Below are 57,671 nucleotides of genomic sequence, written 5' to 3' on the forward strand. Positions count from 1 at the left end.
CAAGAGCCGTTAGTATTGGAAAATCAATCATTAAAAACACTGTATAGTGAAGGGCTTTATGATGACAAAGAGAAAAAGTGGCAGGAAGCATTTCCACTAAAAGAACAATTTGAAAAGAAACAGGCAGTAGAAAATCAATGAATAAGAAACGATACGAAGGATACACATCGTTTAACTATCTAAAAGCAAACAAAGACTATAAACATTATGAGCTGGCAACAGATCTAAATCGTGTTCCCGCTTATTCTCTTCATCTCACAGCAGATGAAGAGAATAAGTTAAATGAAGTTTTAACGGAGAATTTCATTGTATCGCTAAGGGATCACGGATTTATTGTTCCTGAAAAACGAGAAGATATTTTGCCTTATTGCGGAGAATTACATACATTCTTTCATTATGAGGGAATTGCTAAATCGGGAATCGATATCATTTTTGAAAACTTTATGGATGGAGTTTCAACTATTACATCGAAGAATGGTTTGAAGTGGGACGATGTTATTTATCTACTAGGTATGAGATATGCAGACATTCAACGTCAAAATACAGTCACCATTGCACGATCCTACGACGATTTAACGAAAGCTAAGCAATTGAAACAAACTGCACTTCTACCATCTTTAGAGGCAGCAAGCATCTTGGAAAACGAGCTGGATCGTGTAGATATTCTTTACGGCTTTGGTATTCGATGTATGGGCATCACGTATAACGAAGCAAACACTCTTGGTTCGGGACTAATCGAGCGTCGAGATGGTGGTTTAACTAATTTTGGGCGTCGTGTTGTTGAAAGAATGAATACATTAGGTATGATAATTGATATTTCTCATTGCGGAGATCAAACAAGTTTAGATGTTATTGAGGAAAGTCGTGATCCTGTTCTTATGACACATGCAGGGGCACGTGCTTTATGGAATACACCTAGGATGAAACCAAATCATGTGTTGAAAGCTTGCGCAGAAAAAGGTGGGATCATTGGAGTCTGTGCTGCACCCAATACGACTTTAACGAAGAGTTCCCCAAAACACTCTATACACTCAGTGATGCAGCATTTTGAGTATCTTGTAGATTTAGTCGGAATTGATCATGTCGGTTTCGGTCCAGATACATTTTTTGGAGATCATGTAGCCTTGCAGCATGCGTTTGATGATATGTTGGGCATTTCAGCTTCACATAGCGGGGAGGAATTTGAAGAATCCTCGTATGTTGAAGGATTGGAAAATCCATCGGAAGCAATGAAGAATATGATAGGTTGGATGATAAAAAAGAATTATTCAATTGAAGATATTGTTAAAGTTTCTGGTCTGAATGCAATGGCGGTTATGAAGAACATTCTGGCTTGATCCAACATAAGTACAATTCAAAAGTTAATTACCAGTATCTAAAGGTATATTGAATTTAATGAAGATAGGAGTTAGTATAACTGTGCAAAAAAATACGGTAAGCCAAGTAGCCATTATAACAGGGGCGGGTCAGGGATTAGGTCTCGCTATTGCTGAGAAATTTCTCTTGGAAGGGAAACGTGTTGTTTTTGTAGATGTAAATGAACAGTTGTTAAACGAAGTGAAGACTTCAGAGCTAGTAAGTCAATATGACTTTTCCAAAACAATGTTTATAGCTATGGACGTATCGAATGTGAATGCGATTAAAGAGAGTGTGAAGACCATAGTGGAGCATTGGGGAAGAATTGATATCTTGGTAAATAACGCTGGTGTTCGAAAAGAGACGTCTGTTGAAGATATTACGGAAGAAGAATGGAATTTAATTTTATCCGTTAATCTTGGAGGAACGTTTTTTTACTCTCAGGCAGTACTAGATACGATGAAACGACAAAAGAGTGGACGTATAATTAACATTTCATCTTTTGGGGGACAAGCGGGACCGCTTTCATCCGGAGCACATTATTGCGCTTCAAAAGCAGGTCAACTTGTGCTTACAAAGTCCTTTGCCAGATCACTGGCTGGTCTAGGAATTACGGTTAATGCAGTTGCACCGGCAGCTATTCAGACACCGGAAATGGATACTATTGAGCCAGGTAAATTGAAGAACATGAAAGAAAGTATACCGGTACAAAGATTTGGTGAAGCAGAGGAAGTTGCCAGTATGGTTTCATATCTTGCTTCAGATGCCGCTGGTTATATTACAGGTTCCACGTTCGATATTAACGGCGGACTATACATGAGATAAATACTTATACACTAAGAGGAGCTGGAAAAATTGAAGAAAATTGTACATGGTGCACCGCAAATACCGAATCCATTAAGAGTCTTTATTACTTTTGAATCGACAGGATGGTTTGATACTACACAAGAGCAAAAAGAGAATGAACTATTGCCTAAATTGAAATCTATTATAAAAGAATGGGAAAGTAATGGATCAGAACTATTGGGAACATTTGACCGCGATATTTTAACGGCGGGACATGCAGGTCCAACTAATTGGCATGCATGTTTCCTTTACAATATACCCGACTTGCAAACGGTAACAAATATGACGCATTCATTCCGTGAAGCAGGGATAGATCGATACTTCCGACTAGAGGCTTCAATTGGAAGACCATTTTTCTTGGTAGAAAATTAATAAGTCTAAATTAATAAGTGTTGGAAAGTGAATTAAAGTTTCTAATGTTTTTAAAAGGGGAGTGGAAGAATGAGAAGGTTGCTTATTTCAATGTCGTTAGTTTTATTGGTCATGATCATGTCAGCATGTGACGGAAATGAAGGAAAAGCAAGCGCGGGAAAAAATAATGATGTTATTAAGCTTAGTTATGCTTTTTTTGCACCGCCTAATACATTCCCAGCTATTCAAATGGAAGAGTGGAAAAAACGTCTTGAGGAAAGAACAGATGGGAAAGTACAAGTCGATTTATTTACCGGTGGAACCTTACTAGAAGCCAATAATATGTATGACGGAGTAGAGAATGGCACTGCAGATATAGGTTTAACTTCTACATCATATGAACCTGGTAGATTTCCACTTTTGTCAATATCAGATATGCCATCAGGTTATAAAAACGCAACGGTTGCAAGTAAAGTCACTGCCGATTTAGTAAATAATTATCCACCAGAGGCACTTGATAACTTTAAGATCATCACTACATTTGCTACTGAACCCGCATATATACAAAGTAAAAAGCCTATAAAGTCTTTAAGTGAATTAAAAGGAAAACAGTTACGTATAGCTGGTGCCCTTGCGCCAATTATGTCGGAACTTGGAGCTGCTCCCGTCGGAATGTCGCAGGCGGAAGTGCCTGAGGCTTTGCAAACAGGAATTGTTGAAGGCTACGTATCTTCTAGGGAGGTACTTAAAGATTCCAAGCTGGCGGAGATAGTTGGATATGTTACAGATTATCCATTGGCATTAAATACATTTATCGCTGTCATGAATAAAGATAAATGGGATTCGCTACCCGAGGACGTTCAAGCAGTAATTGAAGAGTTGAATAAAGAGATGACTGAATTTACTGGACATTACTTGGATAATCATGTTAAAGAATCTTTGGAATGGAGTATAGATTCTGAAGGACTTGAAGTTGTTGAATTACCAGAAGAAGAAATGAAGAAGTGGGATAAAAAGCTTAGCGATATGCAAAAAGAAGTTGTTGAAGAAGTACAAAATGGAGGTCTTCCAGCAGAGGAATATTTGAGCGAGATGGAAGAGCTAATCGAGAAATATAATAACGCTGATTGAGTTATTCCTTTAGATATGGAGGTTTGCGAATGAGAAACGAACAAATAGTAGAATTCGATATTGAAAGCGCTTCATTTATAGAAGACAAACATGAAGAAAAAGTAGTATCTACATCAAATCTATTTTTTAAGACTACTGACTATTTAAACCGATTTCTAGCTGTTATTGCTGGCATGGCTCTAATGTTGATGATGTTATTGATTGTATTTAATTCTATCAAACGTATGTACTCTGATCCAATTGCAGGAACAGTGGAGATAGTAAGTTGGCTTGGGGCAATTACAGGAATTTTTGCTTTAGGCTATACACAATTAAATAAAGGACATGTCTATATTGATATGCTAGTGGATAAGTTTCCCTCTATGCTAAGAAGAATAATTCATACGGTTATGAATGTTTTGAGCGCTTCTTTCTTCCTAGTAGCAGCTTGGCAACTTCTACTGTTCGGTCTAAATTTAGGAAGCAATGGTGTTGTATCGCAAACAATACAATTTTCATTTTATCCAATTGTCATCCTAAGTTCGATTGGATTTATAGGGTTAGTTTTAGCTATTGTGAAAGAAACAATCTTGATATGGAAGGTGGCATCCTAAAATGGATATGAATCTATTGGCAGTACTTGGAATCCTAACATTGTTCTTATTCATGTTTTTACGGATGCCAATTAGTTTTACGATGTTTATTGTTGGTTTTATGGGTTTAATAGTAGCTGTTTCACCTAAAGCAGCCTTTAATGTTTTGAGCGCTGATTTATGGAATCAATTTTCCAGCTACTCACTAAGTGTTATTCCACTTTATATTTTAATGGGGGAAATTGTTTTTAGAACAGGGATTACAGAGAAAATGTTTGAGTCAGCGTATAAATGGGTTGGACATTTTCGAGGTGGTATGGCAAGTACAACTATTTTAGCCAGTGCGGGTTTTGCTTCTATCTGTGGATCTAATTCAGCAACTGCCGCAACAATGGGAACGATGGCCCTCCCGGAACTTGAGAAATATAAATATGATAAGGCTCTTAGTACGGGAAGTATTGCAACAGGCGGAACACTTGGTATTATTATCCCTCCAAGTACAGTACTAATCGTTCTTGCCTTGCAAATGGAAGTATCAGTTAAAGATCTATTTGTAGCGAGTATAATTCCTGGTATTTTCTTAACTGCGCTCTTGATTGCAACAGTTGTCTACTTATGTGTAAAATCACCAACACTTGGACCAGCAGGTGAAAAATCTAGCATGAAGGAAAGACTTTTATCTTTGGTAGGTGTTATTCCTGTTGCAGTGCTATTTGTCTTCGTTATCGGTGGTTTGTTTTTCGGCTTTTTTACACCGACTGAATCCGGTGCCTTTGGTGCCTTTGGTGCAATTGTTATTTCCTTAGTTATGGGAAAGATGACAAAAGAAAACTTTCTAGAAGCGATGGCTGGTACTCTCCGTTCATCTGCGATGGTATTAATGCTTGTGGTAGGAGCGATGGTGTTCGGACGATTTTTAACAGTTACAAGACTTCCATATGCGGTAGCTGAATGGGTGACTAATCTTCCGGTTGCACCAATCTTTGTGCTAATTGCTATTTTGATTGTTTATGTCATTGGCGGCTCCATAATGGATGCTCTAGGATTTTTAATTATCTCCATCCCAATCTTTTACCCAACCGTAATAGCTCTTGGTTATGATCCTATCTGGTTTGCAGTTCTTCTTTGTGTCGTGACAAGTATGGGAGCCATTACACCGCCAGTGGGGGTAAATGTCTTTGTTGTACAGGGCTTGACCAAGGATACTCCAATCACAACCGTATTTAGGGGGGCATCGTACTTCCTAGTTGCGTATGTCGCATTTATAGCATTACTAATTACGTTCCCAAAAATTATATTAATCTTAATATAGTAGGGCATTTTCATAAACCTAGACTCGTTCAAGTTTTCTGAAAGTTGATTTAGTAAATATGCATGAAACAAAATCTTTTAATTTAGCGTGTCACACTACTCGCTAATTAGCTGAAAGGAGGATTTTCAAGTGAATCTAAACGATTACTTAATTACTATAATTGGGATAGAAAAATCAGAGATTTTATCGGGTGAACCTGCATTTATCTTTTCGCTAGAAAATGTTGGGGAGGATAATGATGAGTGAAATTCTATTCGAAACTATTGAGTCAGTAGGTTCGTTAATTCAAAAGAAAAAAGTCTCTCCAGTAGAGTTAACTAAACTATCGCTTGCCCGTATCAAGGAGTATGACCCTACATTGAAAGCTTTCATAACAGTTATGGAAGATGAAGCGATTAATCAAGCAAGAGTACTTGAGTCAGAGCTGCAAAATGGTGAAATCCGTGGACCGTTACATGGTATACCTATTGCGGTAAAGGATATATTGCAAACAGCAGGAGCCCGGACTACAGGTGGATCAAAAATATTTAAAAATTGGATACCCGATGAAGATGCAACTGCCGTTCATAGAATGAAGGAAGCAGGGGCTATTATTATAGGGAAAGCAAACCTTCATGAATTTGCTATGGGGGCAACAACCGAAAACCCCCATTACGGAAGTGCGAAAAATCCGTGGGACATAACAAAAATACCTGGTGGTTCAAGTGGCGGTTCTGCTGTCGCAACAGCTACAGGAATGGCTTTTGGTTCTATTGGGACAGATACCGCAGGTTCCGTCCGGTTACCTGCAGCAATGTGTGGAACCGTCGGATTTAAACCTACGTATGGGCTGGTAAGCAGATATGGAGGCTTTCCGTTTAGTTGGTCACTTGACCACGTTGGACCGATGACGAGGACGGTAAAGGATGCTGCCATTATGCTAGAAGCCATGAAGGGCTATGATCCAAAAGATGATTCTTCAGTTAAGAAGAATCATGCAATTTATTTCAACGAATCATTACAGAGTTTAAAGGGGATTACATTAGGTTTCTATGAACCCTATATGTATTCCGGTATTGATACAGACGTGAAGCGTGTAATTGAACAAGCATTCGATCAATTAAAGTTTCTTGGAGCTGAAATCGTTCCAATTGATTTACCTGGAATTAATGAGGCACTTGATGGTTTGAAAACGATTGCTCAATCTGAAGTAGTATCTTTCCATGATCCTTTGTTAAAAAAACACGGTGATTTATACGGAGATGATTTGAAATTCCGATTCCAATTCGGCCGGGACATTTCAGCGACGGATTATATAAATGCTCAACGTACTCGAAGACAATTCGTACAGAATACAATGAGACAGATGAGCGGTATTGATGCACTAATTGGACCGACAAACGTCCAACCACCATTTGAGATCGGTACAATGGTTTCTGAACAAGCAATAAGCAATATGTTTACACTTGGTAAAACTCCACTCGCAAATATCCTTGGGTTTCCAGCACTTTCTGTTGCATGTGGATTCACGAAGACGAAGCTTCCAGTAGGGCTTCAGATAATTGGAAGACCATTTTCCGATAAAAAAATACTTGAGATTGGTGACTGCTACGAACAATCACAGCAGTGGTTTCAAGCATTGAAACTGAATAGGAACTACATGATGGTAAGTAAAAGTTAGGGAAAAAGGGGAGAGATTATGAATATTATAAAGATGAAATCGTTTTTGATACTCGTGCTAGCTGCCTGAGATGCTTATGGGAAGGAATTGAATAATGGTAGCCCACTCATGTTTTCAAATGCATTTTTTACACCTCACAGTAAATTTCCAGCAGTTAAAATGAAAAGCGGAGTACCTTATAAATGGAAATTCCTACATGTGGAATTATCGATTATACTGCAGTCTCCTAAATATCATATATATTTAGGAGACTATTTTTTATTTCAGAGCAGAGGTAATTTCATCTGATTAGTAATCAATTATTAAGAGAAAAGATCTAGATAAATGTAGCATATTTATACTGATAGAATCGATAGAAAAAAAGGGGGAAGATGCATGTGCTGTTAAGAATAAATAAGCTTTTCGATTCTGTCATAAACTTTATGGCTATTCTAGGTAGGGTCGTAATCATCATTATTAGTTTATTGATCATCGTTGATATTGTTTCATTAAAATTTTTCAGCAATCAATTTTCATGGATTTTAGAGGTTTCAGAATACCTTCTAGTATTTTTAACTTTTCTAGGGGTTGCTTGGTTATTGAGAGAAGATGGACATATTAAGCTAGATTTATTATTAAATAGACTAAGTGAAAAAAATAGAACGCGTATGGAGATAGTGAATTCGTGCATAGGTGCCATCATCTCTTTGATTATTACCGTATATGGATTTTTGGCAACATGGAACTTATATATGAGGGATATAAAAACAGAGACTATCTTAGAAATCCCACGTTCTATGCTAATAGTCATCATACCAGTCAGCTTTTTATTTGTTTTCGTACAATTCATCCGAAACATCCTATCTGCGATCAATAAACTTAAAATAAGTAGCAAGAAAAGCTAGGAGGTAATTAGATGGAATGGTGGGGCGTTTTAGCACTAGTATTTGGAAGTATGTTTATTTTATTTATGATAGGATTACCAATTGCATTCTCATTTTTAACAATAAATATTGTAGGTGTCATCGTTTTATGGAACGGAGAAGCGGGACTTAACCAACTCATCTTAAATATATTTTCTTCCGTATCAAAGTTTTCATTATTACCTATCCCAATGTTTATCTTAATGGGTGAGATTATGTTTCGAACGGGCTTAGGTTTTAAAGTTTTTGATGCAGTTGGAAAATGGTTTGGGAATTTACCAGGTCGGCTAAGTATTGTTGCTGTTGGAAGTGGAACTTTATTTTCAGTTCTAAGTGGTTCGAGTGTAGCAAGTACTGCATTATTAGGATCATTATTAGTTCCGGATATGCAGAAAAAGGGTTATAGTCCTGCAATGACTGTTGGACCAATACTTGGTAGTGCCGGCCTTGCTACTATGATTCCACCTACCGCGTTAGGTATATTGCTTGCTTCGCTTGCATCGATACCTGTCGGACATTTCCTATTTGCAATTGTCGTACCGGGTTTATTATTGGCAGTAATATTTGTCCTATATATTATTATTAGATGTTATTTTCAGCCAGAGCTAGCTCCTGCCTATGATGTAGAGAAGGTGCCTTTATCTGAAAAGCTAATTGGAACGGTTAAATATATTTTGCCACTTGGATTTATTGTGTTCCTTTTATTGGGTGTTATTATACTTGGAATTGCAACGCCTACACAAAGTGCGGTTTTAGGGGCGTTAGGAACCATTGTCCTGTCTTATTTTTATGGTGGTCTGACCTGGGCTAAGTTCTGGGATTCCCTTACCGGTACTTTAAGATCCAGTGTTATGATTTTTATGATTATTATAGGATCCACTACATTTGGTCAAATTTTAAGTTACACAGGTGTAACGCAAGGTCTGGTACAGCTCGTTGGAAACTTGGAATTTCCACCACTTATTGTTTTGGTAATAATTCAGATCGTTCTACTGATCCTCGGGTGTTTTATGGAACCTTTATCAATAATGATGATGACACTTCCGATACTTATGCCGATTGCAGGAACAATGGGGTTCGATCCTTTGTGGTTTGGGGCAATTATGCTTCTTAATATGCAAGTCGCAACAATTACACCACCTTTTGGTATGGATCTCTTTGCAATGAAAGCAGTGATTCCAAAAGACTCTATATCGATGAAAGAGATTTATAGCGCAGTCGTTCCTTTTATTTTGTTGAATTTAGCAATAATGGCGCTAATGATTATATTCCCATCATTAACTTTATGGTTACCAAGCTTTGTTAAGTAATAATTTAGAGAAATTATAATTTAGGAGGAAGACCATGATAAAAAATCTAAAAATATATCAGACGATCATACTTGTTCTTCTAGTCAGCCTTTTAACGGCTTGTTCAAGTGGCAATGGAGAAAAGGAAGGTAGTGATTCAAAGAGCGTTACATTAAATGCTGTTAGTTTTTTACCAAAAGATCATCCTTTAACTGCAACACTTTATGATTGGATTGACTCGGTAGAAGATGCAACGGATGGCAGAGTGAAGGTAAATTGGCGTGGTGGCGCCGATGTAATACCTATTGGCGAGCAATTTGAAGCAATGAATTCTGGTGTTATGGATATTAACTTTACGTATATTGGACAATACCAATCACTTGCACCGGAAACGCTGAGCATAGCTTTATCGCAACTAACACCATCGGAAGAAAGAGAAAATGGATTTTACGATTTAATGGTAGATCAACATGAAAAAATGAACGTTATGTACTTAGGTCGATGGTTAACAGGTTCACCAAGACTATGGTTAAATGAGCCAATTGATAGCGTAGATGATTTAAAAAAACTGCCTATCCGATCAGCACCAAACTATACACGTTTCTTTGAAAAATTAGGAATTGCTTCTGCAATGATTGATCCTTCAGAAGTTTATACTTCCTTACAAACAGGTGTTGTTAAGGGGTTTGTATATGGTGGGTTTAATGGGCCTAGAAAGGATGGTTGGACTGATTCATCTAAATATATTTTGGACCATCCTTTTTGGACGCAAAACTGTACGATACTCATGAATAATGATAGATGGAATGAAATTTCAACCGAAGATCGCGATGCAATTATTGCGGCAACAGCTGACTATGAGAAAGAAATGGTCGACTACTATACAGAACTTGATAAAGAAGAAATTGTAGAATTAGAAAAGATCGGTGTTGAACTTTTCAAATTGCCTAAAGCTGAGGAAGAAAAGTTTTTGAATTTAGCCTATGATACTGAGTGGGAGTACTTGGAAAAGGAAGTACCTGAGTTAGTAGAAGAACTAAGAGCACTAACAATGAAAGAGAAATAAGTTCTTAATTAGTTACGTGAAAGAGTATAAAGGCTTGAGCGAATTGTATAAGCGCGATAATTAATTCTACCCAATCAATAAAAACTTGATTGGGTAGAATTAATTAATGGTAAAAGATACATTTGTAACGTTTCACATTTGTTTGCGAGGTGGATTTTTAATGAGCAAAAACACTTTATGGACGAAAAATTTTATATTTATATCTGCAGTAAACTTCTTTTTTATTGTGACGTACTTTGCTTTGCTTGTTACCTTACCAACTGTCGCAATCACGCATTTTGGCTCAACAAGTGCCGTAGCAGGCTTGTTTACAACCGTTTATATCGGCGCTGCGATTATTATTAGACCTTTTATGGGGCCGTGGATTGAGTCATATGGCAAACGATTTATGTTGATTGTATCGCTCGTTCTTTTTACAACTGCTTCAATTCTTTATAGCTTTTTTGATTCTATTGTCTTGCTACTTGTCATACGTTTCATTCATGGTTTTGGATTTGGTATGGCTACTACTATTACAGTAGTGATCATAGCTGATATTGTACCTGAATCTCGAAAAGGTGAAGGAATGGGTTACTTTATTTTATCAACAAATCTGGGAATGGTGATTGGTCCATTTATTGGACTTACTATCTTGGATGGTTTTGGTTTATACGTCTTGTTTTGGGCGTGTGCTTTTTGTTCTCTAATTTCTTTTTTGTTTGGTTTAATGGCTCATCTGCCAGAAGAAAATCTTGTGAAACGTTCCCCTGGTGAAAAAAGAGCACCTTTATTTGAAAAGTCTGCTTTACGTATTTCGTTTACAGGAGCATTTTTTGGTACTGCGTATGCGTCTGTTTTGTCTTTCATGGCGGTTTTGCTGTTGAAAAGGGGCTGGGAGCGGAATCTAGTTACTTTTTTATAGTGTATGTAATTATACTTCTATTGACACGCCCGCTAACCAGTAAATGGTATGATCAGTATGGAGCCAATACAATTATTTTTCCTGCGATAGTTTCATTTGCCATAGGGATGTTCCTTCTAGGTATGACAACTAACGCATTACTCTTTTTCATTGCTGCTGCATTTATAGGGGGAGGATGGGGTACGCTTTTCCCAAGTTTTCAAACAGTCGTCCTGCAAAATTCGGAACCTAAGCGTCGTCCTGTGGCATTGGCTACTTTCCTATCGATTTTTGATATAGGTATTAGCGGAGGGGCGCTGTTAGCAGGCGTGTTAGTAAGTGTTATTAGTTTTAGTTCATTGTACATATTCTATTCAATTTATATTGTTGCAGGACTGCTGGTTTATTATTGGGCCCAAAAGAAAGAATCTTATATTTAGGTAAGTATAAATGTGTTTTACCGTTGCCTTTTTATCACTACACATATTATTTGTCACTACATATGCTAAATTGGAATCTCCAAAAAACTGGTGACAAACTTTTTAATCAAGGCTATCGCTGAATGTTGTTAGAATACATTCAACGATAGTTTTTTTATGTTGAAAACTTCATAAAAAGTGCCAAGTACCCACGCATTAATGTGCATGTACTTGGCTTTTAAATACATTACTGATTAAAATTTAGAATCGTTTGTAATGATTTAATTTTTCTTCATCAATGATCATTCCAAAACCGGGGCCACCTGGAATAACAACGTCAAAGTTATTGTATTCGATATTATTTGCTGTAATTGTATCTTTGAACAACAAAGGACCGAAGAGTTCTGTGCCGAATTCCATATGAGGGATAGTTGAATATACATGAAGTCCTATAGCTGTTCCTAATGAAGATTCAATCATTGTCCCCCCATACAACCCTAGTCCTGCTGCTTCTGCAATGCCAGCTACAGTCTTTGTTGCTTGTAGTCCGCCAGCTTTACATATTTTAAGAGCAATACTGTTTCCTGACCGGTGTTTAGCTATCTGGAATATTTCATGAATCGAATTCGCACCTTCATCTGCCATAATTGGTACAGAGAAACGTTCAGTCAAACGACTCATGCCTTCAAAGTTCCATTTCGGCAGTGGTTGTTCGATCATTGAAACACCACCATCTTGGAGACGGGCAATCGCATAGTTAGCAGTTGTTTCATCCCAAGCTTGATTAACGTCTACAGTAAATCTAGCAACGTCACCTACTTCTTTCTTAATCTTCAGCACGTGTTCCACATTCTCCATAGCGTCTCCAACACCAATCTTCAACTTGAAAATACGATGTTTCTTTTGTTGAAGTAGTTCCTTTGCTTCTTCGATATCCTTACCCGTATCTCCACTTGCCAAAGTCCATGCCACTGGAAGTGAGTCATGTATTTTTCCTCCCAAAAGATCATAAGCGGGAATGTTTCTCTGCTTTGCTGCTAAGTCGATTAGTGCTCCTTCGATTAAGGCGCGGGCAAAGTAGTTCCCTGAAACAGTTTTCGAGATTTCGTACATAAGCAAATTAAATTGTTGTGGATTTTTCCCGATTAGATGTGGCGTTATATACGTTTCACAATTTACTTTGATAGCCTCAGGAGTTGCTTCACCATAAGAAGCACCTCCTATTGTTGCAACTTCCGACCAACCTGTAAGACCTTCCGTATCGTTGATTTGAGCGACGACAATAGTTTGTTTTGTTATAGTATGCATGGATAGTTTATGTGGCCTAATAGTCGGTAATTCTACAATATGGATATAAATGGAATGTATGTTCATAATATGACTTCCTTTCAGTAGTAGTTATTGAAACACAAGCGAGAATAAGAAATAGACGAATAGAATAATTAAAATAAGGGTTGATACAGTGAGTTATACATTTTTTCATAACTTTCCTAAATTCTACATAGGTTCCCACCTCTCATAGCGATAGGGGTAATGAATGAGAACGGCAATTTAGTATCTGTATTGTAGGACCTCATGGAAATGAAAGCTGATGCTAACATATTTCTAGGAAAACAAAAAACGGCATTAATCTGCTGAGAGTAAATCTCCAGATTAATGCCGTCATAATCTAGTAGATGAAGATAGGAGTATCTCCAACTAGATAAAGGCAAGTTTGCATTTCTTTACCGACTCTTAAAGAGGGAAAGATAAAGAGGGAGCAAATAAAATCTATGCGTATGTTTGTTTTAAAAATTATCAGAAATATAGAGTAATAATAACAAATGAAATTTTGCATGTCAAGCTCCATTATGAATTTAATTCTTCATGTGTTAAATGGCGTAACGAATTTTTGTGTACTTAAAAGTAAGAATATGGTGAATGTGAATTACACTTTACAGAGTTATTTGAATGTTGACAACAAAAATACATACTGATAAGATTAATGTACAATTTAAAATACCTATTGATGAGGTGTCTTTTCTGTTGGATACTATATTAGTGACTGCGTATTCAAAGGCTCCACAAGGTTCAGCGATGTATGAACGGTTTAAGCATGCAGGATTAGTCATGGAGATCGACAAAGAGACCCATAGAATTGTGGATGTAGAGTTTACTTTTATAACTAGCTTGGCATCAAGTTATTTCTCTAAACTATTGGTTGGTTCTAATTTCTATGATGAGTTAGATGAGATAATTGAGAGAATTAAAAAGAACTTTATTGCACCATCGCAACAATCAGTTATTGTAGCTTTAAAAAATGCTCATCAACGTTATTGTGATGAGATTGAAAAATAGTCTGCCTGTTCACTGACAGAAGGTACCCAATACCTTTATACCTCAGTTAATAACGGCATTAACCAAAAGGCAAAATTTTGCCTTCTGGTTGATGTCGTTTTTTATTTTATTAAATATAAATTATAAAAGAAAGTGTGGAATTTACTATGCAATTTTATAATGCGCCTAATTTGGAGTTCTTATGTAATATGACATTGGACGTTGAAGTTGATTTTCCTGTTCTAAAGAAAACCTATAATGGTTCAGGAAGACGAATTATTGGAGTAACCGGCGGTAAGCTAACGGGACCAAAATTCGAAGCGAAAGTATTGCCAGGAGGTTCGGACTGGATAACTGTCAGGGAAGACGGAACAATTATTCAAGATGTGAAGATCGTCCTTGAAACAGATGATCACGAAACGATTTTAATGATTTATCGTGGAATCCGTACAGGTCCTAAGGAGATTCTTGAAAAATTGAACAGAGGTGAAAAGGTGCCCGCTGATCAGTATTACTTCAGACATGCTCCAATTTTCGAGACGGATTCTCCAAAGTATGACTGGATGAATAAACATATATTCGTCGCTACGGGTGAACGTTTACCAAGTGGTGTTCAATACTCACTATTTACAGTGAAATGAAAATGGAGGGATAGACATGGATCAGTTGATTGGTCTAAAGGATGGGGGAAGTCTGAGTTATAACCTGTATTCCGAAGAAAACAGCGACAAGGGAACGATTATTTTCATACACGGACTGACTGGAAATAAATTTCAATTAACAAAGTATATAAATGAGTACAAAAACGATTATCAAATCATAGCTGTGGATCTAAGGGGCCGCGGAGATAGTTCCGTCCAGTTAGCTGACTCCTCTATAGAAACGCATGCGAAGGATATTATCGAGATGATCGATTCATTGCAGCTGAAGCAAGTCAGTTTGTTCGGCTATTCCATGGGAGCATATATTTCTCAAAGAGTAGCGGGAGAACATTCATCTGTCCAGCGTGTGATTTTATTAGATGGTGGTGGCCATGTAGACGTAGAGGGGAAGAAGATGGTTTATCCTTCGTTAGGACGAATGGAAAATGTCTTTCCAAGCTGTGAGCATTATATTGAGGCAACGGCAAATGTTTATAAAAACTTGAAAGTAATAGTAGATTCGTTAGTTATTCAGGCAATCGAATACGAGTGCAAACAGAAAGAGGATGGGTACGGGAATCTGTCGAACTCGGAGCTGATTAAACAAGACTTCGATAGTTTCTATTTGTACGACGTGGTGAAGGTAGCGGAAAAAAATGAAAAGCCGACGTTGCTCATTACAGGAGAAGGTAATCTGTCTGACCGTCCACTGTTTACCAGATCAAATTATACAACTTTATTGAAAGAGACCAATATACAAGTGATACAAACAAACAAAAATCATTATGAGCTAGCTTTTAATTTACAATCAGAATTATTATGCAATATCAATAAATTTTTAAAGGGAGAGTTTTCCAATGAGAGATAAAGTAATTACAGCAAAAGAAGCAGCGGACAAATTCTCAAGTGGAATGACTGTGATGGTCGGAGGGTTTGGATTAATCGGAAGTCCATTAACGGTTCTAAAAGCACTAGAAGAAAAAGAAGTGGCAGATTTAACTGTCATCAGTAACAATGTAGGAGAAGAGGGCGTTGGCTTGGGCATTATTTTACAACAAGGTAAAATAGGTACAGCAATCGGCTCTTACTTTACGAGTAATAGAGAAGCAGTCCGAATGTATAATGAGAACAAATTACGGCTTCAACTTCTTCCACAAGGTACATTGTCAGAAGCCATTCGAGCAGGCGGAGCTGGCATTCCCGCTTTTTATACAAGTACAAGCGCAGGCACTAAACTAGCTGAAGGCAAAGAGAAAAAAGTATTTGATGGTAAGACGTATGTTCTTCAGAAGTCTCTAAAAGCAGATATAGCTATCATTAAAGCGCATAAAGCAGATGAAATGGGGAATCTGACATATTATAAGACTGCCCGAAACTTTAACCCTTTAATGGCAACTGCTGCTAATACAGTAATTGTAGAAGTTGATGAAATCGTGCCTGCTGGAAGTCTTGATCCTGAAGCTGTTATTACACCACATTTATTTATAGACTACATTGTGCAGAGTAAAGCTACTTTGCTTGAAGGGAGAAGAGTAGAGTATGAATTATAAGCAAATTATCGCTCGAAAAGTAGCTTCCCACATACCACAGTACTCCATTATTAATTTAGGAATCGGAATTCCAACATTAGTACCTGATTATCTGGGAGATAGCGAATGTTATTTCCATACGGAAAATGGTATGCTGGGGGTTTCCGAATTGAAAGAAGGGCATCTGGATCCGCAACTTGTAAACGCAGGAAAGCTACCGGTAGGTGAAGCAATTGGTGCTTCATATTTCCATAGTGCCGATTCATTTGCTATGATTCGTGGCGGCCACATCGATATAGCTATCTTGGGAGCATTGCAAGTTGACTCCAAAGGAAGAATTGCGAATTGGGCTATTCCTGGTAAAGATATCGTTGGTGTTGGAGGAGCAATGGATTTACTTGAAGGTGCAAAAACTATTATTGTTACAATGCTTCATACATCAAAAGATGGCGACAAAAAGCTATTGGATGAGTGTAGTTTTCCCATCACTTCAGAACGTACGGCAGATTTAATTATTACCGAACGGGCTACGTTTAAGTGGTCAAAGAGTGGATATGAACTGATAGAAGTGACTGATGGCTTTACATTAGAAGATATTAAAGAATTTACAGCACTACAATATACGGTGTCAGATCAACTAATAAAGGAGAGTGCGCAATGAGCAGAGTAGCGATTATTGATGCGGTTCGCACGCCAATCGGTAGATATGCAGGAGCACTCAGTACAGTTCGCGCGGATGATTTAGGTGCGATGGTGATCAAAGCCTTACTGGAACGTAATCCAGCTGTTGATCCTAAAACAATTGATGATGTTATTTTCGGGAATGCGAACGGCGCAGGTGAAGAGAATCGAAATGTAGCAAGAATGTCAGCACTTTTAGCTGGTTTACCAATTGAGGTCAGTGGGACAACATTGAATCGTCTATGCGGATCGGGACTTGATGCGGTAAACTTTGGAGCACGTGCAATTCTTGCGGGTGAACAAGATGTAATTATTGCTGGTGGGACAGAGAGTATGTCACGAGCACCTTATGTAATGGCAAAACCGGAGCGTGCATTTCCAAGGGGAGATATGAAACTTCAGGACACAACGATTGGATGGCGCTTTGTAAATTCGAAAATGGAAGAGCTTTATGGAGTGGACACTATGCCGCAAACTGCGGAAAATGTTGCGAGTGATTATGATATCTCAAGAGATAGACAAGACGAGTTTGCTTTTCAATCTCAGATGAAAACGAAAGTAGCGCAAGAGAAGGGTGTTTTCAAAGACGAGATCATCCCTGTAACTTTTAAAACGCGCAAAGGTGAGGAAATCACGGTTGATACAGATGAACATCCGCGTGCCGATTCTACGATGAATGCGTTAGAAAAACTTCGACCACTATTCTCTAATGGAACGATAACTGCTGGGAATGCTTCAGGCGTTAACGACGGTGCGGCGGCAGTGTTATTAATGAGAGAAGATAAAGCAAAAGAACTGGGTTTGGATATATTGGGTTATTATAAAATGTCTGCTACAGCCGGAGTGGAACCAAGAGTTATGGGGATTGGCCCTATTGCTTCAACGAAGAAGTTATTGAAGAAGGCAAATATAGATGTGAAAGATTTGGATTTAATTGAGCTAAACGAAGCTTTTGCCTCTCAATCTTTGGCATGTATTGATAATCTGCATCTACCTATTGAAAAGGTTAATGTTAACGGTGGTGCTATAGCGTTGGGCCATCCTTTAGGTGCGAGCGGTACCCGAATATTGGCAACACTCATACATGAAATGAAACGTCGAAATAGTAAATTAGGTTTAGCAACGATGTGTATTGGCGTGGGACAGGGTATCTCTACCTTAGTTGAGCGAGACTAATGAATAAATTTGATAATGCCGATTATTTGGCGTTAATAAAATAATCGATCTAGCCGGTGTGAAGTCTATATTTAATTGGACTCATTCTGGCTATTTTTGTATGGTTTATTGATTACGGGTATAGTATTTGTACGGGATATGTCAGGGTTATTTGTTTATATTTCCTTATAAATGGAATGTAATAATTCTGAGAATATTGATGTATCAAGCATTGCGGCTGTCACTTAAATCACTATAGAAAGTGGATTGCAAAACAAGTTTTTTGGCGCATGGGCTGTTAAGAAGGTGAAGGGAGATAATTTGATGAAAGCTAATCACTTGATATTACAGAATTTGATTGATATCAATCCTCGTACGGGGATCATTAAACTTCATGATAAAAGAATGGGATTAATTTCGGTAGAAGCACTTAGTATTTTATGTAATGATTTAATTAATACGCTTGGCAAAGAACGTACCAAAGGATTTTTAATGCGATATGGCTGGGCTTGTGGCAAGCGGGCTGCTGAATCCATAAAAATGAGATATGACTGGGAGTCCCTGGAGGAACTAATAATCTCAGGAACGGTCATGCATACATTAGAAGGCATTGTAACTGTGGATCCCGACATATTGGAAATTAATGATGATCATTTATATCTTACGGGTTATTGGAAAAACTCTTTTGAATCTGAGAATCATTTATCTGAAAATGAATTTGGAAATGAGCCTATTTGTTGGACGTTAATCGGTTATGCAAGCGGTTACTTAACAAGTGCCTTTGGTAAGGAAGTAATCGTGTACGAGAAAACATGCCGTGGTAAGGGAGATGCCGAGTGCTACTTTGTCGCTGAAACTGTAGCACATTGTGATGAAGCGCATTTATTGGACTTACGTTACTATCAAAGCGAGTCAATGCAGTCCGTATTAGACGATATGTATGCTGAAATCGAACGGCTAAATGAAAATATCATTGAATCAGAGAAGATTCAAAATCAGTTAACCGAACTATTCTTGGAGGATAAAGATATTAATGATATAATCCATACGCTCGGTACTACTCTTGGTCGTAGCATCGTCATTGATCATTACAATGAAGTATATTCGTCATATTTCGAATGTGAAGAAGAACGGGTGGCGTATAAGAAATTGAAGGCATGCGGTGTCATTATAAATCAGCAAAATGGTTTATTTTTTGAATCATTTTTAATTAAAAGCAATAAGGTGCTGCTCGGTAATCTAATGGTAATTGGAAAACAAAAATTAAATCAAAGAGAACAAATAATTATTAAACGTGCTTTAGTGGTTTTTACAATTCAAATGTATCACCAACGTAAGTTAACTGAATCACTTTGGAGTAAAAGAGAAGATTTTTTTGATGAATTGATTGATAATAAAATTATGGATGAAAATATAATAAATAGACAGGCAGCAATTTTTGGATTTAATATTAATGAACCTCATCGTATTATTGTACTGAAAGTGATACCGCAAAAGATGAAGGAGAGAGTGTTATATTTTTTGACGAAAAAATATCCTTTGTTTGATTTATTTTTGAAAGATCATTTTATCGTCATCATTAGTGCGGAAATTGAAGATCAAGGTATTGAAGCTCTATCTGTTAAGCTATTGAATGAAATTAAAGCACGTTTACCCGATATTATTTTGCATATAGGTTCTGGACGTTTAGTAGAATCCGTTTATAAGCTTAGGGAAAGTTACGTTGATGCCAAACAGATTTGTGATTTTGTTCAGCTAACTTATCCGGTGAGAAGTAGACAGGCAACGTATAAAGACTTTGAAGGAATTATGATGTTCTTAAAAGGTACAGATCATGAGGAACTTCTGATGTTTTATATGAAGACTATTGGCACGTTAGTTAAATATGATGAAGCTAATTCAGGTAGTTTGCTCATTACGCTAAAGTCTTATTTAGATAATAACGGCAATCTTCAACAAACTGCCGACGAATTACATCTATCTATAGCAGGTCTACGTTATCGTATTGAAAAAATCGAGTCATTAAGTGATATCGATTTAAAAACAGGATCAGGTCGATTTAATGGACAATTAGCCACAAGGATCTACTTTGGATTAAAAGTAATGGGAAATTAATGGAGAACCAAGACGAATCGATTTTTGATTCGTCTTTTATTATTGTTAGCCTATGTAGACCCCGGAGTGAAAAGATTAGATTAAATCATTTCCACAAAAGTTGCTAGTCAATAATCGATTATTAATATTTATTTACAGTTACTAACTTTTGAAAATGAATGTAATATTCAGATTAGTAAGCGCCTACAAATAAGAGGAGGTATATTAATGACAGTAAAACAAGCAGTTAGATTACCTATGACCGGTAAAGAATACCTTGAGAGCTTAAGAGATAATCGTGAAATATGGCTACACGGTAAGAAAGTAGAGGATGTAACGACTCATCCTGGCTTTAGAAACAGTGCTCGTTCTATTGCTAGCCTTTATGATGCATTACATGATCCAATACGTAAAGATATTTTAACAAGGGAAACAGATACTGGTAACGGTGGTTATACACAGCGTTTCTTCGTACCCGATGAAACACCTGAAGATTTATTCAAAACGCGGGACGCGATAGCGGAGTGGGCTAAAATGTCTTATGGACAAATGGGACGTTCTCCAGATTATAAAGCTTCATTCTTGGCAACGTTAGGTGCAAACCCAGAGTATTATGGTGAGTACGCCGACAATGCGAGAAGGTGGTACAAAGAAGTTCAAGAGAAAAACTGGTTCTTCAACCATGCGATAATTAATCCTCCTGTTGATCGCGATAAGCCAATTGATGAAGTGAAAGATGTCTTTATTCATGCGGTGGGTGAAACAGAAGAAGGGATTTTAGTAAGTGGTGCGAAGATGGTCGCAACAGGTTCTGCACTTACAAATTATAACTTCGTTGCTCATTACGGTGCACTTGCAATACCTAGCGAAGAATATGCACTTGTCTTCGTTGCAGATATGAATACACCGGGTATTAAATTAGTCTGTCGAGCATCTTATGAAATGAATGCAGCTGTTACAGGAAGTCCTTTCGACTATCCACTTAGTAGTCGTTTCGATGAAAATGATTCCGTACTAGTTTTTGAGAACGCTCTCATACCATGGGAGAACGTGTTAGTTTACAAAGATATTGAAAAAGCGAATACGTTTTTTGCTGAAAGTGGATTCCTTCACCGTTTAACTTTCCACGGTGTAACAAGATTCGCCGTAAAATTGGACTTCATTTCAGGTCTACTTATTAAGGCATTACGTGGGAATGGAACGGATTCATTCCGCGGTGTTCAAGCCCAAATTGGTGAAGTCATTGCATATCGTAATATGTTTTGGGCTATGAGTGATGCAATGGCATTAAATCCTGAAAAAGGAGCTAACAATACTGTTTTACCTAATCTAGAATATGGCTTGGCATATCGTGTGTTCATGTCTGATGGTTGGTCACATGTGAAAAATATTGTAGAGACAGTTGTTGCGGGAAGTTTAATTGTACAGCCGTCTAGTGCTGCTGATTTTAAAAATGCTGAACTGCGTCCTATCATTGATAAATTATACCGTGGATCAAACGGTGTAGAAGCTGAGGAAAAGATCAAAGTGATTAAGTTACTTTGGGATGCAATTGGAACTGAATATGGTGGTCGACACGAGTTATATGAAAGAAATTATTCAGGTAACAACGAAAATATACGCTTGGAAAACTTAATAACGGCAAAAGCTAGTGGTCGAGCACAAAAATTTGAAGATTTTGTACAGAAATGTATGGATGATTACGATTTAGATGGTTGGGTTAATCCGACTTGGATTAATAACGACGATGTACATGTTTATGGAAAAAAGTAAGTTTTTAAAAGTATGAAACGTAAAATAGGGGAGGAAATTAAAATGGTAAAACAATTATCAAAGAAAAATGAGAGAGTAGAAGAGGTATTTAACTTATTCATATCACATGTACAAAACTTTTTAAAAGAAGCAAATTTGAATCATGAAGAGTATACAAAATTTGTGGATTGGGCAGATCGCTTAGGGCGCGCTGGAGAACTACCACTTTATGCAGACGTTTTCTTAGAAAGTCATGTGTTAAGAGCAATGTATACTGACAAGCCTGGAACGCAGCCTTCACTATTAGGACCCTATTTTGTTGAAGGAACGCCTCTCATCGAAGCTAAGCCGGGACAACCACTTGTATTGACTCAACGCCCTAATGAAGCTGGTGATGTCATGTACTTTAGCGGAAGTGTTAGTAGTACAAATGGAGAACCACTTGCCAAAGCAAGAGTAGAAATGTGGCAAAATGATGCATCTGGTAAGTATTCAGCATTTGATTCGGATGCACCAAAATATAATTTCAGAGGACATTTTTATACAGATGAAAATGGGAACTTTGAAGTTAAAACAATAGTACCTCTTCCGTATTCAATTCCGACTGATGGACCGACAGGGGAATTTTTAGAATATACTGATCAGCATCCAATGCGACCAGCACACTTACATTTAATGTTTGAGGCAGAAGGTCATGAAACACTAATTACCCAAGTGTTTTTCGAAGGCGATGAATGGCTAGAAACAGATGTAGCAGACGGTGTTCGCTTAGACTTAATGACAAAGCTCGAAGAAAAAGACGGGCATAAAATCTCCTCCCTAGACTTTGTAATGCGCACTGTATAAGTAAAATTCAAGAAGAGAAGGGTTTTATCCTTCTCTTTTTGTACAATTGAGAAAGCGAGGCGACTATTATGATTTATTTTCAAAACAATCAACTAGAATTGAATCAATCTGTTGTGACGATTGGTGCATTTGACGGGATTCATAGAGGACATCAAGCTTTGATTAGGCAAGCTAAGGCACAAGCGGATCATTATGGGGTACCACTAGTTGTTTACACATTTGATCCCCCACCCAAAGTTTATTTTCAAAATCAATCCATGCTGACTTCGCTACCTGAAAAGAAAAAGTTTCTTGAAGAGTTAGGTGTCTCCTATACCGTTTTCGCTTCGTTTGATCAGGTGTACGCGTCAAGAAGTGTGCAAGATTTTATCAATGAATTAAGTAAAATTAATCCGAAAGAAATTTGGGTTGGATCTGGCTTTCACTTTGGAAGTGGGAAAAGTGGTTCGATTGAAGATTTAACCAAACATTTTAATGCATTTCAACATCCTGTAGTTACGTGTTCAAAAGGTGAAGTTATTTCGTCAACACGAATCCGTGAACTTTTCAGTCAACAAAAAGCAGAGCAAGCTTATTACTTATTAGGTAGGAAGCCATATGCTTTAATTAATGCACAATAAAATTATTATGGGGGACATATAAATGGATATTAAAGAATTTAGAAACTGCATGGGGAAATTTGCAACTGGGGTAACCGTTGTGACGTGCAAAACAGAAAATGGATCTCATGGATTAACAGCGAACTCATTTACTTCCGTATCATTAGATCCACCTCTTGTATTAGTGTCAGTGGACCGTAAAACAAAAGCATTTGAACATATGAAAAAAAATGCATTTACCGTTAATATTTTAAATTCTGGCCAAGAGGAGGTCGCGATGCATTTTGCAGGACGACCGAAAGAAGTTGCACCTTTTAACTGGATTGAAGGTGAACATGCCCCTCGCCTAGAAGAGTCGCTTGCTTATATTGAATGTAAGCCATGGCAAGAATATGATGGCGGTGATCATGTGTTATTTGTTGGTGAAGTACAGAACTTCGTAAATAATGAAGGGGATGCTCTAACATATTTCGCTGGCAAATTTGGGAAACTAACAAAAGAGATAGTAAAAGTTTAAACATAATTAATATGGAAATTGCTTATGCTGAATTGTGATGTATCAGTGTAAGCATTTTTTCGTCTTAATAAGAAATAATCACCAATAGAACTCCATATAATGTACCGCTCAGACCTTAGACTGATGTACAGTTCAGTCATCTGATGGACTCAATTTTATCAAGTATCGCTTATGATAGAGTAAAGGGGTGCGAATATGCGGAAAAAACTGATAATACTGGTTGGAGTAGTGCTGTTAGGTGTAGTTAGCTTTTGGGTATATGACTGGTTGAAAACAGACAGGGTTTCTGGTGCATTATCCATTGAAAAGGACCATGCGAAGTCACTGGATGTAGCGATACGTTTTGGTGCAGGAAAACTTCTAATTGAGGGCGGAGCCACGGGATGGGTGGATGGGGACATTGATACGAGTGTGAAAAAATGGTACCCGTCCGTTACGTATAAGAATAAAAGAGATGTAGGATATGTGGAGATTCAGCAAAAAATGAAAGGTTTTTCAGCTTTGCGGAAGCAACGAAATGATTGGAATCTTCAACTGACAAATGAAATACCTGTGAATCTTGACGTTGAAATGGGTGTATCCGATTCAGAATTGAGATTGGCAGGAATTCCACTTAATCATTTAGCAATTGACGCTGGCGTTGGTGATACCCTAATCAATTTAGATGGCGAATGGAAGGATGGTTTTGACGCGGATATCAACTTAGGAGTGGGCGATGCAAAAATTTATTTACCTAAAGGGACTGGAGTTAAAATATCCGTTTCAAAGGGTATTGGTAGCGTGGGAACGAAGGGCTTACTATCTAAGGGCAAAGACATCTATGTAAATGAAGCATACGATCATTCGGATACTACCATTCATTTGAAAGTTAATGTTGGTGTAGGGAGTGTAGATTTTTTACTTATGGAGTAGCAGGAAATTTACAGTAACCCACTGAAAATGAAGTGAATTCTGAGATGATACACAATCGAAGTAGATATGCATTAAATGGGACCATCAACGCATGTAGTAGACTGGGGGGATCAAGGTGGAAACGTTGCCTGGCGCGAAGCCATATGTACTCACAATTGCAGGAGCCGTCTGTTGGGGATTGATCGGTTTATTCATAGCGCCACTGTATGCACGAGGATTCACAGCTTGGGATGTAGTAGCGATTCGAGGAATCTTCAGCTTTGTGTTTTTGTTTGCCATTATGATGCTGTTTTTTCGTGATCAGTTACGGACACGAATAAAAGATCATTTATTTTTTGCGAGTGCAGGTATTTTCAGTCTTTCACTATTTAACTACTTTTACTTCGAAGTGTTTTCACGATCCAGCTTGTCTCTTGCCGTGACGTTATTATATACAGGACCGATATTCGTGATGGTTTTATCGCGGATCTTCTTTAAGGAACCGCTGACCACACGCAAAGTTTTAGCATTAGCATCAGCTATTGTAGGTTGTGCATTAGTGGTTAGGCTATTGCCGCTCGGATCGGAAAGTATTCCGAGTCAGACGCTGTTCATGGGTGTTCTTTCGGGGTTTTGCTATGCATTGTATAGTGTTTTCACCAAGCCGATAACGAAAAGATATTCGGCATTGACGATTACTACGTATACATTCTTTTATATGGCCTTTTTCATGTCGATGACAAGTGATATCTGGCGCAAGGTCGATACATTTCAACATATTGATGTTTGGATAGCGGCTTTACTACTGGCGTTAGTTTCCACTGTGGCAGCGTATGTGTTATATACATCGGGTTTAAAGCATTTAGAAGCAGGAAAGGCATCGATTCTTGCGACGATTGAACCCATTGTTGCAGTTATAGTTGGCGTATTGTTTCTCGGTGATCAATTGCTTCCGTTACAGTTAGTCGGCATCGCACTTGTGTTATATTCAGCCATCCTAATAGTAGGTAGGAAAGTGAAAAATGGTGAAACCTGTGAGAGAAACTAACCACGTTTGATGGCATAAGCAAACGGAAAATTTTTCTCTCACAAGCGCGTTTTATGATTTGAATTTACCTATTTCATCTGCAATCACAAATGCCAAATCATCATTACCGAATAGTTGTAGCACATCCAGCATCGTTTCATTATCTATATGTAGCTCGTCGAATTCATCATTGCTTTCCACGACTTCCTTTAGCGCGGGATTTGCTTGTTGTTCTGGATATGCTCTCTGATAAAGTGCTTGCGGGTCCAGTTTATGATTCGCGCACCACTGGACAAATAAGCGGATCATCAAGTTTTCGTCGTCTTTATATTTTTGAATGACTTGTTCCTCGATACTTTTAAACTCCATAGTGCAGACCTCCCTAATTGTTTGGTTGTTTTAAGTATAAACGATAGGGAGACTATCTAGTAGTAAATGTGGTTGATATTGATCGGGATAGAAAAACGCTGCTCTATTCTGGCAGCGTTTTTTATTTATCAATATTATTTCTTTTGCTTCACAGCAGTTAACTCCGTATAAACTTTCCCATTTATATCTGTGCTTTTGATAATTCCAATCCCTTTTGCAAGATATTCCCTGGAACCGTTCGGGTAACGAAGTATGACGACATTGCGGAAAGAACCGGCTTTAACTTTGATCGTCTTTGTCGTGCTTTCCACTAATACTTTATAGTTTTGTTCAAAATGGTATTCGGTAAAGCTTGTACCTTGTCTTAAAGGAAGTACGGCATCAACAAAAATAAAGTCAGATTCTGCCACTCCCATTAAAAGTCTATTTTTGTCTTCATGATATACAAATTCTGCATAAGAGAAAGGCGATTTTTTATTCTTATTGAATAAGTAAGTAGTTTCTCCATCTCTTCTAGTAATAAAAGTTTCTTTAGTATTAACCATAAATGAAGGCTCGTAAGTGAGGGTCAGACCACCCGCTGGCGACAAACCACCGTTTACAGTAGTGGGTGCGGCGTTAGGATTCTTTTTAGACAATGCGGACGTATACACGAATCCCTTACTCTTGCCTGCTTGTACATGTGACCATCCATTGGATGAAGAAAAGACCGTTAACTTGGAATGGTTTTTGATAGTACCCATTCTATCTGCATTTTGGGATGGCTTTGTGCGTAGTACGATGTCATTCTTTGCATGCACATACATAGTAGTCGTTTTCGCTGCTGCATTTGTCCCAGTGGGAAGAGCGATGGAAAAGCTTAGTACTGCTAACATAAATGCGAATATCAATTTTTTCATGTAAGTCACTCCTTATTTATAGTTACTTGTATGCATGATTACGAATAAATCGTAATAGGACCATACTATCAAATCATACTATTTCACTTGCTAGTTTAGCAAGCTAGTATGCAAGTTATTTATTTTGTGTTGCACGTAGTAGTTACCATTGTAAAGGCAGACGAATGATTTTGTATTCTTACAAAGTTTGCTACACTAGTAGTATCACCGCTAGTCAATGATACGACAGAACGCGTACGTACAGTTTTGATGAAATAGCGGATACTATAATCGAGGAGGTTTTTGAAATGGCGGAAGATCGCTATCAGCGTGGTTTGGAAAAGTTAATGGAACTTACGTTATCGGGTGAAGATAACCCAGCAGGTGAGATGGAAATTGGAGAGAGCTTCAAAGATGTAGCACCGGATTTGACTAAATATGTTGTAGAATTTGCATTTGGAGATATTTATTCGCGACCTGGATTGGATAATAAACAGAAGGTCCTGACGACGATTACGGCTCTTGTGGCACAAGGCAAGCCGCAAATTCAGATGCATATCAAAACAGGTCTTGATGTAGGCTTGACGCCGGACGAGATTATCGGTTGTATTATGCACCTAATACCGTACACAGGATTCCCGAGCGTGCTGAATGCTCTATCTGTCGCTCAAACAGTATTTGCGGAACGTGGAGTATCCATTACGAAAACGGACGAGACTTGAGCATATTTATTTCGAATGGTATATCGTAAAGTGGCTTCAACCGATGATTTTTAAAACGGTTGAAGCCACTTTTATTATCTTTGAAATGGACTAACTACTTCACTATAATAAACTCGTGTTGATCGATAACAAACAGTACACTATATTACGTAAACGACTAGGGGAGAGATGGCACGTGTTTTCGAAAGAAGAAAAAGATGCAATTTACAAGGTAATTTATAATAGAAGAGATGTGCGAAGTTTTTTACCGACTCCTATTCCGGAAGAGGCGATACATAACATATTAAAAGCCGCTCACCAAGCACCTTCAGTCGGCTTCATGCAACCTTGGAATTTCGTGATCGTTTCATCTGATGAAACGAAAGAAAAGTTGGCCTGGGCAGCTGACAAAGAAAGACGCGCGCTAGCGATTCATTATGAAGACGAGGCAGAAAAAGAGACAAAGTTCCTTGGCTTAAAAATACAAGGATTGAAAGAAGCACCCATCACTATTTGCGTAACATGTGATCCGACGCGTGGTGGTTCACATGTCTTAGGACGTAATTCCATTCCTGAAACAGACATGTTATCGACTGCTTGCGCCATACAGAATATGTGGCTAGCAGCATGTGCAGAAGGACTGGCAATGGGTTGGGTGAGTTTTTATAAAAAGAATGATGTACGCGATATTTTGAGCATCCCTCCTCATATTGAACCGATTGCTCTTCTATCTATTGGTTATACGGAGCATTATCCTACTGCGCCTATATTAGAAACAGCTAATTGGGAAAAACGACGAAGGCTAGATGATTTAATTTTTACAGATCAGTGGAATAATCGATAATTGTATAGTGGTTAGTGACTACAGCTGACGTGGCCATGACAAATAGGAGTAGTTTACTAATAATTTTTGGTGGTAGCTCAAAGAAGTGGAATTCATCGATGCATTTTTTGTATAATGGTAAGACTGGCATCTGTAGGGGATATGTATATATAATAAACCCATTTCTGTACACGCAGGTGAAAGTTATGAAGAGAGGATTTGAACGTAACAATGAGTACTAATTTTTGGCGTGATCTACCACGACCATTTTTCATACTAGCACCGATGGAGGATGTGACGGATGTGGTTTTTCGTCACGTAGTTAGCGAAGCCGCACGTCCGGATGTATTCTTTACGGAATTTACAAATACGGAAAGTTTTTGTCATCCGGAAGGAATTTTCAGCGTGCGCGGACGTTTGGCATTTACAGAAGACGAACAGCCAATCGTTGCACACATTTGGGGGGACAAGCCTGAACATTTCCGCGACATGAGTATTGGGATGGCGGAACTTGGTTTTAAGGGATTGGATATTAATATGGGATGCCCTGTGCCAAATGTAGCAACAAAAGGTAAGGGTAGTGGTCTAATCAACCATCCTGAAACAGCTGCGGCAATTATTCAAGCAGCAAAAGCTGGCGGATTACCTGTTAGTGTAAAGACTCGTCTTGGCTACACAGACATTGAGGAATGGCACACATGGCTTAGACATGTACTGGAGCAAGATATTGCGAACTTGTCGATTCATCTTCGTACTCGCAAAGAAATGAGTAATGGGAGCGCGCATTGGGAATTGATTCCGGAGATTAAGAAACTTCGTGATGAAATAGCGCCCGACACGTTGCTGACGATCAATGGAGATATTCTCGATCGTCAAATGGGTATGGAGCTTGTGGAAAAGTACGGCGTCGATGGGGTTATGATTGGACGCGGAATTTTTAATAATCCATTTGCATTTGAAAAAGAGAAGAGAGAGCATGATCATAAAGAATTGCTGGATCTTTTGCGCCTTCATTTAGATCTTTTTGATAAATACTCGAAAGAACTTGAACCACGATTGTTTAAACCATTACGTCGATTCTTTAAGATTTATGTTAAAGGATTCCGTGGGGCAGCTGAACTTAGAAATGAATTAATGAATACAAATACGACAGATGAAGTGCGTGCATTACTGGATAATGTAGAACTTGATTAATGTATTTCAGAAAATCTATAGCTTAAATGATTTATTTATACATGTGAAAGCCTCCTTGCCATTCCAGGAATACTGGTTTGAGTAAGGAGGCTTTTTATATAATAGAGTAAAAGTAGAATTATATCTTGTTACTTAAATAAACCAAGCTTTTCAATACGGCGAACCGCTTCTTGCAACCGTTCTTCACTTTCTAACAACCCGACACGAATATATCCTTCTCCGTATACACCAAATCCGTTCCCTGGCGAAACCGCGACGTCTGCTTTATCCAGTAATAAGTCAGCGAAGGTTTCACTTGTAAAGCCTTCCGGGACAGGTAGCCAAGCGAAAAATGAGCCAGTAGGAGCTGTAACATCCCAACCGATGCGTTCACATTCCGTTAGTAATACCGTCAAACGACCTTCATAGAGCGCCACTAGCTCTTCAACGCATTGTTGGGGACCCGTCAATGCTTCAATAGCTGCACGTTGAATTGCTGGGAAGATGCCAGTGAATAAATGGTCTTGCAATACATTTAATGCTTCTATTATTTCAGAGTTGCCGACTGCAAAACCGACTCGCCAACCAGCCATATTGTACATTTTGGAAAGAGATAGCATTTCAATGCCGACTTCCTTTGCACCTTCAGTTTGTAAAAAACTAATCGGTTTCTTACCTTCAAAACCAATGCCACCATACGCAAAATCTTGTAAGACCGCAATCTGATGTTCTTTGGCAAATGCCACCGTTTTTTCATAAAACTCGGGTGTGGCTGTAACACCCGTTGGATTACTTGGATAGTTTAAGTACATGAGCTTGGCATCTTTTTTCTGATCATCCGTTAATTTATCGTAATCAGGGAGAAATCCATTCTCCTTACGTAGCGGCATCGTATCATATCGAATACCTGCTAAGCTGACGCCGGATAAGTAATCAGGATAACCCGGGTCTGGCAGCAATAATAATTCACCTTCATTCATAATAGCAAGAGGTAGTTCTACGACACCTATTTTTGTACCGCCAAGTACCGCAACTTCTGTTTCGGGATCAATCGTGACATTGTATTCACGCTGATAATATTCAGCGACTGCTTGTTTTAAAGCAAGGGTCCCCCGAAATGGAGAATAACCGTGTGTAGCTGGATCTTCAACTGCTTCTTGCAATGCTTTAATAATATGAGGAGGTGTTGGCTGATCAGGATTTCCACGTCCTAGGTTAATCACATCTCTGCCTTCATCCATAGCCTTTTCTATTTTATTTAATAATAATGTAAAGAAATGCGGAGGGAGTTGTTGTAATCGGTTGGATAATGCCATAGTCTATTCCTTCTTTCTTTGATAGGGTATGTGCGTTAAGTATACATAGATCATACTAGACTTTTCAATAGAAGGATGGTTATTCGATTCTAGAGAATTGCCAAAACTAGTAAATGGAATTTAAAACTGATAGAATAAGTCGGATATTCTAATGAATTGGCGTTATTCACCTTGACAGTTTTATTAATTCAGATTAGTATATGTTTTATGCATATAATTTAATAGCAATCTCTTATCAAGAGCGACGGAGGGAAATGGCCCGACGATGTCCAGCAACCCCTTGCATAATACAAGGAAGGTGCCAAATCCTACAGTATGGTTTTCCATCTGAGAGATAAGCTGAGAATATTTCAGTCCGTCTTTCATTTAGAAAAATGAAAGATTTTTTTATTTAGAAATAAACTATAACCAACTGTTGATGATTATTATTTACTTGAATGTAGAAAGAAGTGAGAACATGATCCAAATTCAACATTTGTCTAAGGAATATCAGACAAAAGAAAAAGTGATAAAAGGTGTAGATGACGTATCACTAGACATCGAGACTGGAGAAATATTTGGCATTGTCGGTTATTCAGGGGCCGGAAAAAGTTCTCTTATACGTTGTTTGAATTTGTTGGAAAGGCCAACGAGCGGCACTATTTTAATAGATGGTGTAAACTTAACGAAACTTTCAGGAATCGAGCTTCGGCAGGCACGCTTGAAGATCGGAATGATTTTTCAGCACTTTTATTTAATTAGTCAAAAGACCATTTTCGAAAATATCGCATTCGCTTTACAAGCAGCAAAAATGTCTTCAGATAAAATAGAGAGCCGTGTAATGGAACTTCTTGCAATGGTGGGGCTGTCTGACAAACGCAATGTATATCCTGCCCAGCTAAGCGGGGGACAGAAACAACGCGTTGGTATTGCGAGAGCACTAGCCAATAATCCATCCGTTTTGCTTTGTGATGAAGCGACATCCGCACTGGACCCTAACACGACCATGTCCATTTTACGATTGTTAAAAAAGATCAATCGAGAAATGAATATCACCATTGTTTTAATTACGCACGAGATGAATGTGGTAAAAGAGATTTGTGATCGCATGGCGATTATGCAAGACGGAAAAGTGATAGAAGAAGGGCAAGTATATGACATCTTTTCTCATCCAGTTCAACCATTGACGAAGGAGTTTATCAGCAGTGTGGTGTCTTACGACATTCCTGAAGCCGTCATGTCCAATTTGGTCGGTACATTGATAAAAATCACATTTAAAGGTGAAGTAGCGATGGAGGGTGTAATTTCCGATACGATGCAGAAATATAAGGTCAAAGGGAACTTCCTGCATGGTTCGATTGAATATATTCAAGAACGAGCACTTGGGATTTTCTTGATGGAATTACAAGGTGAGCGTGAAGAAGTGGAGCAAGGGATTGCATACATACTTGAACAAAACGCACAAGTGGAGGTGATCCGACAACATGTTTGATCTATCTCACATCATGGAACTCATGCCGGATATTACAAAAGCATTTGGTGAAACATTGTACATGATCGGCATCTCACTTACGATTGCGCTGATTATTGGATTGCCGCTTGGCGTTCTGTTATTTACAACAGATAGAGGATTATTTTTAGAGAACCGTGCAATTAATTCGGTTGTTGGGTTTCTCGTCAACATCATTCGCTCCATCCCATTTATTATACTACTTGTGGCTCTAATACCTTTGACGAAACTGATTGTCGGAAGTACGATTGGACCAGCAGCTGCCAGTGTATCGCTTTCCGTTGCAGCCATTCCTTTCTTTGCAAGAATTGTTGAAACATCCATGCGTGAAATTGATAAAGGGGTTATAGAAGCAGCAATTTCAACGGGTGCTTCGCCCTGGATGATTATTTGGAATGTGTTATTACCTGAATCAAAGTCGAGTATTATCCAAGGACTTACACTGACGTTAATCAACTTAGTTGCCTATTCAGCAATGGCTGGATTTGTTGGCGGAGGTGGAATTGGGGACCTCGCAATACGTTTTGGCTATTACCGATATGATGACAGTATTATGCTTGTCACCGTCGCCATTCTAATAGTACTGGTGCAGTTGATTCAATTTGGTGGGGATCGTTTTTCAAAAATGATAGATAAAAGATAATAGGGGAGAGATGGATTATGAAGAAACTGGTACTTGCATTCATTCTAACTGCGTTAGTTGCGGCATTAGCGGCTTGTGGAGAAGAAAAGTCTACTGAAAAATCGGATGACGATAAAAATATTCACTTTGGTGCAACTGCAGGTCCTTATAGTGACATGCTGAAAAAAGCAATACAACCTGGACTTGAGGAAAAAGGATATACCGTTGAAATCACGGAATTTAGTGATTATATACAACCCAATATTTCGTTGGATAGCGGAGATATAGATGCGAACCTGTTCCAAAATATCGCGTACTTGGAAAACTTCGAGAAAGAAAATAAAATGGAACTCTCTGAATTGATTATCGTACCGACCGCGCCATTAGGTATTTATTCAAACAAATATAAATCTCTTGATGAAATTGAAGAGGGATCAACTATTACTATTCCAAATGATCCAGTGAATGCTGCGAGAACGTTATACGTATTGGAAGATGTAGGGTTAGTGAAAATGGATGAAGGCATTGACCAATTAACGGCATCTGAAAAAGATATCACGGAGAACCCAAAAAACTTAGTGATTCAGCCGGTTGAAGCAGGACAATTGCCTCGTTCGGTAGAGGGGGCTGACTTAGCTGCAGTCCCTGGTAACTTTGCAATTGCAGCAAATATGGATTTGTTAGACGCATTAGCTTTAGAAGATATGCCCGATCAGTTCCGTAATGTTGTAGCCGTAAAAACAGAAAACGTAGATAAGCAATTTGCGAAGGACATTATTGAAGTAGTAGAATCTGAGCAGTTTTTAGAAGTGATTGAATCCGAATTTAAAGGTTTCGGTAAACCAGCTTGGATGGAAAAATAATAGTTGGATGTAAAGGAATACGGTAAAAAATATACCAGACTTGAAGACAATAGAAAGTGTCTTCAAGTCTGGTATTTTACTGCGTGTTTATTCTGTCTCTACTAATACAATATCATCAATAATAGGTACGTCGCGTTTTAACTCCATAAGCATTTCTTCATCTACAGAACTATCGATTTCACAAATCGTAATAGCGGGACCGTCAATTGCAAATCGTTCATTCGCCATACGGGCAATATTGATTCCTTTTCTCGAGAGAATACCTAAAAGATCTGCAATGACGCCTTTTTGATCGGTGTGGCGAATCAATAGTGCTGGACGTTCGCCTGAGAATTTTAATGGATAATCATCAAGTTCCTGGACTTCGATTTTGCCTCCGCCAAGTGAACTGGCGAGGACTTTTATTTTGTTGGTCGGTCCTGTTAACTCTACGAGCACGGTATTTGGATGATAGCTCCCAAGCACACGTTTCGTAAATTCATATTCTAATCCCGTCTCAATCGCAAGTTCTTTCGCATGCGGAATTTTATCATCTGTCGTATTGTACCCCATGACACCGGCAAGAAGTGCCAAGTCGGTACCGTGTCCTTGATAAGTCGTTGCGAAAGAACCCATTAGTGAAAACATCGCATAAATGGGTTGCTCGTTCAATAGCTGATGTGCAACGTTTCCAATTCGTACGGCTCCAGCAGTGTGGGAGCTTGATGGCCCAATCATGACAGGACCAATGATTTCATAGGCACTTTGGTATTTAGCAGGCGCACCACTGCTTTTTTCTTTTGACTCTTTTTCTTTCCCGAATACTTGGTTTTTCAGTTTTTGCCCTGTGGGTGTACCAGCTAGGCCACCGATACCCGTTTCGCGCAGTGACTCTGGCATATTCTGTCCGACTTCATGCATGACATGGATCACTTCGTCTGGAGGGATGATACTCACCACTCCTGCCATCGCCATATCTGCAGCCGCTTCAGCTGTGATGGCATGTAGTCCATTTCGAATGATACAAGGGATTTCTACAAGACCCGCCACAGGATCACAAACAAGTCCCAATGAGTTTTTCAGCGCAATACCTATTGCATGACCGACTTGGTCAGGTGTGCCACCGGCAAGTTCCACTAATGTTCCTGCCGCCATTGCAGTAGCGGAGCCGACTTCTGCTTGGCATCCTCCTGCAGCTCCAGAAATGGAAGCGCGATTGGCGATGACTAAGCCTAGCGCGGAAGCCGTGAACATGGATAAGACAATTTGTTCGCGTGTGTACTTGCCACTATCTAGCGCATGTACGAGAACGGCAGGCAAGATTCCTGCTGATCCCGCAGTAGGGGTTGCGACGATTCGTCCCATATTCGCATTTACCTCTGAGACAGCTAGCGCATTTGCAGCGGTGTGTAGAGTAGAAGGATGAACGAAAGAATTCCCCTTTTCGGCATAGTCATATAAGCGCTGTCCATCACCGCCAGTTAGTCCTGTGCGTGACATCACGGATGTAGTTGTCCCTTTACGAACAGCTTCTTCCATCACCGTAAACTGTTCTGACATTTTCTTGATGATAGTTTCCCTCTGCATGCTTTTTTGCTTAATTTCAGACTGAATCATTAACTCGTATATTGGTTTTTGACTCTGTTCCGCATGCTCGATCAGTTGGTTTAAGCTCGTGAATGCCATATGTGTTTGCTCCTTAAAGAGAACCGTTCGGATAGAAAGATTCAAGAACCATTCTCGTTGTATTTGATATAAGATACTCTTTTTTGAAAGCGCTTACCTTTTATTATTTGTTACTTTACGTGAAATGTCAATCAATCGAATAGATGCCGGAGCACCTAATGCCCATTATCTTGTGTATATGTTTACTAACTTTGAAGACCCGAGTTGTTGAATGAGTTCTGAAGGCAGCTTTGTATCCGGTTGATAGGTCATATAATTGAACCCCTATGATTGGGCGATTACTAAGTTAGTCTATAGTGTTAGACTTAAAGTTTCAATGATTTGCAACGAACTGGAATCATCTTATGGTATGATTAATCCATGAAAATATAAGTATGTGAATATACAATATTACTTGCTAGGTGGGGGACTCTTACATGAATGGAGAAACAAATTCAGCACAAGAAATTACAGAACTTAGAAAACAAATGATAAAGTATGAGAAAATTATAGAGGATTTATCAGCGCCCATAATTCCTTCTATCGTACCAGAAACCATTTTAGTTCCGCTAACCGGAGTTCTTTCAGTAGGACGCTTTATGCATATCCAAGAAAAGATTGTGCAAAGAATATCTGCTAACAACATACTTACAGTAGTCATTGATTTTACCGATATCAGCACATTGACAGTAGAAGAAAATATGGGGTATGAGTTATTGAGTGAAAAAATTAATGAATTGGTCAGTGTGTTGCAATTAATGGGCACAGAAACCATTTTTGTAGGTTTTTCACCGGAGTTTGCTCAAAATTTAATTCTATCCAATGTATCGAAATTTAATCAAATTCGTGCGTTTACGAATTTCCGTGAAGGTCTTCGATACTTATTGGATCAAAAGGGAATGGAAATTGTTTATAAAAAATAAACGAATACCTGTGTAACAGCGGATTTTTTAGTCTACTGTTATACAGGCATTCATGTATTATTTTACACTCCCTCGGACGACCAATACGTCACAGGATGCAGTCAAAACAATTGCCTCAGAGACAGAGCCTAGAAAAAAATGCTCTGCGTTCTTCACACCTTGAGCACCGCAGACGATTAAGTCGGCTTCTATTACTTGAGCAAGTTCTTTGGAAATACTTACTTTCGGATCACCATGTTTGATGTATGTTTCCACATCGTCAATACCTTTATCTTTAGCAAGGGTTTTATAGCTATTCAGCAAATCCCCTATGCGTTGCTCTTCCCGTTCCAGATAGGAAGTGTCATCTTCGTCAATCGAAAAGATATCAATGACGCTGACGATGTGCAATCTCGCATTTTCTTCTAGCTTTACAACTTCTATCGATTTATAAAAAGCCCGTCTTGCCTCACTTGAACCATCTACCGCGACTAGAATATTCATATATTCATTCATCTTAAAATCTCCTCCCGAAAATCAGGGTCATTTTTCATTAGTCCGATGTAATAACGATAGTATGGTAATAATCTGCTTATTATTATACCATGTTTATAAGTGAAATCTGTTAATCCATAGAAAAATCCGAGAGATCTGTGAGGTAGTACCTTTACGTTTTCTAGTCACCGGGCACAGTATGACAATTAATTTTCGTATGATAGTTTGAAAAAATGGCTCAACTACTTGTATAAAAAATTAAAATGAACATACTACACCTAGTAACCAGTGCGTTAGAGTGAATAAGGAGGAAGAGAACATGACAAATGTAAATAACAGGTTATCAACAGAACAACAGGAAAAAATCCTCGAAACACTTCAATTACGTTTCGTGAATAATATGTTTCGCCACGCAGATATGGATTGGTCTTCATTACATGCCAAGCTTTTAGAAAACGGGGAAAAGCTATGGTCCCTCAATGAAATGGAAGTTACAGGAGGGGAACCAGACGTGGTGGATTATGATGAAATCACGGACCAATATATCTTTTTTGATTGTTCAGCAGAGAGTCCTGTCGGTCGCCGAAGTGTTTGCTATGATCGAAAAGCTTTAGAATCTAGAAAGAAGAACAAGCCGGAGAATAACGCGATGGATCTGGCGAATGAGATGGGAATTGAATTATTGACAGAGGAACAATACCGTTGGCTCCAACAGTTTGGGGAGTTCGATAGAAAAACATCGAGCTGGGTGCAGACACCAGAAGAAATCAGGAAACGTGGTGGAGCTCTTTTTTGTGATCGTCGATATGATCAAGTATTTTTGTATCACAATGGAGCAGAGTCGTATTATGCTGCAAGAGGATTCCGAGGCTCACTCAGACTGTGAACTAGAAAGTACTATAGTCTGTGCATTTTCGATTAACCATTCTCTTTTCTAGTGTATTTCATCTGTGGTAAGATAAAGAAAAGAGTAGTTTGATATGGGGATATAGTATGGGGTATAGAGGTAGAGTAGTGGCAGTGTGTATTGTTATATTGTTCAATATCTTACGTTACGGCTATTACAATGTCTATTTAGGTTATCAGTTTGAAAAAAGTTTCTTTATTTTGACAGGGTTTTTTTTGCTAGTTGCCTGGATAGGTGGTAGGCAATACGACGTAGCCAAGTTTTACGCAGAGAAAGATCCGCTAACTAATGCATATAATCGGCGGACAATAGATAAAGTATTCAGGAAGCAGATTTCCCAATATAGTAATACAGGGAAGAAAATTGGCGTAGTATTAATCGATCTTGATGATTTTAAGAATATAAATGATACATTCGGTCATCAAACAGGTGATGAATTATTACGTCAAGTTGCCGAACTAATTATGAGTAATGCGAAAAAAGAAGATTATGTCGTGCGATGGGGTGGCGACGAGTTTGTGCATGTAATTCTCGATTTAAAAGAGGATACTCTTTCAGACTATGTTCGGTGTTTAAGAAGTAAATTATCCAATTTGGATATAGAATCGGTCAACGTTGTTAGCGCTTCAATGGGAATCGCAGTTTATCCGGATGATGGAGAGACTTTTGAGGCGTTGATTCAGAAAGCAGATACATCCATGTACGAAATGAAAAAAGCATAATTAGTTTCTAATCCTAGTTCAGTCTGCATAACAGACTGAACTAGGACTTTTGATATGAAAAATGTTGGTGATGTATTAAATGTACTATGCACTTCGGTAAGAGTTTAACGAATGATGCGACTCGGATATACAGGGTAGCTAGTAGTTATGCCTAAACTTCTCACGTTCTCTCAATGGTCGCTGTAATTTCCACACCCGTCAAAGCCTGTGTGGCTAGGCGGTCTGCTTCGCTGTTCTTCTTGCGTGAAATTAGTTCATACCGTGGTTGGAATCCTAAAGATTCCATCTTTTCTTCAATTTTATTCGACCAACTGTACAGTTCTTCTTCAATTACAGGCCATTCTTCGCTTAAATGATTGATTACGACCCGTGAGTCACCCATAATCTCAATGGGTAAATGGTGCGCTCCAAGCATTTCAAGTTCTTGCAAGCACAGATGAAGTGCTGCATATTCTGCTTCATTGTTTGAAGATAAGTGTGTAGTAGTGGCGTTTTTTCGTAGTCTATAAGATTTACCATTTTGGTTATAATAGAGGACGCAACCAAGACCGGCTAACTTTGTCTCCCAATCGAAACCACCATCGAAGTATACAGCAATATTATGTGGCTCTGTTTCGATGCCCTTCAGATAGCTTTTTAATTCCTTAATAGTCCAGGAACTATCAAATTGATCTGTAAACATGATTTGCTTTGTGCGACCTGTTTTCTCTAAGTCCTCAGCAATTATCAGGGCTTGGTCTGCAGGTAATTCTCCGGACTTGAAAACGGTTGGAGTTCCTTTTTTTTGATTTATAGTGCCATTCAATTAATACATTCAACGTGATCCCTCCCATATATTCAGTTTATCCGATAAAGACATATAAAAACCTATTAATAAGTAAATGATATCGACATAACGGAGATAATGAATATGATCTTGAGCCATACTTTTATGGAGGTACGAAAACGTATGCTTATGAAGTCTATGAACAATTTCAAGGGCATACGGTGAAGTCGGTCGTGAATGAAGTAACTTTTGCGGAAGGTTTTGCCATTGAGTCACAAGCCTGGTCCAAACAAATAATGGAAGCTATTAGGGAGACTGGAGGTACGTTCATTACTATCTCTGAAGATGAAATTTTAGAAGCCCGCATAAGTTTCCAACATGACAAAAAAATGCACGGAAAGCTGTCATGTTTTGTGCACATGAGAGTTTCCCGTACAGGAATTAGTGAAACTATGCAATTTCCGTATGTTTTGGCGCCTTTTCAACATCTGGCTCACCTAACACACCTTCTGTTTGAGCAACGATAACAGCACATGCAGCGTCACCGGTAATGTTGACAGCTGTACGCACCATGTCAAGTAAGCGATCTACTCCGAGAACGAGCGCAATTCCTTCAACCGGAAGTCCGACTGATGTCAGAACCATTGCTAGCATGATGAGGCCCGCACCTGGAACAGCAGCGGTTCCAATACTAGCCAGTACCGCTGTTAAAACAACAGTGAGTAACTGTCCCATAGTTAATTCAACGCCATAAGCCTGTGCGATGAAGATTACAGCTGCCCCTTGCATAATTGCGGTACCGTCCATATTAATAGTGGCCCCAAGGGATTGCGTGAACGAACTAATAGACTCGGGTACTTTTAACTTTTCCTGCGCTGTTTTCAATGAAATCGGTAGTGTTGCAGCAGAACTTGCTGTACTGAATGCAACAACTTGTGCTGGAAAGAAGTTTTTAAAGAACCAAATTGGGCTACGTTTACCGATCAATGCGATTGATCCGCCATAGACGAAAATGGTATGGATTAGGAGGGCTCCAAGAACGACTCCCATATACATACCCATTACCTTCAGTGCATCTATACCCTGGCTTCCAACAGCTGATGCAATCAAACCGAATGCTCCGTATGGCGCGAACTTCATGACAAATGTAATCAGATACATAATGAGTTCATTTGCTTGCTCGAAAAACTCTTTTACTCTTTCAACTTTACTACCCATCATGGCCATTCCAAAGCCAACCAATGCTGCAAAGAAGATAATCTGAAGCATATTACCTTCTGCCATAGCGCTAACCGGATTTGTAGGAATAATTCCTAATAGGGTTTCTGCTACTGGTGGAGCTTCTTGTGCTTCGTAAGTGGCATTGGCTGTTTCGAAATTACCTCCTTCACCAGGCTTTAGTAATAGACCGAGTGAAATTGCAATGACTAGGGCGATGGCTGTAGTTATCAAGAAATAGCCGATGGTCTTCCCACCAATTCTACCTAATTTCTTCGGATCACCAATTCCAACCGTTCCAAGGACGATAGAAATGAACACCACGGGCACGACTAGCATCTTCATCAGATTCAAGAAGATTATACCAAGTGGTTTAAAAAGAAATGCGTCGGCTTTTGTAAAAAGACTAGGTGTGAAGATATTCAATAGTAAACCGACGACGACCCCTGCGATTAGGGCAATAATAATATTTCTGGCCAACTTCATACATATCCCTCCTTAACATAATGTATTCAATTATAAAGTTAAAAATGAAAGCGCTTACTTTCTATTATTCGATATATTTTGGAGAATGTCAACTTATCTATTTGATATTTAACAGATTAGTAACTAGTTAAAGAGAAACAATAAAAGTGTGTATAGTCGAAGTGGCACCATTCCCAACTATGCAATTCGGAGAATAAATAGATTGATATCTTATAAAATTCAAAGTATTATTTGGTTTTTTTTGTGTGTCGCTGTACAATTAGTTTATCAATGGAGAATTATTATTTTAGAAAAGGAAGTGGGTCAACTGAAAAAAAGAGGCCGACGAGTAGGGGCAGATGGCGAAAAAAGTCGTAAAACACTTTTGGAAATTTCCGCTACACAATTCGCTATTCATGGTTTTTATAAAACGAAGATTAGTGAAATCGTGAAGGAAGCAAATGTTACACAGCCAACGTTCTACTTATATTTTAAAAGTAAAGAAGCTGTATTTCAGGAATTAGTCGATATATTCAAAGAAAAATTATATCATCAAGTAGCACAAAGCAAACTTCCCGCAGATATAGCAGAAGAAGGGCTAATGGAGCGAATTGCTTATGGTTTATGTGCTGTTTTTGAACTATTCCAGCAGAATGAAGAAGTTGCACGGATTGGTTTTGTTGTTTCAGAAGAAGCCGCTAACATTAAAGAACAAATGACCGCACAATTAGAACGTAATCTTAAAGAAGAAGCAGAGCTTGGATATTTTCATACCAATATAAACTTCGGCGTTGTCGCTACAGCAATGGTTGGAGCTATTGAATATCTCGCGATCACCAAACTTTGGACGGGAACACATAAACCAGAAGAACTGGCCGAAGAGATTACACTCTTATTTTTACAAGGGTTGAAAAAATAAGAATTGAATACAAAAGCATAAGCTCAAATATAGAGTTTATGCTTTTTACTTCTGAAAACATATCAAAATAGGTTGTTAAGCACATGAGAGATGGGACTCCAGTTGAAGGGGTATAATCCATGGATAAATACAAAAAAGAATCAAATTAGACAAGATGATGAAGAATCGCATGAAGGCAGTGAGATCAAACAGTGAAATCATTCAATTTTTCGTAATGCTTAGAATTGATAACATAATGGAAAAAGATACGTATTTGCTAGGGGGTGTATTACCTTCAGTAGCTAAAATGATAATGGAAGTATAAAAGTCTAAAAAATTGTAATCCATCTAACGCCCTAGAGTAAACAAATAACTAGAAACTATTGACACATATATTTATATACTATAAAATAAACGTCAACACTACTCAGGTAATGGTTTACTCAAAGGGGATTAGAGAAATGATAGACTCACGAAATAAATTGAAAATGATGATTGTAACCGCATTATTCGCAGCCATTATCGGTGTTATGGCACAGCTAACGATTCCACTACCATTAGTTCCGATTACAGGACAAACACTGGCAGTCGGTTTAGCAGCGACTATTTTAGGTTCACGTTATGGAACGATCTCTGTACTAGTATATTTAGCGATGGGAGCGGTAGGGATGCCTGTATTTTCAGGCATGTCTTCAGGGTTAGGTGTAATTTTTGGACCTACCGGCGGATTTCTAATTGGCTTTATCCCAACCGCATTCATTACGGGTTATTATATGGAGCGCACGAGTTTCAAACTACCGAATGCAATTATTGCAAATATCATTGGAATGTTCGTCGCCTTAGCGTTTGGTACAGTATGGCTAAAAATTATTGCGGAACTTTCTTGGACAGCTGCCGTCATGGCGGGCTTTGTTCCATTTTTAATCGGTGGTTTCATCAAAGCATTTCTTGCAGCGTGGGCGGGTATTACAGTTCGCGGAAGATTGCTCGCTAATCGATTATTGCTCGCTTAATTTAATCTCACAGTATAAAAAACGTTAATTCATATTATATGAGTTAACGTTTTTTTCAGATGTGATAGTCCATTCGTATTCCACATTAATTGGATTACTGAATATTATCGCGTTCTGGTATATACTAACAATAGCGAGTATTCGAAATAATGGGGGCTGTTAGTATGAAGATTGCTGTAGCTATAGATGGTTCTGAACATGCTTTTCGTGCAGCGAAATATGCGCTGACACTTTTAAAAGATGCACAAGACGCGGAGCTTGAAGTGATTTCCGTAACCGACTATAACAAAGTGGAAGATGAAAAACTCCTGTTGCAAAATCTAAAAAGCTTATCCTTATATCAAGATCGAATTGTGAGGCCAGTAGTGGAATTGGCGGAAAAAGTCGGAGTTAAAACGAGTATCACGCTGTTACGAGGAAATCCAGACCATGAAATCGTTACACATCTGCAGACAGCAAATGTTGAGCAATTGGTACTGGGTAGTCGTGGAATGAACATAATGCAGGAAGTAGTACTTGGTAGTGTAAGTCGCAGTGTAATGGAGCAAGCAAATTGTCCAGTAACAATTGTTAAGTAAATGAAGTGGTCATATGGTCTTGTTCACTGGACATTTATATTAGAATTATGGTTTTCTGGGAAGCTGATTGTTGGATTTTTGTTAAATAATTGGTAGAATGATTTTGGATTGATAGAACAGGGACTTACTGCTGGACTATACGATCCGTGAAAAGGGTATAGAGTATGAGAATGGAATGTTATGTCGGTGACGGAAGCTGAGAGAAGATCTCAATTGTAAAAACGAAGAAAGTAGTTTTAGGAGGTTTTATCATGAAGATTGCTGTGGCGGTAGATGGCTCAGATAATGCATTACGGGCAACAGATTATGCGATCATGTTAATGCAACAATTTTCTGGAGCGAAACTGGAATTGATCCATGTGATCGACTTTAATAAAGAAGATGAGCGATTGTTAAAACAAAGTCCTAACAGTCTTGCTATGTACCAGAAGAAGAAGATGCAATCTGCATTGAAGTTAGTCAATGATAGTGGAATAGTCGCAGAAGTTACAATGCTCCGGGGAAATCCGCATCAGCAAATCATTAAACATGTAAACACGAATGAAATTGACCATCTCATCCTAAGCAGTCGCGGTTTAAAATTACTTAAAAAGTTAGTTATGGGTAGTGTCAGTCAAAAAGTAATTAAACATGTGAATAGCTCTGTCACGATAATTAAATAAACAATATAAAGCAGAACTGCCGTAGCGTATCCTACAGATATGTTACGGCAGTTTTTTAGAGTCTTTTACTGTCGGCGTATGCTGGTTCTGGACTTTGCGTTTTCATATCGGTGATTGAAGAATTATCTTCCCACTTATCTAGTATCACGGCATTGGCTGTATTGCCAAATACGTTCAACAATGTACGGAAGCCATCAGTCAAACGATCCACTCCAGCGACAAGCGCAATACCCGCAAGAGGTAAATTGGCTGCGGCAAGTACAGTGGACATCATAATGATACCTGCACCTGGCACACCAGCTGTACTAAATGACACGACAAGTGCACTGACAATGATTGCTAAGATTTGTGCGCCACTCAGCTGGATATCAAATAGCTGAGCAACGAATAAAGCATTGAATGTCTGCAAAATGCAAGCACCGTCCCGTTTCAAGGCAGTTCCTAAAGGTATCGCAAAACCTGCAATCTCTTCTTTCATTTTAAATTCTTTTTTGCTATTTTCAATAGCGACCGGCAATGCTGCATTAGAGCTAGCCGTACCGAATGCGATACCGAATGTCGGCTGGAAGCTTTTCCAGAAGTGCTTTGGAGACACATGCAGGAAACTTAGAATAACAAAGTACGCGATAGCCATCAGTGTCAAAGCTAAGATTAATCCTAAAATATAAACAAATAATTTTTGCAAAATATCAAGACCTTGCGTGGCAATTACAGAACTAATTAAGGCGAAAACACCTATTGGCGATAATTTCAAAACAAGCATCGTAATCTTTTCTACGATAGTGTGTACGCTTTCTACGAATGAAAGAAATGGTTTTGCTTGACTGCCAGCCATACGAATTCCGATAACAACAATAATTGCCGTGAAGATAATCTGCAACAAATTCCCTGTGGCGAACGCTTCGAATGGATTGGTAGGAACTATCGAAATCAACCATTCAAGAATACCTTGTCCTTCCTTTGCCTCTCCCGCTGCCACTTCCCCTAAGCCATCTACCATATTCCCGGGTTTCAATACTGAAGCGGTGATGTAACCAATGACAAGCGCGAGTATGCTTGTGCTGATGTAAAGGAATAATAGCTTCCCTGTCAACCGTCCAACTTTTTCAGAGTGATCTATACTAGAGAAACCTACAATCAAAGATGTAAACACAATGGGTACTACTACGAACTGGATTAAGCTCAAGAAAATTTTACCGATTGGAGAAAGTACGTATTCATTCAATTGCGGTACTGCTTGCGGGAGAAAGATATTTACGATAATGCCGAAAATTATACCCGAAACAAGACCGACTGTGATTTTTGTTGAAAGTTTCATAGAAAACAACTCCTTAAATCCTTATTGATATAGTAGGTTTAATATAATGAAATATATATGTTTTGTCAATACTAATAATTCTAACTATTGAAAGAGTGTATACATGCCGCCAAGTTTATTGAGTCTTGTTCAATAAGATCGAATGGTTTCACGATGAATTGAAACCACTATCTTAAGAAAGAGCAATTATGTATACAACTAATATTAAATCATATAAGATACCCCTGTAGGTATGTGAGGAGGGACGAGATGAAAGAACAATCGTATGAAAATCATACACGGGTAACACCTTTGCAACACTATATTTGGTTACCATTAAGCGTTCTATTAATTTTGACAACAGCGATCTATGGAATTTATCAATTTGTAAAGCATGGTTTTTCAATGCAGATTTTGTTATTATTCGCTGTCATCGTTCTTGCTATTATTCCAGGGATGCTTGCACGGATTTATGCGTTGTCTTTGCAAGATCGATTAATCGTCACGGAAGAACAGCTTCGTTACTTTATGTTGACGGGTAACCGTTTAGCTGCACAATTGACGAAATCACAATGGATTGCATTACGATTTGCTTCAGATGAAGAGTACGTGGAGCTTGCGAATCGAGCAGCAGTGGAAGATCTGTCACCTGATGAAATTAAGAAATCCATAAAATCATGGAGAGCAGATCATCAGCGTGTGTAATGAAAAAAGAGAGCACAGGATCTGAACTAGATCTGTGCTCTCTTTTAATTTGGTTACATATTCTATATCGCTAATTATCGATATATTGATAGCAAAAAGGCTGAAGATAAACTACATATCATGACAAGTAAAAACACCATATCTACCCCGGTATACCGTGTAGGATAATAATACGTCCTCGCAGCACCCATCTGATACTGTTTAGCTTCCATCGCCACGGCAATGCGTTGCGCGCGACGTATACTTTGGGCAAATAGAGGAACTGTATAGGACTGCAATCGTTCATATATACCTCTAAATCCTTTTGAAAACTGGATATTCCGTACTTTTAAAGCATTCCTACGAATTTGCAGCTCTTCAGTGACAGCAGGAATTAAACGAAAAGCTGCAATAAAGCTATAGGCATATTTAGACGGCAGACGAAACTGCTGCATCATAGCATAAAAGAATAGTACGGGTTGGATTGTTAAGATAAACGTAAAGCCGACGAAGCCAAATGAAAGTGATTTACTCCCGAGCAACAGCGCGTGTTGAATACTCTCTTCGGAAATCTTGAGTAGTCCCCATTGCCACAACACCGTTTCACCCTTACCGAATAATAACATCGTCAATCCAGTGGACAGGAATGAAATGACTAACGGAATGGAAAGCAATAAAAGTTTCTTCAGTGAATAGCCGCTGAATATATAAAATAATATTCCATATAGAATAGCTTGTGAGATAGCAAAAGGTAAACTTTGATTCACAAGCGTAATGATCAAGAACGCAAAAAATACGATGAATTTTAGCGCGGGATTGACTCGGAATAGCCAGGTTTCGCGTTTAGGTGTGAACCAATTAAACACTCTTTGCACCACCAACTCCATTAGCCGTATGCACAACGCCGTCAACTACAGTCCAAACAGCAGTAGCGAAGTTCTCTACTATTTCCGTATCATGCGTAACCATCAAAATTGTCATGCCTTTCGTGCGCAACTGCTCCAATTTCTCAAGAATAGCGAATGTGTTTCGTGCATCCTGTCCAAAAGTAGGTTCATCGAGTAACAGGATATCCGTACTAGGAGTAAGGGCAGTTGCTACACTCAAGCGACGCTTTTGGCCCGTAGATAGTTGATAAGGATGGCGTGAAACGGAATCGGGCAGGTTAAATAAGCGCATCAATTCCTTTGCATACATGTCTGCATCGGCTTTTGGCATACCGTGCAAAGATACTGTTAATTCTTCCGTGATCGAGTTCGTTACAAATTGTAGTTCGGGATTTTGAAAGACGAGCGATAGACCTTTCGGGAGTTGCCGTTTCTTCTTTTTCCACACAATGGCTACGCCGTTCACTTCATAGACGCCGTTAGTCCGAAGCAATTGCATAAGAGATAAAAGCAATGTACTTTTACCAGAACCATTTTCCCCAACAATCGTAATCCAGTCACCGGCCTGTACAGTCGCATGTTTGGCGGAAATCTTCTCCACTAGACCACGATAACCGTGAAAATCCTCGATATGAATTTTCTCTTGTGATGAAACCACTTGACGATTTAGCATCATCAATTGAAATGCATCAGAAGTTTTATATTCTTCCCATACCCCTGGATACCAAATGCCATAACGTTTCAGTTCTTCCTGAAAGTTTGCAAAAATATCTGCAGGTGAACCGTCTGCTAGTATGACACCATGATCATTAAACAACACAACACGATCTACCCAGTCAGCAATCAAATCGATTTTATGCTCCACGATGATCACAGTTTTATCAGCGGTTGCTTCTTTAATAGAAGTCCAAATCTGTTGCGTGCCTTCCGGATCCAGTAATGCGGAAGGTTCGTCCAGAAATAGCACGTCCGGTTCCAATAATAAAACAGAAGCCAATGCCAACCGTTGTTTCATACCTTGAGACATTTCATTGATGGGCGTGTGGGCATCTATCAAGTGCAAGTCTACACGCTTCAACACCTCCTCAATACGAGGTGCCATTTCTTCACGCTGCACTTGAAGATTCTCCAAAACGAATGCGAGTTCTTCATCGACGTAGGTCATACAGAACTGTGTATCTGGGTCTTGGAAAACGAACCCCCACGAGTCTGGTAACTGAATGCTTGTTGCTTTCATTGGCAGTTCGATAGAGTTCGGGATAATGCCACTCAGTACTTGAAGTAAAGTGGATTTCCCACAACCGCTAGGACCGAGCATGAGAACTTTTTCACCGGACTGAACAGAAAAGGAGAGGTCCTTAAAGACCAAAGCATCTTCTCCAGGAAACTTCAGTCGTAAATCGGTAACGCTGATGTTATTCATAGTTGGATCATACCTCCGCTTTTACTGATCAAGCATCGTATATTCTTTCTTATCGACGGGGCGAATTAGCGATGTCACACCTGTTGCTTCTAGCGCTTTTACAATAAACACAGCGAAAATACCTGTGAAGATGAATGCGCTGATTGCACGTAATCCGTATTTCACAATGAGTGCCCATGTTTCGAGTGCTGCGTAACCATAAATCAAATCAAGTCCGAAACTTGCAAGACATGACGCGACTCCTGCTAACCCTGCAATTAAAATAGAATAGCGTCGATAACGGAATGCAGCGAACAATAATTCAGCAGCAAGTCCTTGTGCGAATCCATACATCAATACTTCAATACCATGGCCGGCAAATGCAGACAAGGAAGCCCCCGCAATACTTGCGATGAATGCAGTACCGGGCTTTCGTAATAATAGGAAGGCAAACGGTCCCACCATGAACCACATACCGTAAAGCAGTTGACGTGCAACAGGCATGATCGGTTTGACGACAGTGTATAAATCATCCCAAAACTTCATGAGCACGCCAAATACAACGCCGATCATGATGGTGATCAATAAATCGGTAAACTTTAACTTTTTCAAACTCTTCCACTCCTCGTTATTTTTTATACAAAAAAGCCGTCTGAAGAGCAGACGGCCGAGGAAGGAAAGAGATTCCTGTATAATTCCATCGATCACGCTCTCTACGCTGGCATTACCCAGATCAGATTAACGGTCAGCAGAGGATTCATCTGCTATCTCAGCCTGATTCTCTCAAGCACCCGGACGGACAATCATGTAAGCAATCCTAGTATACAGCACGTTGAATTGTGTGGCAACTTATGAAATTACTAGACGTTCAATTACATGCTGACAGTTCAAATGGAACATATTGTATTGAAATCCTGATATACTAAAAGGATCAAACTGTTCATAATTATATTCTCGATATCATGCAAATAGAGTGTAAAAGGAGTTTTCACATGACAAAACATATAGCATTTATTGACGTGGAGACAACAGGCATGCGTGCCGAGACGAGTGAAGTAATCGAGTTAGGGGTTATGCTTGGAGAGTATGAAGATAATCGTATTGTTCGAGTGGCAGATGAGTATTGCGAGTTTCAAGAACCGTTCTATTCTATCTCCCCAATAATTACCCAGCTCACTGGCATTACCGATCAGATGGTCAGAGGGAAGTCGCTTGATATGGATAGAATACTAAAAATACTAGATCAAGCAGACGGTATAGTAGCACATAACGCATCATTTGATAGGGGCTTCGTTAGTCGACTATTACCTGAAACGCTCGACATGGACTGGTATTGCTCCGTTAGACAAATCAAATGGAAAAATTATGGATTTGAAAACGGCAAACTACAACAATTGCTGAGAGCGCACCGAATTCAAGTGCATAACGCCCATAGAGCGCTCGATGATGCGAAGAATCTAGCTGTGTTGCTGAACTCATCCAATCCCAACTTGGCGGATGATACATTCATCTCGTATTTGATGAATAAAGCCCCAATGAAGAAACCAGCAAAATCAAGATTTTAACTACTAGAAAGACCAGTCATCATGGGATGACTGGTCTTTTCCTTTTCGATACGACTCTTGGGTTACTGCGGCCATGTGGTTTCTATGCTACTACTATATTTAGTTGCCGTCATGTCATTGATACAAAAAAGTACAAAAATCTACTGTCCATGGAATAGTTTATCTAGATAAAAGGGTATGGTAAATAGAAGTATGTGACTTACTAAATAACTGAAAGGAATGAGAAGATGAAAGTAATTACAAAGAAGTCACATAAGAAGTTACGTCTTCTATTGCAAGCCTTTTTCGTCATGATGGGTGCAGTGATTACAGCGTATGGACTTGAGTCAGTCCTTATTCCAAACAATGTATCGGATGGTGGGGTTACAGGACTAAGTATTGTGGGTTCTAAAGTTTTTGGACTTCCGTTAGGTGTATTAATTGCGATTTTAAATATACCGTTTATCTTCCTTGGTTACAAACAGGTAGGTAGGCGCTTTGCAGCACTTTCTGTCGTGGGCATCGTATCCTTAAGCGCCAGTACAAGTTTAATGCATCATATTCCCATCATTGTTCAAGATGATACATTATTGATAACTGTCGTTGGCGGTATCATTATTGGAGTCGGAATCGGAATAGCTTTGCGTAATGGTGGAGCACTTGACGGTATTGATATGCTCGCAGTATTGCTTTCAAGAAAACTCCCATTTGGGACAAGTGATCTAATCTTATTCCTAAATGTTTTTGTCTTTATCGTCGTTTCAACTGTCTTTGGGCTGACTGGTGCGATTATGTCAGCAATTGCTTATTTCATCGCATCGAAAGTCATATCTATCATGGAAATTGGATTTAGTGGTTCCAAAACATTTAAGATTGTAACGGATCAACCTGAATTGATGATAGAAGAGATTCATGAACGTTTAGGTCGAAGTGCTACTTATCAAGTGGTGCAAGGGAGTTTCACGAATAAGGAATTCATAGAAATCACTTGTAATATTTATCATTTGGAAGATAGTAAAATGAAAGAAATCATTCGTGACGTAGACAAAAATGCATTTGTGGCGGTATATGAAGTTGCAGAAATTAAGCGGGGGAATTTTGGCGGGAGTCAACTGCGTTAAGTGGGTGTAATTGAAAATATATTTGTCTGTAGAATATAATTGTACAGTAAGTAAGTCTAGCTTTGATAAAAGAGTGTAGGGATTAGAATATTACAACTCCGCAAAAAGAAAATAACAAACAATCACTCACTCATCTGTTTTAAAGGGAAAAGTATCTTGGAGACTAATCCCGCATGTGGAAGTATTATTATTAGTCCTTCACTAACGCAGTGATCTTGATGTTTATTCTTCTATTAAGGGAACATAAAAATCCAGATAGGTTCGCGCATTTAATTTATGGAAAACTGCTGAATTAAATTTCGTTTAACTTTTTAGAGTAGTAAGTTATAATGGAATAGACAATATATAGACTTGGATTAAGTTTTTTGTTTATATATTGCGGTCGCTCCCTGTATAGAGGGTGTGGAGTGAAATACAACAATGGTTCAATACTTGGATGTCTTTTATCTTCGCTCCCCGTATAGGGAGTGTGGATTGAAATTGTCGGGAGAGGTTGCAGAAGGGATATTTATTTCTCACCCTCTAAAAAATAAAACGAATCACGTAAAAGCGTCTGCATAGTAGCAGACGCTTTTTCAATCATAAAGTAAATTTTCGTACAAGCGCATTGAGTTCTTCAGCCAATCGGGCTAAATCGTCGGAGTTACTTGCTATTTCTTCTATTGCGCTACTTGCTTGTTGTGAAGATGCTGAAGTTTGCTCCACACCTGCAGCAGACTCTTCAGTAATCGCTGCAATCTCTTCGATGGACCCACTCATTTCCTGACTGCTTTCCGAAATATCTTGAAGGTCGTTCGAAATACTTTGGATCCGATTGACCATATCCGTTACGGCGTCACTTATATTATCAAATGTTTCATTAGTACGTTTTATTTGGATTGTCCCTTCCTCCACTTGCTTATATCCTTCTTGTAATGAATTGGTAACCATAGTGGACTCAGTTTGAATCCGATTGACGATTTCAGTGATATTGGTAACGGACGCGGAAGATTGTTCTGCCAGGGTCCGTACTTCATCGGCCACCACAGCAAATCCTTTACCGTGTTCACCAGCTCGAGCTGCTTCAATCGCTGCATTTAACGCTAACAAATTAGTTTGTGCTGCAATTCCTTGTATAACCAAAACAAGTTGGGAAATTTGTTGTGTATGCTTGTCTAATCCTTCTACGTTTGTCACTGCATTATGGACGATTTGATCGATAATCTTCATCTGTTCCAATGAAGAATCCATCACTTTGCTCCCAGTACTCGTCATGTTCAGCACTTCATTTGATGACTGCTGAATATGGACTCCGTTTTCATTGGCATCCATTACTTTGGAGACGAAGACTTCCATTGAAGTCGACAAACTACTTGCGTTAGTGGCTTGGGATTCAGTGCCGTAAGCCAAATCTTCCATTGTAGTAGCGATCTGAGCAGTACCTATTTTTATTTCTCCAGCAGATTGAGTCAGTTCTTCACTTTGTGATGAAACCGTTTGAGCCACAGTATGTATCTCATCCAATAGTTTGTGCGTATTATTACTCATCTCATTCGTAGATGCGAACAGTTGTCCAATTTCATCTCGCAAATTTGTTTCTAAAGGCGGACTGCTTAAATTCCCGGTAGCGATACGTTTCATTCGTTCCATTACCACGTGAAGAGGCTTGGAAATAGAATTGGCGGTAATGACAGCAACTACCATGCTCAAAAGAATAACTAAGGTTATTATACTTGTAACCAAAATCAATGTACTTTTGCCACTTGCAAGCAAATTCTTTTCAATATCAATAATAATGACTTCACGATCCTCAGCTGCTTTTTCGTATGAGTGCATTAAGCTGCGTGCCTCATCATTCGAGGCCAACAAATTACGTTCAGCCAACTCTTTGTTACCACGTTCATATTCCGCGAAAACATTTTCTGTGATGTACTCCCGCCATTCGACGGTTCTTTGAATCAAATCCTGTATTTCCTTCGAATTTCCCAGCTCACTAACAGTGGTTTGATGCTTTACACCATCTTCTGTATATGTATCAAATATCTCTTTGTAGCTTGATTCTCCTGTCATAATATATCCCCTGGAGGAGGCGATCCGATTCGCCATACCAAGTGCCAACTGCTCGTCTGCAATTAATAGAGGCAACTCTTTTTCTAGAATGTTTTTCGTTGCTTCATTATTTGCTTGGAGGGTAGAGAAAATAAATATACCTAGTAAAACTATTAATAAAAGCACAATAGAGAAGCCTGTTAGTAGTTTTGACTTAATACTATTGAATCTAATCATCAGAAATCCTAACTCCCGTCTGTTTTTATTTCATTATACATCCTGGTGAAGTTTAAATCTATGAAAATAGGTTAAAAGTCTATTACTTACACTAAATAACATATAGGTCTAGTTTCTTACAATATCAAGAGGTTAAAATCAATTATTTATCTTTAACGTAGAAGACGGTACATTAGATGAAATGAGCATTAAATTAATCTAATAACACGGTCTATAATTTGTTGGAATAGATAAGGATGGCTATTTTGGATCCATTGAGATAGACAAAAATAGTCAGATGTAAATAGTTAGTTACTATTTAAGGTTGATGAGGATTGATTATCTAAATAGTGATAAAATGTTGACTTACTGATACCAGTTTCTTCTTTGATATCGTATATAGTGTTAGGAGGTGTATTGTTTGATTAGTTGGCTGTTCACCTACAATCGGACGAATATATCTATACCCTATGTATCCAGATTGTTTCCTAAAATGATTCAATTATGGAGTTATAAATGATATGCTGTTTGTCTTCTAACATAGTATGAAATTTTCCATAACGAGAGGGGAACAATATGCAAACTTTCCACCAGCAATGGTTTGGTAATGTGCGCGCCGATATATTGGCAGGTATAGTCGTAGGACTAGCGCTCATTCCGGAAGCATTGGCTTTTGCGTTTATCGTCGGGGTTGATCCGCGTGTTGCGCTATATGCATCATTTACTATTTCCGTTATCACTGCGTTTGTCGGAGGCAGACCTGGATTGATATCAGCTGCCACGGGTGCCATGGCACTAGTACTTGTCAGTTTAATGGCTGATCATGGTCTCGAATACGTACTGGCAGCCACTATTTTAACGGGTATTATTCAATTGATTTTAGGCTCACTAGGAGTCGCAAATTTAATGCGCTTCATACCGAACTCCGTGATGTTAGGATTCGTAAATGCGCTAGGAATTATGATTTTTATTACACAGCTACCATATTTGATAGGTTCGGGTATGATGACGTATGTATTTGCGATTGCTACATTGATTTTAGTATATGCAGTGCCGCGTTTCTTTACATTGATACCGGCTCCGCTGATTGCGATTGTGGTGATGACAGCCATTGCGCTGTTCAGTGGGGTTAGATTACAATCGATCGGAGATTTGGGGACGATGCCGAGTTCATTGCCAACATTCTTTTTTCCTAATATTCCATTGAACTTTGAAACCTTGAAAATTATTTTACCGTATTCATTGGCACTGTCGATTGTCGGGTTACTAGAGTCGTTACTGACTTCGCAGGTTCTTGATGACATGACAGATACACCGAGCAATAAAAACCGTGAAGCACGCGGACAGGGTATTGCTAACTTCATCACTGGATTCTTTGGTGGAATGGCAGGCTGCGCGTTGATAGGGCAATCCGTCATAAATGTCAAATCTGGTGGTAGAGGTCGATTATCTACATTGACTGCTGGAGTATTTTTACTGTTTTTAATTATGGTATTAGGGGATTTGGTCTCCAAAATTCCGATGCCTGTTCTTGCAGGCGTCATGGTTATGGTGGCGGCTACGACTTTCAACTGGGGATCGTTTAAATTTCTTCGAACTGCACCACGATCAGAATCTATTGTTATGCTGATAACGGTGGTGATTATTTTATACACGCATAACTTGGCAATTGGTGTAGTGATCGGAGTTGTTCTAAGTGCATTATTCTTTGTTGCGAAGATATCGCGTGTCTCGGTAACGAATAAAGCGGGTATCTATAAAATACATGGTCCATTATTTTTTGCTTCTACGACGAAGTTTATCCAGGCATTTGATGAGATACATGAAAAGCAAATTGTTATTGATTTTGAAAATAGTCAGCTGTGGGATGAATCTGCAGTGGGTGCCATTTTAAAAGTGGTATCAAAGCTTGAAAGTAAAGGGACAGCAGTGACGATTCGTGGACTAAATTCTTCAAGTGAACAATTATATGAAAAATTATTGTGAGGGAGTGAACGATATGAAAATTGCTGTAGCGATTGATGGGTCTGAAAATGCGATGCGTGCCGCAAAACATGCGATTATGCTAGCGGAATATTTACCTAAAGTTACGTTAGAGGTTATCTATGTACAGGATTTTAGCAAGGCAAAGGATGAAAGGCTGTTATCACAAAGCCCTGAAAGTCTATCACTGAAACGAGAACAAAAGATGCAACCGATTTTAGCCATGGCAAAAGAGGCGGCTGTGGATGCGAAAGTGATCATGCTTAAAGGGAATCCAAGCCAGGAAATTATAAATTATGTAAATCTAAAAAAAATCGACAAACTAGTTATCGGCAGTCGTGGTTTAAATTCATTACAGGAAATGGTGTTAGGTAGCGTCAGTCATAAGGTGATGAAGCACGTTGAGTGTCCTGTGACCATAGTGAAATAAAAAAGAGATTGTCTACGCTGATATAGCGTGACAATCTCTTTTTTGCACTGATCGGAGACTACGTACTCGTACTACCTATTCTTCAATCACAAAATGAAAGCTTGTTAATTGGAACTATCACTTCTATTATTCTTGAGTGTGTGTTCACTTGCTCACATCGTGAAATATTTTCCTGGAAATTAGTTTACAACCTGATCTTCGAGATTTTTCCACAGATGGTGGGCTTCTCTTGCAATATGTTCCAGCAAATCCGGCGGAGCCGTTGTAACTGCGGCACATGCTTTGATTAGGTCACTTAATTCTAGCTTGAAAGCTTCGAGTGCTTTTGCTTCTTTTATCACCATTTGATTGAATGTATTTAACACAGGTGATACTTCATTACGTGGTCTTCGAATGATCGTCTTCAAAGCTTGCGCTTGTAGTAAAAGATTTTCAAACTTCCTAGTCATCGCGCGCACTTGATCGTGTAATTCATAGTTAGAAGCATCCACGTAATGGCTGATGAATAGTAAGTGGTCAAGCATTTGACGAAGCCAGAAGTTGCTCTCATGTAGTGTTGCATCCGCTGGTGTGATGTAAGAATTCGTTTCAATTAATTTGAACACACGCTCGGCTTCCTCAGCTTCCCGAATCATGTGATCAAGAAGGGAAGTAGGGGTAGAAATAATTACATCGCAATGTAACGCACGATCCATCGTATGCAGGAGTAAATCAGCGAACTCTTTTGTAGAACTCTTTGCCTCGTCGATAATTAATCCGATATCACCGGTTTTAGATTCAGTCTTTTTAAAAATTTTCCCCATGCGGTCGATCATTTGCTGATTGGCACGTGCTAACTCTAACTCATGATGACTGATTTCTCGATCGAAAAACTCACCGTGTTCAAAATTATTGCGCACCCAAAAGTCGATAATACCGTACGTATCCCGTTCATAATTGTCTGTATAACCAGTCAATCATACATACCCCCTAATTTATCTATCTGTTATCCATACCATCCTATTCGTACCTCGTGTTGTTTATGTATAGATAGGGTATTGAGATTGAAAGTCATCTATTTCTGGAAGAAGTGTATATACTGAAGGAAGAGGTGTTGTAAAATGAAAATCGGCATAATTGGGACTGGCAATATTGCGCAGTATCTTTTAGAAAGTATCAACGAGAACAGCAAAGTGGACGGTGAAATTATTTCCATATTCGGTCGAAACCTAGAGGTGGGGCCGAGACTAGAAACACAGTACAGCGCAGCGTTCTATACGGACTTTCAGGAGTTCATTCAATCTCCTATGGATGTAGTCGTGGAAGCAGCAACGATTGAAGTAGCGATGGAGCATATGGAAGAAGTGCTGGAGAATAAGAAAGACATGATACTGAGCAGTATCGGAGCATTTAAAGATGTTGCGTATTTGAATGAAATGAAAGAAGTGGCGCGGAAGAATCAGCAACATATTTATCTACCTTCAGGAGCGATTGGTGGACTGGATCTTCTACAATCAGCAAATTCCCTAGGTGGATTAAAGGAAGTACACATTACGACTAGAAAGTCCTATCCATCACTAGGACTAGATGTGAAGTCTGTGGAAGAATGTATTTTTGATGGTGTAGCATTGGAGGCAATTGAAAAATTCCCTAAAAACGTCAATGTTGCATTGCTATTATCCATTGCAGGACTCGGTGCGGATAAAACGGCAGTACGCGTGATAGCAGATCCGAATATTCAACGGAATACACATCTTATTGAAG

58 protein-coding genes and 2 riboswitches (1 of these 60 running past the window's edge) are annotated in these 57,671 nt (G+C 38.8%); of the genes, 44 read left to right on the plus strand and 14 right to left on the minus strand.

Annotated elements, in window-relative coordinates; all coding sequences use genetic code 11:
* The first annotated feature begins 137 nt into the window (after positions 1–137).
* The 12 genes from CSV67_RS11855 to CSV67_RS11910 all read left to right on the plus strand — a co-directional run bounded on the left by CSV67_RS11855 (position 138) and on the right by CSV67_RS11910 (position 11,805).
* The gene (locus CSV67_RS11855) at positions 138–1,337 is read left to right on the plus strand and encodes a dipeptidase (protein WP_099631803.1); all 1,200 of its coding nucleotides are present in this window, start codon (positions 138–140) and stop codon (positions 1,335–1,337) included.
* 82 nt (positions 1,338–1,419) lie between these two features.
* Positions 1,420–2,181 carry an SDR family NAD(P)-dependent oxidoreductase gene (locus CSV67_RS11860; protein WP_233191680.1) on the plus strand — a complete coding sequence of 254 codons (762 nt, stop codon included), beginning with the start codon at positions 1,420–1,422 and terminating at the stop codon, positions 2,179–2,181.
* 30 nt (positions 2,182–2,211) lie between these two features.
* Entirely contained in the window at positions 2,212–2,574 is a 363-nt protein-coding gene (locus CSV67_RS11865; RefSeq protein ID WP_099631805.1) for a hypothetical protein, read from the plus strand.
* 90 nt (positions 2,575–2,664) lie between these two features.
* Positions 2,665–3,684 (plus strand): TRAP transporter substrate-binding protein, encoded by a 1,020-nt coding sequence (locus CSV67_RS11870; RefSeq protein ID WP_233192606.1) that lies wholly within the window; start codon positions 2,665–2,667, stop codon positions 3,682–3,684.
* Positions 3,685–3,713: 29 nt separating this feature from the next.
* Positions 3,714–4,277, plus strand: a complete 564-nt coding sequence (locus CSV67_RS11875) for a TRAP transporter small permease (protein WP_099631807.1) — start codon at positions 3,714–3,716, stop codon at positions 4,275–4,277.
* A 1-nt stretch (position 4,278) separates the two neighbouring features.
* A complete protein-coding gene (locus tag CSV67_RS11880) occupies positions 4,279–5,568 on the plus strand; it encodes a TRAP transporter large permease (RefSeq protein ID WP_099631808.1) in 1,290 nt (429 codons plus the stop codon).
* A gap of 238 nt (positions 5,569–5,806) precedes the next feature.
* A complete protein-coding gene (locus tag CSV67_RS11885) occupies positions 5,807–7,228 on the plus strand; it encodes an amidase (RefSeq protein WP_099631809.1) in 1,422 nt (473 codons plus the stop codon).
* Positions 7,229–7,605: 377 nt separating this feature from the next.
* Complete coding sequence (locus tag CSV67_RS11890) at positions 7,606–8,112, plus strand: TRAP transporter small permease (RefSeq protein WP_158232932.1); 507 nt, start codon at positions 7,606–7,608, stop codon at positions 8,110–8,112.
* A gap of 11 nt (positions 8,113–8,123) precedes the next feature.
* Positions 8,124–9,440, plus strand: coding sequence for a TRAP transporter large permease (locus CSV67_RS11895; RefSeq protein ID WP_099631811.1), 1,317 nt, complete (start codon positions 8,124–8,126; stop codon positions 9,438–9,440).
* A 34-nt stretch (positions 9,441–9,474) separates the two neighbouring features.
* The gene (gene dctP, locus CSV67_RS11900; RefSeq protein WP_099631812.1) at positions 9,475–10,485 is read left to right on the plus strand and encodes a TRAP transporter substrate-binding protein DctP; all 1,011 of its coding nucleotides are present in this window, start codon (positions 9,475–9,477) and stop codon (positions 10,483–10,485) included.
* Positions 10,486–10,591: 106 nt separating this feature from the next.
* Positions 10,592–11,386: an MFS transporter gene (locus CSV67_RS11905; RefSeq protein WP_099631813.1), complete on the plus strand. Its 795-nt coding sequence runs from the start codon at positions 10,592–10,594 to the stop codon at positions 11,384–11,386.
* Entirely contained in the window at positions 11,386–11,805 is a 420-nt protein-coding gene (locus CSV67_RS11910; protein ID WP_158232933.1) for an MFS transporter, read from the plus strand. Before CSV67_RS11905 ends, CSV67_RS11910 begins: the two co-directional genes overlap by 1 nt.
* A gap of 240 nt (positions 11,806–12,045) precedes the next feature.
* Here CSV67_RS11910 and CSV67_RS11915 read toward each other — a convergent pair whose 3' ends face one another.
* Complete coding sequence (locus CSV67_RS11915; RefSeq protein WP_099631815.1) at positions 12,046–13,158, minus strand: muconate cycloisomerase family protein; 1,113 nt, start codon at positions 13,156–13,158, stop codon at positions 12,046–12,048.
* A 576-nt stretch (positions 13,159–13,734) separates the two neighbouring features.
* Between CSV67_RS11915 and CSV67_RS11920 the strand changes: the two genes are divergently transcribed.
* The 13 genes from CSV67_RS11920 to CSV67_RS11980 all read left to right on the plus strand — a co-directional run bounded on the left by CSV67_RS11920 (position 13,735) and on the right by CSV67_RS11980 (position 25,853).
* Positions 13,735–14,121, plus strand: a complete 387-nt coding sequence (locus tag CSV67_RS11920) for a DUF3870 domain-containing protein (RefSeq protein WP_099631816.1) — start codon at positions 13,735–13,737, stop codon at positions 14,119–14,121.
* A 146-nt stretch (positions 14,122–14,267) separates the two neighbouring features.
* Positions 14,268–14,741 carry a DUF3237 domain-containing protein gene (locus CSV67_RS11925; RefSeq protein WP_099631817.1) on the plus strand — a complete coding sequence of 158 codons (474 nt, stop codon included), beginning with the start codon at positions 14,268–14,270 and terminating at the stop codon, positions 14,739–14,741.
* 16 nt (positions 14,742–14,757) lie between these two features.
* A complete protein-coding gene (locus tag CSV67_RS11930) occupies positions 14,758–15,609 on the plus strand; it encodes an alpha/beta fold hydrolase (RefSeq protein WP_099631818.1) in 852 nt (283 codons plus the stop codon).
* A complete protein-coding gene (locus tag CSV67_RS11935; protein WP_099631819.1) occupies positions 15,599–16,291 on the plus strand; it encodes a CoA transferase subunit A in 693 nt (230 codons plus the stop codon). The genes CSV67_RS11930 and CSV67_RS11935 overlap by 11 nt, the downstream gene beginning before the upstream one ends.
* Positions 16,281–16,931 (plus strand): 3-oxoacid CoA-transferase subunit B, encoded by a 651-nt coding sequence (locus CSV67_RS11940; protein WP_099631820.1) that lies wholly within the window; start codon positions 16,281–16,283, stop codon positions 16,929–16,931. The genes CSV67_RS11935 and CSV67_RS11940 overlap by 11 nt, the downstream gene beginning before the upstream one ends.
* Positions 16,928–18,127 carry an acetyl-CoA C-acyltransferase gene (locus CSV67_RS11945; RefSeq protein ID WP_099631821.1) on the plus strand — a complete coding sequence of 400 codons (1,200 nt, stop codon included), beginning with the start codon at positions 16,928–16,930 and terminating at the stop codon, positions 18,125–18,127. The genes CSV67_RS11940 and CSV67_RS11945 overlap by 4 nt, the downstream gene beginning before the upstream one ends.
* 303 nt (positions 18,128–18,430) lie before the next feature.
* Positions 18,431–20,221 (plus strand): XylR N-terminal domain-containing protein, encoded by a 1,791-nt coding sequence (locus CSV67_RS11950; RefSeq protein ID WP_099631822.1) that lies wholly within the window; start codon positions 18,431–18,433, stop codon positions 20,219–20,221.
* 207 nt (positions 20,222–20,428) lie between these two features.
* The gene (locus CSV67_RS11955; RefSeq protein WP_099631823.1) at positions 20,429–21,973 is read left to right on the plus strand and encodes a 4-hydroxyphenylacetate 3-hydroxylase family protein; all 1,545 of its coding nucleotides are present in this window, start codon (positions 20,429–20,431) and stop codon (positions 21,971–21,973) included.
* A gap of 42 nt (positions 21,974–22,015) precedes the next feature.
* The gene (locus CSV67_RS11960; RefSeq protein ID WP_099631824.1) at positions 22,016–22,798 is read left to right on the plus strand and encodes a dioxygenase family protein; all 783 of its coding nucleotides are present in this window, start codon (positions 22,016–22,018) and stop codon (positions 22,796–22,798) included.
* Positions 22,799–22,866: 68 nt separating this feature from the next.
* Entirely contained in the window at positions 22,867–23,418 is a 552-nt protein-coding gene (locus CSV67_RS11965) for an FAD synthetase family protein (RefSeq protein ID WP_099631825.1), read from the plus strand.
* A gap of 22 nt (positions 23,419–23,440) precedes the next feature.
* The gene (locus tag CSV67_RS11970; RefSeq protein ID WP_099631826.1) at positions 23,441–23,914 is read left to right on the plus strand and encodes a flavin reductase family protein; all 474 of its coding nucleotides are present in this window, start codon (positions 23,441–23,443) and stop codon (positions 23,912–23,914) included.
* Between the two features lie 195 nt (positions 23,915–24,109).
* Complete coding sequence (locus CSV67_RS11975) at positions 24,110–24,826, plus strand: toast rack family protein (protein WP_099631827.1); 717 nt, start codon at positions 24,110–24,112, stop codon at positions 24,824–24,826.
* A 115-nt stretch (positions 24,827–24,941) separates the two neighbouring features.
* Positions 24,942–25,853: a DMT family transporter gene (locus tag CSV67_RS11980; protein WP_099631828.1), complete on the plus strand. Its 912-nt coding sequence runs from the start codon at positions 24,942–24,944 to the stop codon at positions 25,851–25,853.
* A gap of 51 nt (positions 25,854–25,904) precedes the next feature.
* Here CSV67_RS11980 and CSV67_RS11985 read toward each other — a convergent pair whose 3' ends face one another.
* Together CSV67_RS11985 and CSV67_RS11990 are read right to left on the minus strand one after the other, a co-directional pair.
* Positions 25,905–26,201, minus strand: coding sequence for a hypothetical protein (locus CSV67_RS11985; protein WP_099631829.1), 297 nt, complete (start codon positions 26,199–26,201; stop codon positions 25,905–25,907).
* Between the two features lie 134 nt (positions 26,202–26,335).
* Positions 26,336–27,100, minus strand: coding sequence for an SH3 domain-containing protein (locus CSV67_RS11990; protein ID WP_099631830.1), 765 nt, complete (start codon positions 27,098–27,100; stop codon positions 26,336–26,338).
* A gap of 287 nt (positions 27,101–27,387) precedes the next feature.
* Between CSV67_RS11990 and CSV67_RS11995 the strand changes: the two genes are divergently transcribed.
* The 3 genes from CSV67_RS11995 (at position 27,388) to CSV67_RS12005 (ending at position 29,797) form a co-directional block, all read left to right on the plus strand.
* Positions 27,388–27,801, plus strand: coding sequence for a carboxymuconolactone decarboxylase family protein (locus tag CSV67_RS11995; RefSeq protein ID WP_099631831.1), 414 nt, complete (start codon positions 27,388–27,390; stop codon positions 27,799–27,801).
* A gap of 175 nt (positions 27,802–27,976) precedes the next feature.
* A complete protein-coding gene (bluB, locus tag CSV67_RS12000; RefSeq protein WP_099631832.1) occupies positions 27,977–28,624 on the plus strand; it encodes a 5,6-dimethylbenzimidazole synthase in 648 nt (215 codons plus the stop codon).
* 210 nt (positions 28,625–28,834) lie between these two features.
* A complete protein-coding gene (locus CSV67_RS12005) occupies positions 28,835–29,797 on the plus strand; it encodes a tRNA dihydrouridine synthase (RefSeq protein ID WP_099631833.1) in 963 nt (320 codons plus the stop codon).
* A 128-nt stretch (positions 29,798–29,925) separates the two neighbouring features.
* Here CSV67_RS12005 and CSV67_RS12010 read toward each other — a convergent pair whose 3' ends face one another.
* Positions 29,926–31,092, minus strand: a complete 1,167-nt coding sequence (locus CSV67_RS12010; RefSeq protein ID WP_099631834.1) for a pyridoxal phosphate-dependent aminotransferase — start codon at positions 31,090–31,092, stop codon at positions 29,926–29,928.
* A 229-nt stretch (positions 31,093–31,321) separates the two neighbouring features.
* A riboswitch (SAM riboswitch) is annotated at positions 31,322–31,433 on the plus strand.
* Between the two features lie 116 nt (positions 31,434–31,549).
* Here CSV67_RS12010 and CSV67_RS12015 point away from each other — a divergent pair.
* From CSV67_RS12015 to CSV67_RS12025, 3 genes are read left to right on the plus strand one after another with little or no spacing between them, the layout of a single operon-like run.
* Complete coding sequence (locus tag CSV67_RS12015) at positions 31,550–32,563, plus strand: methionine ABC transporter ATP-binding protein (protein WP_099631835.1); 1,014 nt, start codon at positions 31,550–31,552, stop codon at positions 32,561–32,563.
* Positions 32,556–33,224, plus strand: coding sequence for a methionine ABC transporter permease (locus CSV67_RS12020; protein ID WP_099631836.1), 669 nt, complete (start codon positions 32,556–32,558; stop codon positions 33,222–33,224). The genes CSV67_RS12015 and CSV67_RS12020 overlap by 8 nt, the downstream gene beginning before the upstream one ends.
* 17 nt (positions 33,225–33,241) lie before the next feature.
* A complete protein-coding gene (locus tag CSV67_RS12025; RefSeq protein ID WP_099631837.1) occupies positions 33,242–34,066 on the plus strand; it encodes a MetQ/NlpA family ABC transporter substrate-binding protein in 825 nt (274 codons plus the stop codon).
* A gap of 87 nt (positions 34,067–34,153) precedes the next feature.
* Here CSV67_RS12025 and sdaAA read toward each other — a convergent pair whose 3' ends face one another.
* Positions 34,154–35,731 carry an L-serine ammonia-lyase, iron-sulfur-dependent, subunit alpha gene (sdaAA, locus tag CSV67_RS17040; RefSeq protein ID WP_099631838.1) on the minus strand — a complete coding sequence of 526 codons (1,578 nt, stop codon included), beginning with the start codon at positions 35,729–35,731 and terminating at the stop codon, positions 34,154–34,156.
* A 416-nt stretch (positions 35,732–36,147) separates the two neighbouring features.
* Here sdaAA and CSV67_RS12035 point away from each other — a divergent pair, with 416 nt between their 5' ends.
* Positions 36,148–36,633 carry an STAS domain-containing protein gene (locus tag CSV67_RS12035; protein WP_099631839.1) on the plus strand — a complete coding sequence of 162 codons (486 nt, stop codon included), beginning with the start codon at positions 36,148–36,150 and terminating at the stop codon, positions 36,631–36,633.
* A gap of 57 nt (positions 36,634–36,690) precedes the next feature.
* Here CSV67_RS12035 and CSV67_RS12040 read toward each other — a convergent pair whose 3' ends face one another.
* Positions 36,691–37,128, minus strand: a complete 438-nt coding sequence (locus CSV67_RS12040) for a universal stress protein (RefSeq protein WP_099631840.1) — start codon at positions 37,126–37,128, stop codon at positions 36,691–36,693.
* Between the two features lie 298 nt (positions 37,129–37,426).
* Here CSV67_RS12040 and CSV67_RS12045 point away from each other — a divergent pair, with 298 nt between their 5' ends.
* Positions 37,427–37,993: a DUF4256 domain-containing protein gene (locus tag CSV67_RS12045; protein WP_099631841.1), complete on the plus strand. Its 567-nt coding sequence runs from the start codon at positions 37,427–37,429 to the stop codon at positions 37,991–37,993.
* Between the two features lie 107 nt (positions 37,994–38,100).
* Positions 38,101–38,736 (plus strand): GGDEF domain-containing protein, encoded by a 636-nt coding sequence (locus tag CSV67_RS12050; protein WP_099631842.1) that lies wholly within the window; start codon positions 38,101–38,103, stop codon positions 38,734–38,736.
* A 160-nt stretch (positions 38,737–38,896) separates the two neighbouring features.
* On the opposite strand, the gene CSV67_RS12055 is transcribed toward CSV67_RS12050, so the two are convergent.
* Both CSV67_RS12055 and CSV67_RS12060 read right to left on the minus strand, forming a co-directional pair.
* Positions 38,897–39,541, minus strand: a complete 645-nt coding sequence (locus tag CSV67_RS12055) for a reverse transcriptase-like protein (RefSeq protein WP_099631843.1) — start codon at positions 39,539–39,541, stop codon at positions 38,897–38,899.
* A gap of 411 nt (positions 39,542–39,952) precedes the next feature.
* Positions 39,953–41,206 (minus strand): dicarboxylate/amino acid:cation symporter, encoded by a 1,254-nt coding sequence (locus CSV67_RS12060; protein WP_099631844.1) that lies wholly within the window; start codon positions 41,204–41,206, stop codon positions 39,953–39,955.
* A gap of 202 nt (positions 41,207–41,408) precedes the next feature.
* Here CSV67_RS12060 and CSV67_RS12065 point away from each other — a divergent pair, with 202 nt between their 5' ends.
* The 4 genes from CSV67_RS12065 to CSV67_RS12080 all read left to right on the plus strand — a co-directional run bounded on the left by CSV67_RS12065 (position 41,409) and on the right by CSV67_RS12080 (position 44,336).
* Positions 41,409–42,104, plus strand: coding sequence for a TetR/AcrR family transcriptional regulator (locus tag CSV67_RS12065; RefSeq protein WP_158232934.1), 696 nt, complete (start codon positions 41,409–41,411; stop codon positions 42,102–42,104).
* 440 nt (positions 42,105–42,544) lie between these two features.
* A complete protein-coding gene (locus CSV67_RS12070; RefSeq protein WP_099631846.1) occupies positions 42,545–43,096 on the plus strand; it encodes a biotin transporter BioY in 552 nt (183 codons plus the stop codon).
* Positions 43,097–43,260: 164 nt separating this feature from the next.
* Positions 43,261–43,674 (plus strand): universal stress protein, encoded by a 414-nt coding sequence (locus CSV67_RS12075; protein ID WP_099631847.1) that lies wholly within the window; start codon positions 43,261–43,263, stop codon positions 43,672–43,674.
* A 251-nt stretch (positions 43,675–43,925) separates the two neighbouring features.
* Positions 43,926–44,336 carry a universal stress protein gene (locus tag CSV67_RS12080; protein ID WP_099631848.1) on the plus strand — a complete coding sequence of 137 codons (411 nt, stop codon included), beginning with the start codon at positions 43,926–43,928 and terminating at the stop codon, positions 44,334–44,336.
* 55 nt (positions 44,337–44,391) lie between these two features.
* Here the strand turns inward: CSV67_RS12080 and CSV67_RS12085 are convergent, their stop codons facing one another.
* Positions 44,392–45,654 carry a dicarboxylate/amino acid:cation symporter gene (locus CSV67_RS12085; protein WP_099631849.1) on the minus strand — a complete coding sequence of 421 codons (1,263 nt, stop codon included), beginning with the start codon at positions 45,652–45,654 and terminating at the stop codon, positions 44,392–44,394.
* Between the two features lie 249 nt (positions 45,655–45,903).
* On the opposite strand from CSV67_RS12085, the gene CSV67_RS12090 reads away from it, so the two are divergent.
* Positions 45,904–46,338 (plus strand): DUF6526 family protein, encoded by a 435-nt coding sequence (locus CSV67_RS12090; protein ID WP_099631850.1) that lies wholly within the window; start codon positions 45,904–45,906, stop codon positions 46,336–46,338.
* A 74-nt stretch (positions 46,339–46,412) separates the two neighbouring features.
* Here CSV67_RS12090 and CSV67_RS12095 read toward each other — a convergent pair whose 3' ends face one another.
* Genes CSV67_RS12095 through CSV67_RS12105 form a run of 3 tightly spaced genes read right to left on the minus strand, consistent with a single transcriptional unit; the run spans position 46,413 to position 49,218 of the window.
* Positions 46,413–47,204 carry an energy-coupling factor transporter transmembrane component T family protein gene (locus CSV67_RS12095; protein WP_233192607.1) on the minus strand — a complete coding sequence of 264 codons (792 nt, stop codon included), beginning with the start codon at positions 47,202–47,204 and terminating at the stop codon, positions 46,413–46,415.
* A complete protein-coding gene (locus CSV67_RS12100; protein ID WP_099631852.1) occupies positions 47,176–48,627 on the minus strand; it encodes an ABC transporter ATP-binding protein in 1,452 nt (483 codons plus the stop codon). The genes CSV67_RS12095 and CSV67_RS12100 overlap by 29 nt, the downstream gene beginning before the upstream one ends.
* Before the next feature lie 21 nt (positions 48,628–48,648).
* Positions 48,649–49,218, minus strand: a complete 570-nt coding sequence (locus CSV67_RS12105; RefSeq protein WP_255397361.1) for an ECF transporter S component — start codon at positions 49,216–49,218, stop codon at positions 48,649–48,651.
* An 81-nt stretch (positions 49,219–49,299) separates the two neighbouring features.
* Positions 49,300–49,411, minus strand: a riboswitch (TPP riboswitch).
* Between the two features lie 187 nt (positions 49,412–49,598).
* Between CSV67_RS12105 and CSV67_RS12110 the strand changes: the two genes are divergently transcribed.
* On the plus strand, positions 49,599–50,171 hold the full coding sequence (locus CSV67_RS12110) for an exonuclease domain-containing protein (protein ID WP_158232053.1): 573 nt from the start codon (positions 49,599–49,601) through the stop codon (positions 50,169–50,171).
* Positions 50,172–50,398: 227 nt separating this feature from the next.
* Positions 50,399–51,271 carry a YitT family protein gene (locus CSV67_RS12115; protein ID WP_099631854.1) on the plus strand — a complete coding sequence of 291 codons (873 nt, stop codon included), beginning with the start codon at positions 50,399–50,401 and terminating at the stop codon, positions 51,269–51,271.
* A gap of 579 nt (positions 51,272–51,850) precedes the next feature.
* On the opposite strand, the gene CSV67_RS12120 is transcribed toward CSV67_RS12115, so the two are convergent.
* The gene (locus CSV67_RS12120) at positions 51,851–53,536 is read right to left on the minus strand and encodes a methyl-accepting chemotaxis protein (RefSeq protein ID WP_099631855.1); all 1,686 of its coding nucleotides are present in this window, start codon (positions 53,534–53,536) and stop codon (positions 51,851–51,853) included.
* Positions 53,537–54,091: 555 nt separating this feature from the next.
* On the opposite strand from CSV67_RS12120, the gene CSV67_RS12125 reads away from it, so the two are divergent.
* On the plus strand, positions 54,092–55,501 hold the full coding sequence (locus CSV67_RS12125) for a SulP family inorganic anion transporter (RefSeq protein WP_099631856.1): 1,410 nt from the start codon (positions 54,092–54,094) through the stop codon (positions 55,499–55,501).
* A 13-nt stretch (positions 55,502–55,514) separates the two neighbouring features.
* The gene (locus CSV67_RS12130; RefSeq protein WP_099631932.1) at positions 55,515–55,928 is read left to right on the plus strand and encodes a universal stress protein; all 414 of its coding nucleotides are present in this window, start codon (positions 55,515–55,517) and stop codon (positions 55,926–55,928) included.
* Between the two features lie 179 nt (positions 55,929–56,107).
* On the opposite strand, the gene CSV67_RS12135 is transcribed toward CSV67_RS12130, so the two are convergent.
* Positions 56,108–56,884, minus strand: coding sequence for a DUF2935 domain-containing protein (locus CSV67_RS12135; protein ID WP_099631857.1), 777 nt, complete (start codon positions 56,882–56,884; stop codon positions 56,108–56,110).
* A gap of 144 nt (positions 56,885–57,028) precedes the next feature.
* Here CSV67_RS12135 and nadX point away from each other — a divergent pair, with 144 nt between their 5' ends.
* A protein-coding gene (nadX, locus tag CSV67_RS12140; protein WP_099631858.1) for an aspartate dehydrogenase crosses the window boundary here: on the plus strand, positions 57,029–57,671 show its 5' portion. 140 nt of this gene lie beyond the right edge of the window; only the first 643 of its 783 coding nucleotides appear in the window; it begins with the start codon at positions 57,029–57,031; its stop codon lies beyond the right edge, outside the window.

Source organism: Sporosarcina sp. P2, from assembly GCF_002743255.1.
Taxonomy (GTDB): Bacteria; Bacillota; Bacilli; order Bacillales_A; family Planococcaceae; genus Sporosarcina.

What these genes read in the sequence shown, in the direction of transcription:
- CSV67_RS11855 (WP_099631803.1), top strand. Translation starts at nt 138, where the DNA reads ATGAATAAGAAACGATACGAAGGATACACATCGTTTAACTATCTAAAA.
- CSV67_RS11870 (WP_233192606.1), top strand. Translation starts at nt 2,665, where the DNA reads ATGTCGTTAGTTTTATTGGTCATGATCATGTCAGCATGTGACGGAAAT.
- CSV67_RS11875 (WP_099631807.1), top strand. Translation starts at nt 3,714, where the DNA reads ATGAGAAACGAACAAATAGTAGAATTCGATATTGAAAGCGCTTCATTT.
- CSV67_RS11880 (WP_099631808.1), top strand. Translation starts at nt 4,279, where the DNA reads ATGGATATGAATCTATTGGCAGTACTTGGAATCCTAACATTGTTCTTA.
- CSV67_RS11885 (WP_099631809.1), top strand. Translation starts at nt 5,807, where the DNA reads ATGAGTGAAATTCTATTCGAAACTATTGAGTCAGTAGGTTCGTTAATT.
- CSV67_RS11895 (WP_099631811.1), top strand. Translation starts at nt 8,124, where the DNA reads ATGGAATGGTGGGGCGTTTTAGCACTAGTATTTGGAAGTATGTTTATT.
- dctP (WP_099631812.1), top strand. Translation starts at nt 9,475, where the DNA reads ATGATAAAAAATCTAAAAATATATCAGACGATCATACTTGTTCTTCTA.
- CSV67_RS11905 (WP_099631813.1), top strand. Translation starts at nt 10,592, where the DNA reads ATGGTAAAAGATACATTTGTAACGTTTCACATTTGTTTGCGAGGTGGA.
- CSV67_RS11915 (WP_099631815.1), bottom strand. Translation starts at nt 13,158, where the DNA reads ATGAACATACATTCCATTTATATCCATATTGTAGAATTACCGACTATT.
- CSV67_RS11920 (WP_099631816.1), top strand. Translation starts at nt 13,735, where the DNA reads ATGTTGACAACAAAAATACATACTGATAAGATTAATGTACAATTTAAA.
- CSV67_RS11925 (WP_099631817.1), top strand. Translation starts at nt 14,268, where the DNA reads ATGCAATTTTATAATGCGCCTAATTTGGAGTTCTTATGTAATATGACA.
- CSV67_RS11930 (WP_099631818.1), top strand. Translation starts at nt 14,758, where the DNA reads ATGGATCAGTTGATTGGTCTAAAGGATGGGGGAAGTCTGAGTTATAAC.
- CSV67_RS11935 (WP_099631819.1), top strand. Translation starts at nt 15,599, where the DNA reads ATGAGAGATAAAGTAATTACAGCAAAAGAAGCAGCGGACAAATTCTCA.
- CSV67_RS11940 (WP_099631820.1), top strand. Translation starts at nt 16,281, where the DNA reads ATGAATTATAAGCAAATTATCGCTCGAAAAGTAGCTTCCCACATACCA.
- CSV67_RS11945 (WP_099631821.1), top strand. Translation starts at nt 16,928, where the DNA reads ATGAGCAGAGTAGCGATTATTGATGCGGTTCGCACGCCAATCGGTAGA.
- CSV67_RS11950 (WP_099631822.1), top strand. Translation starts at nt 18,431, where the DNA reads ATGAAAGCTAATCACTTGATATTACAGAATTTGATTGATATCAATCCT.
- CSV67_RS11955 (WP_099631823.1), top strand. Translation starts at nt 20,429, where the DNA reads ATGACAGTAAAACAAGCAGTTAGATTACCTATGACCGGTAAAGAATAC.
- CSV67_RS11960 (WP_099631824.1), top strand. Translation starts at nt 22,016, where the DNA reads ATGGTAAAACAATTATCAAAGAAAAATGAGAGAGTAGAAGAGGTATTT.
- CSV67_RS11965 (WP_099631825.1), top strand. Translation starts at nt 22,867, where the DNA reads ATGATTTATTTTCAAAACAATCAACTAGAATTGAATCAATCTGTTGTG.
- CSV67_RS11970 (WP_099631826.1), top strand. Translation starts at nt 23,441, where the DNA reads ATGGATATTAAAGAATTTAGAAACTGCATGGGGAAATTTGCAACTGGG.
- CSV67_RS11975 (WP_099631827.1), top strand. Translation starts at nt 24,110, where the DNA reads ATGCGGAAAAAACTGATAATACTGGTTGGAGTAGTGCTGTTAGGTGTA.
- CSV67_RS11985 (WP_099631829.1), bottom strand. Translation starts at nt 26,201, where the DNA reads ATGGAGTTTAAAAGTATCGAGGAACAAGTCATTCAAAAATATAAAGAC.
- CSV67_RS11990 (WP_099631830.1), bottom strand. Translation starts at nt 27,100, where the DNA reads ATGAAAAAATTGATATTCGCATTTATGTTAGCAGTACTAAGCTTTTCC.
- CSV67_RS11995 (WP_099631831.1), top strand. Translation starts at nt 27,388, where the DNA reads ATGGCGGAAGATCGCTATCAGCGTGGTTTGGAAAAGTTAATGGAACTT.
- CSV67_RS12005 (WP_099631833.1), top strand. Translation starts at nt 28,835, where the DNA reads ATGAGTACTAATTTTTGGCGTGATCTACCACGACCATTTTTCATACTA.
- CSV67_RS12010 (WP_099631834.1), bottom strand. Translation starts at nt 31,092, where the DNA reads ATGGCATTATCCAACCGATTACAACAACTCCCTCCGCATTTCTTTACA.
- CSV67_RS12015 (WP_099631835.1), top strand. Translation starts at nt 31,550, where the DNA reads ATGATCCAAATTCAACATTTGTCTAAGGAATATCAGACAAAAGAAAAA.
- CSV67_RS12020 (WP_099631836.1), top strand. Translation starts at nt 32,556, where the DNA reads ATGTTTGATCTATCTCACATCATGGAACTCATGCCGGATATTACAAAA.
- CSV67_RS12025 (WP_099631837.1), top strand. Translation starts at nt 33,242, where the DNA reads ATGAAGAAACTGGTACTTGCATTCATTCTAACTGCGTTAGTTGCGGCA.
- sdaAA (WP_099631838.1), bottom strand. Translation starts at nt 35,731, where the DNA reads ATGGCATTCACGAGCTTAAACCAACTGATCGAGCATGCGGAACAGAGT.
- CSV67_RS12035 (WP_099631839.1), top strand. Translation starts at nt 36,148, where the DNA reads ATGAATGGAGAAACAAATTCAGCACAAGAAATTACAGAACTTAGAAAA.
- CSV67_RS12040 (WP_099631840.1), bottom strand. Translation starts at nt 37,128, where the DNA reads ATGAATGAATATATGAATATTCTAGTCGCGGTAGATGGTTCAAGTGAG.
- CSV67_RS12045 (WP_099631841.1), top strand. Translation starts at nt 37,427, where the DNA reads ATGACAAATGTAAATAACAGGTTATCAACAGAACAACAGGAAAAAATC.
- CSV67_RS12050 (WP_099631842.1), top strand. Translation starts at nt 38,101, where the DNA reads ATGGGGTATAGAGGTAGAGTAGTGGCAGTGTGTATTGTTATATTGTTC.
- CSV67_RS12060 (WP_099631844.1), bottom strand. Translation starts at nt 41,206, where the DNA reads ATGAAGTTGGCCAGAAATATTATTATTGCCCTAATCGCAGGGGTCGTC.
- CSV67_RS12070 (WP_099631846.1), top strand. Translation starts at nt 42,545, where the DNA reads ATGATAGACTCACGAAATAAATTGAAAATGATGATTGTAACCGCATTA.
- CSV67_RS12075 (WP_099631847.1), top strand. Translation starts at nt 43,261, where the DNA reads ATGAAGATTGCTGTAGCTATAGATGGTTCTGAACATGCTTTTCGTGCA.
- CSV67_RS12080 (WP_099631848.1), top strand. Translation starts at nt 43,926, where the DNA reads ATGAAGATTGCTGTGGCGGTAGATGGCTCAGATAATGCATTACGGGCA.
- CSV67_RS12085 (WP_099631849.1), bottom strand. Translation starts at nt 45,654, where the DNA reads ATGAAACTTTCAACAAAAATCACAGTCGGTCTTGTTTCGGGTATAATT.
- CSV67_RS12090 (WP_099631850.1), top strand. Translation starts at nt 45,904, where the DNA reads ATGAAAGAACAATCGTATGAAAATCATACACGGGTAACACCTTTGCAA.
- CSV67_RS12095 (WP_233192607.1), bottom strand. Translation starts at nt 47,204, where the DNA reads ATGGAGTTGGTGGTGCAAAGAGTGTTTAATTGGTTCACACCTAAACGC.
- CSV67_RS12100 (WP_099631852.1), bottom strand. Translation starts at nt 48,627, where the DNA reads ATGAATAACATCAGCGTTACCGATTTACGACTGAAGTTTCCTGGAGAA.
- CSV67_RS12110 (WP_158232053.1), top strand. Translation starts at nt 49,599, where the DNA reads ATGACAAAACATATAGCATTTATTGACGTGGAGACAACAGGCATGCGT.
- CSV67_RS12115 (WP_099631854.1), top strand. Translation starts at nt 50,399, where the DNA reads ATGAAAGTAATTACAAAGAAGTCACATAAGAAGTTACGTCTTCTATTG.
- CSV67_RS12120 (WP_099631855.1), bottom strand. Translation starts at nt 53,536, where the DNA reads ATGATTAGATTCAATAGTATTAAGTCAAAACTACTAACAGGCTTCTCT.
- CSV67_RS12125 (WP_099631856.1), top strand. Translation starts at nt 54,092, where the DNA reads ATGCAAACTTTCCACCAGCAATGGTTTGGTAATGTGCGCGCCGATATA.
- CSV67_RS12130 (WP_099631932.1), top strand. Translation starts at nt 55,515, where the DNA reads ATGAAAATTGCTGTAGCGATTGATGGGTCTGAAAATGCGATGCGTGCC.